The sequence below is a fragment of the Halomarina oriensis genome (assembly GCF_009791395.1).
In the GTDB taxonomy this organism is placed as follows: Archaea; Halobacteriota; Halobacteria; order Halobacteriales; family Haloarculaceae; genus Halomarina; species Halomarina oriensis.
Map to the genome: position 1 here is coordinate 56,912 of NZ_WSZK01000007.1, position 57,671 is coordinate 114,582.

Annotated in this window: 46 protein-coding genes and 2 pseudogenes (2 of these 48 running past the window's edge); 30 read left to right on the forward strand and 18 right to left on the reverse strand. The window is 66.4% G+C overall.

Annotated elements, in window-relative coordinates:
- The 3 genes and pseudogenes from GQS65_RS02905 to GQS65_RS02910 all read left to right on the forward strand — a co-directional run.
- Window positions 1-631 (forward strand): annotated as a pseudogene (locus GQS65_RS02905) (acyl-CoA synthetase); its annotated part reaches 589 nt to the left of the window's first position; the annotation flags it as partial.
- A 264-nt stretch (window positions 632-895) separates the two neighbouring features.
- Window positions 896-1,117: an AMP-binding enzyme gene (locus tag GQS65_RS22055; RefSeq protein ID WP_368279783.1), complete on the forward strand. Its 222-nt coding sequence runs from the start codon at window positions 896-898 to the stop codon at window positions 1,115-1,117.
- Window positions 1,118-1,191: 74 nt separating this feature from the next.
- The gene (locus GQS65_RS02910) at window positions 1,192-2,367 is read left to right on the forward strand and encodes a 3-hydroxyacyl-CoA dehydrogenase (protein WP_158203176.1); all 1,176 of its coding nucleotides are present in this window, start codon (window positions 1,192-1,194) and stop codon (window positions 2,365-2,367) included.
- Window positions 2,368-2,469: 102 nt separating this feature from the next.
- Here the strand turns inward: GQS65_RS02910 and GQS65_RS02915 are convergent, their stop codons facing one another.
- The gene (locus tag GQS65_RS02915; RefSeq protein ID WP_158203177.1) at window positions 2,470-3,672 is read right to left on the reverse strand and encodes a cytochrome P450; all 1,203 of its coding nucleotides are present in this window, start codon (window positions 3,670-3,672) and stop codon (window positions 2,470-2,472) included.
- Between the two features lie 504 nt (window positions 3,673-4,176).
- Between GQS65_RS02915 and GQS65_RS02920 the strand changes: the two genes are divergently transcribed.
- Both GQS65_RS02920 and GQS65_RS02925 read left to right on the forward strand, forming a co-directional pair.
- Window positions 4,177-4,347, forward strand: a complete 171-nt coding sequence (locus GQS65_RS02920) for a hypothetical protein (protein ID WP_158203178.1) — start codon at window positions 4,177-4,179, stop codon at window positions 4,345-4,347.
- Between the two features lie 3 nt (window positions 4,348-4,350).
- Entirely contained in the window at window positions 4,351-5,952 is a 1,602-nt protein-coding gene (locus GQS65_RS02925) for a sodium:solute symporter family protein (protein ID WP_158203179.1), read from the forward strand.
- A gap of 222 nt (window positions 5,953-6,174) precedes the next feature.
- Here the strand turns inward: GQS65_RS02925 and GQS65_RS02930 are convergent, their stop codons facing one another.
- On the reverse strand, window positions 6,175-6,660 hold the full coding sequence (locus GQS65_RS02930; RefSeq protein WP_158203180.1) for an AsnC family transcriptional regulator: 486 nt from the start codon (window positions 6,658-6,660) through the stop codon (window positions 6,175-6,177).
- A gap of 453 nt (window positions 6,661-7,113) precedes the next feature.
- Here GQS65_RS02930 and GQS65_RS22060 point away from each other — a divergent pair, with 453 nt between their 5' ends.
- From GQS65_RS22060 to rdfA, 4 genes are all read left to right on the forward strand, one after another.
- A complete protein-coding gene (locus GQS65_RS22060) occupies window positions 7,114-7,386 on the forward strand; it encodes an SDR family oxidoreductase (protein ID WP_158203181.1) in 273 nt (90 codons plus the stop codon).
- A gap of 1,617 nt (window positions 7,387-9,003) precedes the next feature.
- Entirely contained in the window at window positions 9,004-10,230 is a 1,227-nt protein-coding gene (locus tag GQS65_RS02940; protein ID WP_158203182.1) for a Cdc6/Cdc18 family protein, read from the forward strand.
- Window positions 10,231-10,424: 194 nt separating this feature from the next.
- On the forward strand, window positions 10,425-10,877 hold the full coding sequence (locus tag GQS65_RS02945) for a helix-turn-helix domain-containing protein (RefSeq protein ID WP_158203183.1): 453 nt from the start codon (window positions 10,425-10,427) through the stop codon (window positions 10,875-10,877).
- Window positions 10,878-11,078: 201 nt separating this feature from the next.
- Window positions 11,079-11,714 (forward strand): rod-determining factor RdfA, encoded by a 636-nt coding sequence (gene rdfA / locus GQS65_RS02950; protein ID WP_158203184.1) that lies wholly within the window; start codon window positions 11,079-11,081, stop codon window positions 11,712-11,714.
- A 65-nt stretch (window positions 11,715-11,779) separates the two neighbouring features.
- Here rdfA and GQS65_RS02955 read toward each other — a convergent pair whose 3' ends face one another.
- From GQS65_RS02955 to GQS65_RS02960, 3 genes and pseudogenes are all read right to left on the reverse strand, one after another.
- On the reverse strand, window positions 11,780-13,723 hold the full coding sequence (locus GQS65_RS02955) for an archaea-specific SMC-related protein (RefSeq protein ID WP_158203185.1): 1,944 nt from the start codon (window positions 13,721-13,723) through the stop codon (window positions 11,780-11,782).
- Between the two features lie 532 nt (window positions 13,724-14,255).
- Window positions 14,256-14,360, reverse strand: a pseudogene (locus GQS65_RS22215) (aldo/keto reductase); the annotation flags it as partial.
- A gap of 370 nt (window positions 14,361-14,730) precedes the next feature.
- The gene (locus GQS65_RS02960) at window positions 14,731-15,495 is read right to left on the reverse strand and encodes an IclR family transcriptional regulator (protein WP_158203186.1); all 765 of its coding nucleotides are present in this window, start codon (window positions 15,493-15,495) and stop codon (window positions 14,731-14,733) included.
- A 192-nt stretch (window positions 15,496-15,687) separates the two neighbouring features.
- Between GQS65_RS02960 and GQS65_RS02965 the strand changes: the two genes are divergently transcribed.
- Window positions 15,688-17,766, forward strand: a complete 2,079-nt coding sequence (locus GQS65_RS02965; RefSeq protein ID WP_158203187.1) for an alpha-glucuronidase family glycosyl hydrolase — start codon at window positions 15,688-15,690, stop codon at window positions 17,764-17,766.
- Window positions 17,767-17,801: 35 nt separating this feature from the next.
- Here GQS65_RS02965 and GQS65_RS02970 read toward each other — a convergent pair whose 3' ends face one another.
- On the reverse strand, window positions 17,802-18,158 hold the full coding sequence (locus GQS65_RS02970) for a family 4 glycosyl hydrolase (protein WP_368279779.1): 357 nt from the start codon (window positions 18,156-18,158) through the stop codon (window positions 17,802-17,804).
- A 36-nt stretch (window positions 18,159-18,194) separates the two neighbouring features.
- Between GQS65_RS02970 and GQS65_RS02975 the strand changes: the two genes are divergently transcribed.
- Entirely contained in the window at window positions 18,195-19,148 is a 954-nt protein-coding gene (locus GQS65_RS02975; RefSeq protein WP_199268391.1) for a mannonate dehydratase, read from the forward strand.
- A 73-nt stretch (window positions 19,149-19,221) separates the two neighbouring features.
- Window positions 19,222-20,661 carry an MATE family efflux transporter gene (locus GQS65_RS02980; protein WP_368279780.1) on the forward strand — a complete coding sequence of 480 codons (1,440 nt, stop codon included), beginning with the start codon at window positions 19,222-19,224 and terminating at the stop codon, window positions 20,659-20,661.
- Window positions 20,662-20,700: 39 nt separating this feature from the next.
- Here the strand turns inward: GQS65_RS02980 and GQS65_RS02985 are convergent, their stop codons facing one another.
- Window positions 20,701-21,675, reverse strand: coding sequence for an endo-1,4-beta-xylanase (locus GQS65_RS02985; RefSeq protein ID WP_158203189.1), 975 nt, complete (start codon window positions 21,673-21,675; stop codon window positions 20,701-20,703).
- 208 nt (window positions 21,676-21,883) lie between these two features.
- Between GQS65_RS02985 and GQS65_RS02990 the strand changes: the two genes are divergently transcribed.
- Window positions 21,884-24,034: an endo-1,4-beta-xylanase gene (locus GQS65_RS02990; RefSeq protein WP_158203190.1), complete on the forward strand. Its 2,151-nt coding sequence runs from the start codon at window positions 21,884-21,886 to the stop codon at window positions 24,032-24,034.
- A gap of 72 nt (window positions 24,035-24,106) precedes the next feature.
- Here GQS65_RS02990 and GQS65_RS02995 read toward each other — a convergent pair whose 3' ends face one another.
- The 3 genes from GQS65_RS02995 to GQS65_RS03005 form a co-directional block, all read right to left on the reverse strand.
- On the reverse strand, window positions 24,107-24,976 hold the full coding sequence (locus GQS65_RS02995) for a fumarylacetoacetate hydrolase family protein (protein WP_158203191.1): 870 nt from the start codon (window positions 24,974-24,976) through the stop codon (window positions 24,107-24,109).
- 124 nt (window positions 24,977-25,100) lie between these two features.
- A complete protein-coding gene (locus GQS65_RS03000) occupies window positions 25,101-26,744 on the reverse strand; it encodes a CRTAC1 family protein (RefSeq protein WP_158203192.1) in 1,644 nt (547 codons plus the stop codon).
- Window positions 26,741-28,045, reverse strand: a complete 1,305-nt coding sequence (locus GQS65_RS03005) for a DUF7405 family protein (protein ID WP_158203193.1) — start codon at window positions 28,043-28,045, stop codon at window positions 26,741-26,743. The genes GQS65_RS03000 and GQS65_RS03005 overlap by 4 nt, the downstream gene beginning before the upstream one ends.
- A 131-nt stretch (window positions 28,046-28,176) precedes the next feature.
- Here GQS65_RS03005 and GQS65_RS03010 point away from each other — a divergent pair, with 131 nt between their 5' ends.
- On the forward strand, window positions 28,177-29,079 hold the full coding sequence (locus GQS65_RS03010; RefSeq protein WP_233264995.1) for a HEAT repeat domain-containing protein: 903 nt from the start codon (window positions 28,177-28,179) through the stop codon (window positions 29,077-29,079).
- Window positions 29,080-29,100: 21 nt separating this feature from the next.
- On the opposite strand, the gene GQS65_RS03015 is transcribed toward GQS65_RS03010, so the two are convergent.
- Window positions 29,101-29,334 carry a hypothetical protein gene (locus GQS65_RS03015; RefSeq protein ID WP_233264996.1) on the reverse strand — a complete coding sequence of 78 codons (234 nt, stop codon included), beginning with the start codon at window positions 29,332-29,334 and terminating at the stop codon, window positions 29,101-29,103.
- A 256-nt stretch (window positions 29,335-29,590) separates the two neighbouring features.
- Between GQS65_RS03015 and GQS65_RS03020 the strand changes: the two genes are divergently transcribed.
- The 5 genes from GQS65_RS03020 (at window position 29,591) to GQS65_RS03040 (ending at window position 36,039) form a co-directional block, all read left to right on the forward strand.
- Entirely contained in the window at window positions 29,591-31,333 is a 1,743-nt protein-coding gene (locus GQS65_RS03020; RefSeq protein WP_158203237.1) for an ABC transporter substrate-binding protein, read from the forward strand.
- A 40-nt stretch (window positions 31,334-31,373) separates the two neighbouring features.
- Window positions 31,374-32,372, forward strand: a complete 999-nt coding sequence (locus tag GQS65_RS03025) for an ABC transporter permease (RefSeq protein ID WP_158203194.1) — start codon at window positions 31,374-31,376, stop codon at window positions 32,370-32,372.
- A complete protein-coding gene (locus tag GQS65_RS03030) occupies window positions 32,362-33,384 on the forward strand; it encodes an ABC transporter permease (protein ID WP_158203195.1) in 1,023 nt (340 codons plus the stop codon). Before GQS65_RS03025 ends, GQS65_RS03030 begins: the two co-directional genes overlap by 11 nt.
- A complete protein-coding gene (locus GQS65_RS03035; RefSeq protein WP_158203196.1) occupies window positions 33,385-35,601 on the forward strand; it encodes an ABC transporter ATP-binding protein in 2,217 nt (738 codons plus the stop codon).
- An 87-nt stretch (window positions 35,602-35,688) separates the two neighbouring features.
- Window positions 35,689-36,039, forward strand: coding sequence for a hypothetical protein (locus GQS65_RS03040; protein WP_158203197.1), 351 nt, complete (start codon window positions 35,689-35,691; stop codon window positions 36,037-36,039).
- 39 nt (window positions 36,040-36,078) lie between these two features.
- Here the strand turns inward: GQS65_RS03040 and gfo6 are convergent, their stop codons facing one another.
- Together gfo6 and GQS65_RS03050 are read right to left on the reverse strand one after the other, a co-directional pair.
- Window positions 36,079-37,176, reverse strand: a complete 1,098-nt coding sequence (gene gfo6, locus GQS65_RS03045; protein WP_158203198.1) for a D-xylose 1-dehydrogenase Gfo6 — start codon at window positions 37,174-37,176, stop codon at window positions 36,079-36,081.
- A gap of 343 nt (window positions 37,177-37,519) precedes the next feature.
- Window positions 37,520-38,434, reverse strand: coding sequence for an NAD-dependent epimerase/dehydratase family protein (locus GQS65_RS03050; protein ID WP_158203199.1), 915 nt, complete (start codon window positions 38,432-38,434; stop codon window positions 37,520-37,522).
- 149 nt (window positions 38,435-38,583) lie between these two features.
- Between GQS65_RS03050 and GQS65_RS03055 the strand changes: the two genes are divergently transcribed.
- Entirely contained in the window at window positions 38,584-39,681 is a 1,098-nt protein-coding gene (locus tag GQS65_RS03055) for a Gfo/Idh/MocA family protein (RefSeq protein WP_158203200.1), read from the forward strand.
- 30 nt (window positions 39,682-39,711) lie between these two features.
- On the opposite strand, the gene GQS65_RS03060 is transcribed toward GQS65_RS03055, so the two are convergent.
- Together GQS65_RS03060 and uxaC are read right to left on the reverse strand one after the other, a co-directional pair.
- On the reverse strand, window positions 39,712-40,458 hold the full coding sequence (locus tag GQS65_RS03060) for a ThuA domain-containing protein (RefSeq protein WP_158203201.1): 747 nt from the start codon (window positions 40,456-40,458) through the stop codon (window positions 39,712-39,714).
- 76 nt (window positions 40,459-40,534) lie between these two features.
- Window positions 40,535-41,902 carry a glucuronate isomerase gene (gene uxaC, locus GQS65_RS03065; RefSeq protein ID WP_158203202.1) on the reverse strand — a complete coding sequence of 456 codons (1,368 nt, stop codon included), beginning with the start codon at window positions 41,900-41,902 and terminating at the stop codon, window positions 40,535-40,537.
- 93 nt (window positions 41,903-41,995) lie between these two features.
- On the opposite strand from uxaC, the gene GQS65_RS03070 reads away from it, so the two are divergent.
- The 5 genes from GQS65_RS03070 to GQS65_RS03090 all read left to right on the forward strand — a co-directional run bounded on the left by GQS65_RS03070 (window position 41,996) and on the right by GQS65_RS03090 (window position 49,740).
- A complete protein-coding gene (locus tag GQS65_RS03070) occupies window positions 41,996-44,326 on the forward strand; it encodes a glycoside hydrolase family 3 N-terminal domain-containing protein (RefSeq protein ID WP_368279781.1) in 2,331 nt (776 codons plus the stop codon).
- A 103-nt stretch (window positions 44,327-44,429) separates the two neighbouring features.
- Window positions 44,430-45,875, forward strand: a complete 1,446-nt coding sequence (gene xacF, locus GQS65_RS03075; protein WP_368279782.1) for a 2,5-dioxovalerate dehydrogenase — start codon at window positions 44,430-44,432, stop codon at window positions 45,873-45,875.
- A gap of 61 nt (window positions 45,876-45,936) precedes the next feature.
- Window positions 45,937-47,487, forward strand: a complete 1,551-nt coding sequence (locus GQS65_RS03080; RefSeq protein WP_158203203.1) for a glycoside hydrolase family 43 protein — start codon at window positions 45,937-45,939, stop codon at window positions 47,485-47,487.
- Between the two features lie 83 nt (window positions 47,488-47,570).
- Entirely contained in the window at window positions 47,571-48,809 is a 1,239-nt protein-coding gene (locus GQS65_RS03085; protein WP_158203204.1) for a mandelate racemase/muconate lactonizing enzyme family protein, read from the forward strand.
- Between the two features lie 160 nt (window positions 48,810-48,969).
- Window positions 48,970-49,740, forward strand: a complete 771-nt coding sequence (locus GQS65_RS03090; protein ID WP_158203205.1) for an SDR family NAD(P)-dependent oxidoreductase — start codon at window positions 48,970-48,972, stop codon at window positions 49,738-49,740.
- Window positions 49,741-49,778: 38 nt separating this feature from the next.
- Here GQS65_RS03090 and GQS65_RS03095 read toward each other — a convergent pair whose 3' ends face one another.
- The gene (locus GQS65_RS03095; RefSeq protein ID WP_158203206.1) at window positions 49,779-50,750 is read right to left on the reverse strand and encodes an aldo/keto reductase; all 972 of its coding nucleotides are present in this window, start codon (window positions 50,748-50,750) and stop codon (window positions 49,779-49,781) included.
- Window positions 50,751-50,879: 129 nt separating this feature from the next.
- On the opposite strand from GQS65_RS03095, the gene GQS65_RS03100 reads away from it, so the two are divergent.
- From GQS65_RS03100 to GQS65_RS03115, 4 genes are all read left to right on the forward strand, one after another.
- Complete coding sequence (locus GQS65_RS03100; RefSeq protein ID WP_158203207.1) at window positions 50,880-53,123, forward strand: NADP-dependent malic enzyme; 2,244 nt, start codon at window positions 50,880-50,882, stop codon at window positions 53,121-53,123.
- Window positions 53,124-53,203: 80 nt separating this feature from the next.
- The gene (locus tag GQS65_RS03105; protein ID WP_158203208.1) at window positions 53,204-53,356 is read left to right on the forward strand and encodes an NAD-binding protein; all 153 of its coding nucleotides are present in this window, start codon (window positions 53,204-53,206) and stop codon (window positions 53,354-53,356) included.
- Between the two features lie 98 nt (window positions 53,357-53,454).
- Complete coding sequence (locus tag GQS65_RS03110; protein WP_158203209.1) at window positions 53,455-53,613, forward strand: hypothetical protein; 159 nt, start codon at window positions 53,455-53,457, stop codon at window positions 53,611-53,613.
- A 101-nt stretch (window positions 53,614-53,714) separates the two neighbouring features.
- Window positions 53,715-54,167, forward strand: coding sequence for a universal stress protein (locus GQS65_RS03115; RefSeq protein ID WP_158203210.1), 453 nt, complete (start codon window positions 53,715-53,717; stop codon window positions 54,165-54,167).
- Between the two features lie 9 nt (window positions 54,168-54,176).
- Here GQS65_RS03115 and GQS65_RS03120 read toward each other — a convergent pair whose 3' ends face one another.
- Window positions 54,177-56,393, reverse strand: coding sequence for a glycoside hydrolase family 3 N-terminal domain-containing protein (locus tag GQS65_RS03120; RefSeq protein ID WP_158203211.1), 2,217 nt, complete (start codon window positions 56,391-56,393; stop codon window positions 54,177-54,179).
- Window positions 56,394-56,502: 109 nt separating this feature from the next.
- Between GQS65_RS03120 and GQS65_RS03125 the strand changes: the two genes are divergently transcribed.
- Window positions 56,503-57,405, forward strand: a complete 903-nt coding sequence (locus GQS65_RS03125; RefSeq protein WP_158203212.1) for a DUF7537 family lipoprotein — start codon at window positions 56,503-56,505, stop codon at window positions 57,403-57,405.
- Here the strand turns inward: GQS65_RS03125 and GQS65_RS03130 are convergent.
- Window positions 57,372-57,671 carry the 3' end of a sugar phosphate isomerase/epimerase family protein gene (locus GQS65_RS03130; RefSeq protein WP_199268392.1) on the reverse strand. 438 nt of this gene lie beyond the right edge of the window, so 300 of the gene's 738 nt are visible here — the last part of the coding sequence; its start codon lies off the right edge, out of view — the gene reads right to left on this strand; its stop codon occupies window positions 57,372-57,374. The two genes, GQS65_RS03125 and GQS65_RS03130, sit on opposite strands and share 34 nt — an antisense overlap.

Genomic DNA, 57,671 nt, shown 5'->3' on the forward strand with positions numbered 1-57,671 from the left:
CGGAGTTCGAGACCGTCTCGACCGACCCGGGCGACGACATGACCATCTTCTACACGAGCGGGACGACGGGGAACCCGAAGGGCGTCCGACACGCCCACCGGATGGTACTCGGCCACCTCCCACTGTTCGCTTCGTGGTTCGTCAGCATGGAGATGACCGACGACGACGTCTACTGGACGCCCGCGTCGTGGACCTGGATGGGTGGTCTCGGCTGTGTCTTGCTGCCAGCGTTGTACTACGGGATGCCGACCGTCGGCTGGAACAAGCAGTTCGAAGGCGCGGACGTGTTCGGCCTCATCGAGGAGTTCAGCGTCACGAACTTCTGGATTCCACCGACCGCGCTTCGGATGATGATGCAGAACGACGACCTGGCCGACCAGCACGACGTCACGACGTCCGGACCATCACGAGCGGTGGCGAGTCGCTGGGCGGCACCATCGTCGACTGGGTTCGCGAGACGTTCGAGGGTGCGGACGTCCACGAAGGCTACGGCCAGACGGAGGCGAACATGGTCGTCGGTGGTTGTGAGCCGCTGTTCTCGCTCCGTCGCGGGAAGATCGGTCGTGCCGCTCCCGGCCACGAGATAGCGATTCTCGATCCCGAGACGGCAGAGCCGACAGTCGAGACGGGAGAGGTCGGCGAGATCGGGTTCAAGTACGAAGGGAACCCCGCGTGCTTCAAAGAGTACTGGAACAGACCGAAGAAGACGGCGGAGAAGGTCAAGAACGGGTGGCTTCGAACCGAAGATTTGGGGACGCTCGACGAGGACGGCTACCTCGAGTTCGTCAGTCGGAAGGACGACGTCATCATCTCCTCGGGCTACCGTATCGGGCCCGAAGAGATCGAAGACAGCCTCTCGGGGCACGATGCGGTCGCCGACGCCGGTGTCATCGGCGTGCCGGACGACCAGCGAGGGCAGGTCCCGAAGGCGTTCGTCCAACTCGCAGATGGGTACGAACCGTCCGACGACCTCGCCGAAGAACTCCAACAGTACGTCAAAGACCGACTGGCGAAGTACGAGTACCCACGACAGTTGGAGTTCATCGACCAACTCCCGACGACAGCCACGGGGAAGATTCGACGGGCAACGCTGAAATCCCAGGGGAACGCCGAGTAGTCGAAGAACCGTCGACCACCATTCGTGGGTCCATCGGTCGAAACGTTTTTGCTCTCGAACTGTGCCCAATGAGCATGGTCGATTCGAGCGTCGAGCGTGTAGAGACAGTCACCGTCATCGGCGCGGGGAGTATGGGCCACGGCATCGCACAGGTGTTCGCGATGCACGGCTACGACGTAACGCTCGTCGACGTCGACGAGGACCAACTCGTGACGGCGAACGAACGCATCGCTACGAGTCTCGACCAGTTAGGTGAAGACCGACTCGCAGTCCTCGACCGACTGACGACGACGACTGATCAGGCGGCGGGACTCTCCGGGGCGGACCTCGTGGTGGAAGCGGTTCCCGAGCGCATCGAACTGAAACGCGAGATCTTCGAAGCGGCCGACCGACTGACCCCTCCCACGACGATTCTCGCGACGAACACGAGTACACTGCCGGTGACCGAGATAGCCGACGTCACTGACGACCCCGAACGGGTCGTCGGGATGCACTTCTCGAACCCGGTTCCGCTCATGGAAATCGTCGAAGTGATTCGAGGCGAAGCGACCAGCGACGAGGTACTGGAGACTGCCATCGCGCTCTCGAAAGACGTCGGTAAGACGCCCGTCGTCGTCGAGAAGGACGTCCCGGGGTTCATCCTCAACCGAATCAACTACGCGTTCTGGAGTGAGGCCCTGCGAGTCGTCGACGACGGTACCCACGACTTCGAGGCGGTCGACGCTGCCAACCGCAGACTCGGCTTTCCGATGGGGCCGTTCGAAGTGCTCGATTTCGCTGGAATCGACGTGTTCTACATGGTCTGCCAGGCGCTCGACGACCGCGACGTTCCGGTCGTCATCTCCGAGACCCTCGAAGCGCGCGTCGAAGCAGCGGCCTACGGGATGAAAAGCGGCGAAGGGTTCTACGACTACCCCGCTCCGGGTGAGTACGAGCGTGTCGACATCTCGATGGAGAGGAGCCAGGAGTACGACCCCTGGCAGATGATTGCGAGTGCGGTGAACGCTGCTACGTGGCTCGTCGACGAGGACGTGGCTACGGAGGAAGCCATCGACACGGCGATGTTGACCGGGATGAACTGGCCACAGGGGCCGTTCGCGTTCGCCGGCGAGTATGGCTACGACCGCATCGTCGACGTCCTACAGCGACTCTACGACGAGACCGGTCGCGAGCAGTATCGACCCCACGACCGCCTCATTGAGATGGCCGAGAGCGAGGGACCTGACGGTGTCGCTGGTGACGACATCTGAACCGGCAGCGCTCAGGGGAGCGGTGTTGCAATGCCGTGAGAGGCATTCGAGAGGGGCGATGACTCCCCGGAGGTTGTGGCATTCTTTCCGAGGTCGTCCCTGTCAGACGCGCAGTCGAAGCTCCCCAGGACCTCGGACGAGTGGGGATTGGGTCCACTGCACCTCGTCGTCGACGAGCTCCATCTCCGGGAACGCGTTGACCAGTGCGGGGAACGCGACGCGTGCTTCGAGGCGGGCGAGCGGGGCTCCGAGGCAGTGGTGTGTCCCGTGACCGAATCCGACGTGTTCCATCGTTCCCCGCGTGATGTCGAACACGTCGGGGGATTCGAACTTCCGAGGGTCACGGTTGGCCGCTGCGAGACTCAGCAGTACTCGCTCACCGGCTTCGATCTGCTTGCCGTGGAACTCGAAGCCCTCTTTGACGCCTCTCGTGAGCGACTTCGATGGGCCGTGGTATCGGAGAATCTCTTCGACCGCACTCGGCGCGAGTGACGGGTCTTCACGGAGCATGTCGAGTTGGTCGGGATGCCGAAGTAGCTCGAGCGTCCCGTTCGCGAGGAGTTTCGTCGTGGTCTCGTGGCCGGCGAACAACAGTCCCACGACGGTCGCGACGACTTCGTCTTGGTCGAGCGTCATCCCGTCGGCTTCCGCTTCGTTGAGGTACGTGATGAGGTCTTCTCGTGGGGCCTCTTCGCGTCGCTGGACGACTTCACGGACGTACGCTGCGAACTCTTCGATGCTCTCTTCGGTTCGTTGGTGACGGTTCTCGGCGTTGTAGTGATGAAAGAGCGTGAGTGCGATATCGGACGACCACTCGCCCAACTGCTGTTTGTCATCGAGTGGGAGGCCGAGAATGCGTGTGATGATTCGAACCGGAAGGGGGTACGCGAACTCTTCGATCAACTCGATCTCTTCAGGGTCACGCCGCTCGATATCGTCGATGAGTGTCTGGGTCGCAGTCTCGACCTTCGACCGTTGCTCTTTGACCATCGCGGGGTTGAACGCTTCACCGATCACCCGTCGGAGTTTGGTGTGGTCCGGCGGGTCGAGGTAGAACACCCACTTCGGAAACATGCTCTTCATCACCGGGATGTCGAGCGACGAGTCTCGAAGCCGATCGGCTTCGACCTGTACCGACAGGTGCTCGTCGTCTTGGAGACAGTGGCGAACGTCGTCGTAGCGAGTCACGATCCACCCACCCCACTTCTCGTTCCAGTACACTGGCTCGGATTCACGAATCTCACCGAAGTACTCGTAGGGGCGAGCGATGACCGCCGGGTCCGTCAGATTGTCAGTGACTCCCATGGACGTGGTTGGAGAGTGAGATGGAATCAGCATAAAAGTTCTCCCAGGGTCCACACCGCCGTCCCGATGCTTGCTGTGGATTCTCGACTCGCTTTATCCCCTTGCGGTCACCGGATATCGCCCGCTACGAAGGGTCGGTGACGTCGATGACTGCCGGACGACGATACCCGATAGCGGCTGTCGTGCATCCTCGTGTGCATACGGGACGAGAGAACGTGTACGGTATCACAGATATACGCCTGTTATTTCTCCGTGATGGCACAGAGCGAGTTGGTTTTCGCAATCGCCGATTCCGTCTTCGTGTGATTCCCCACCCACCGACTGTGATTGCTTGCCAATGGCGCTGCTGCTGCTGTGACCATCGTGTTCCGCTATCGAAGCCCTGTGTTACAGGTGGTTCGTTGGGCGTTCGTTTCCTTTGTTACTCCTCGATAGCGCTCGGTTTTCGCGTTCCACCGGTAGCTATAATAGGGTGGAGGAAAACGGTGTTTCTGGTGTTAAATCATGGGAGACGTTAGCGTGATACTCGCGTTTGCACATCCACTCGCGGTCGTGGTGCTTTCCACCCTGTGGACGCTGCACATACTCAAGAAGGACTACAGGCAGGCGATCGAGCAGAAACAGGTCGCCAGAGAGCACGCTTCGGACGACGTTGCTCGCGTGCAGGGGGATTGACCGATGGTGAGTCTCGTCGAGGGGGTCTTCTTCGGGACCCTCGCCGTCTACGTCTTCGTCGGCGCGGTGCTGGCACGATTCATCGACGTCCCCGAGGACTTCTACGTCATGGACCGGAAGGCGGGGAGCATCCTCATCGCGGGGACGCTGTTCGCGTCCTACATGAGCGCGTCGACGATGATGGGTATCGCAGGTATCGTCTATACGGAAGGTGCCGCGATGTGGCTCGTCATCTACGGGAGTTGGCCCGGGTTGGTCATCGGGATGCTCTACGTCGGCCGCCGACTCCGGAAACTCAACAACGTCACCATGCCGGATTTCATCGGTGACCGCTATCAGAGTGAACTCGTCCGCTCGGTGGCGACCGTCATCATGATCATCGGGCTCATCGGCTACGGCGTCATCCAGCTCATCGGGGCGGGGTACCTCCTCGCGGACTTCGTCGGCATTCCGTACCAACAGATCGTCGTGTTGTTCGCCATCGCGCTGATGGTGTTCACGGTCGCCGGCGGCATGTACAGTGTCGTCGTAACGGACACGCTGATGGGCGTCGCGATGATCGTCACGGGCGCAGTCGTCGCCCCGGCAGCCATCTTCGCCGCCGGTGGAGTCGACGTGTTGACGACGACCCTTCCACAGCAGAACCCAGGCACCTGGTACGCAGGAGGGGCGAACATGAACATGTCCCCCGGCTGGCTCGCGAGCCAGTGGATCCTGTGGTTGTTCTTCATCATGGTCGCGCCGTGGGTCGTCTCGCGGGCGTTCCCTGCCTCTGACGACTTCGAACTGATGAACGGGACGAACATCTCGACGTTCCTCGCCACGGGTGTCATCTCCGTCCTGTTTCTCGGTGTGATGGCGACGTTCGCACTGAATCCGGGAATCGAACCAGTCGACAACGTCGTCGTTTGGATGTCGACGAACGTCGTCGGCCCGTTCTGGGGTGGTCTGGCTGTCGCCGGTATCATGGCCGGAATCCTCTCGACCACGTCGACGATCTTCATCTACGCCGGGTTTGGCCTCTCACGTGACCTGGTCGAACGAGTCGGTGGGCAGGTGCTCACCCAGCGTCAGCAGCTCCTCGGCGCACGACTCGCACAACTAGCCGTCGTCAGTACGGTAACGATTATCGCGCTGTTCGAGCCACTCGGCATCTACTGGCTCGCAGCGTGGGCGGGCTCGGTGTTCGCGGTCGCGTGGGCACCCATGATTATCGCCGGACTGGAGTGGGAACGTGCGAACAGGTACGGTGCACTGCTCTCGATGATCGGTGGGACCGTCTCGTACGTCCTGCTCTACCAAGCGACACAGGCATGGGGGCTGTTCTCCCTACCGTTCGGCATCGACCCGGTTCTGCCAGCACTGGTCATCTCGACGACGCTGATGGTCGGTGGGTCACTCGTGACGAGCACGTCACGTGACGAACGGGCGTTCTTCCACGACATGAACGACATCACTCTCTCCGAAGAGGTCATCCAGCGACACACTCAGGAGCAACTGGAGAAGAAGTACAACCGTACCAAGTACATCGCCTACGGGACGCTCGGTGCAGGTATCGCCCTGTTCGGTGGTCTGTTCGTCCTGATCGGAGTCCCGCTGCTGTAACGTCCTTCCCGGCGTGAACGCCGGGGATCCCTCGCGTTGGGAGCCCTTATCGATCCACGGAGGCAACGTGTGGGTTCGGACGCTCCTCGTTGGGGCGACGACCGAAACGATGCTCCCAACTACTCGTGCTACTCCGTTCACAGCGATTTTCGACCGTCTGGCTGCTGCCCTCACACGACGAGAGCCACCCTTCCGACTGGAAGCGACCACTCGCTCCGAACGTCACTCCTCGGCGATCTGTAGATACCGTTCGACGTTGACCGAGCGATCCGTCTCGATCATGTACTCGGCGGCGGTCACCTGTTCGAGACTCCGAACTCGGTTGACCAAGTCGTCGATTTCGCGGTTCGAGTCGACCGTTGCGATAGCGTAGAGGTCGATCGTCCCGAATCCACTGCCGACGAACCAGAAGCTCATCTCGGACATCGCTTCGAACACGGCTTCTTTCGCGCCGCTCTCGTGAGCGACCTGGACAGTAATCACGAAGATCTCCCAATCTTGTCCATCGGGCCTGAGGAGGTGAAACGTCGTGGTGATGTCGAGGAGGGCTGTGACTCGGCGACGGACGCCCTCACTGCTCATCTCGATTCCCTCTTCCGCCAGTTGAGTAGAGATATTCGAGTAGGGCGTTCGAGGGTCGTGGGCGAGTATCGAGAGGATTCGTCGGTCGATTTCGTCGATGGCGTTCGAGTCGCGTTTGGTCGGCATAGCTCCTCCTCGTCTCCGAACAGATAAAAAGGATGAGTAGAACGAAATCGGCGACACGACGAAGACATCACCAGGTTCGAGAGTGCCTATGAATACACACCAGTGGGCCGTGTCAATCTACATCTTAGCGCCAGTTGAGGGGGTAATATGGACCTTGGAGACCGGACGATTGTGGTCACCGGTGGGAGTTCGGCAATCGGTCGATCGATCGCACTCGCGGCACCGGACTGGGGGCAAACGCCGTCGTCGCCGACCTCCGACGGGAGCCTCGTCGTGACGTCACCCCGACGGTTGATGCTGTTCGCAACGACGGTCAGCAAAGCGAACTCGTCGAAGCAGACGTCACCAGGCTCGACGAACTACGAGCGACATCGTCGGAGAACTGGCAGCGCTCGCTCGAAACGAACCTCATAGGGACGTTCAACGGCTGTCGAGCGGTAGCTGAGCGGCTGGTTGACGAAGAGGCTGGTTCGACTTGTCAACATCGCCAGTGCTGGGGGTGTCGTTGGAGTTCTGAACTCCGCGCCCTACAGTGCAGCGAAAGGCGACATCGTCGCGCTCACTCGCCAAGTTGCGGTGGACTTCGCCCGAAACGGCCTACGGGTGAACGCGGTATCTCTCGGGTTCACCGATACGGGGATGTTCCGACAGGACACCACGACGGAGTCGAGTCGTATGCAACACAGCAGACACCGATGGGTCGGTTCTGTCGCCGTGAAGAGGTAGCCGCTACCGTAGTGTTCCGATTCGGTTGTAACGGAGCTTCATAACGGGGCAGAGCATGGTTGTCGACGGCGGGGACACCGTTCAGAGAACGTCTCACCGAAAGTGGTGTCCCCGTTTGATACGGTCTCACGCGTCCGACCGTAAGTGTCGGAGGCACGTAAGTGACAAAGTGACTCTCGAAGTTGCGATGAGAAGTAATTACACAAACTGGCCCCGCATCTCACCGTCAATACGAAGTTCGATGTTTCATACTGTAGCATACGCTCCAATTGCCGTTGTCGACAGGAACTCCATTCGAGACCGAGACGAGAGGGTAGTGACAGGGACAACAGCATTCGTCTCAGGTCGTTGTTACCACCGATTTACCGCTATTTTCTGAGCAGAGCAGTTTCACTGGCCAAATATCGAATCATCCTTCAACTGCAATCACAACCGATTCTCGCGTATTTCAATGTCAGAACTGTTTGTCGCTTAGACGTATTTAAAATCCACGATCCGATACAAGCCACCCCATGTTTCGGGTAGATTGTTTTGAATCGGTTTCTGTAGTCGATCATGCATTACAGAACTGTTCGAGGGAGGGTTCGGTCGCTTCGTCGTCCGAGAGCACAGTCGTGAGACCCCGTACTGCTCTTCGAGTGCCGTATACTCTGATTCTGCTCGGGAGAGCGGTGAGGAGTTCCTCTGTGACGTCGGACTCTCCGCGGAGTGACCGATATATCGCACCGACTACGGGGCCCGGATCGGACCACGCTGCAGTCTCGATGAGTACCTCTCGCGTGACGCCGACGCTCTCGGTCAGGACGAGCGAGCGGAGGAGGGACCGCACGTATCGCTGCCACTGCCAGCAGTGGCGTGACGGAGACGCGTGCCGGAACGAGTACGTCGTTCCGGTCGGGTCAGAACTCGACGAGTAGCCCAAGACACAAGCTGACACGAGAGGGGTAGCCGAGGGGGAAGGAGGGGGGGACCCCCCTCGCGGATGTAACGGCGATCAAAGGGTGGGGGTGAGTCGACGAGTCGCGGTCTCCGGATCCGGCCTCTCGAACCGTGGTGACTGTCCTAGTCGTCTCAGTCGTCGGAGTCGTGGGCGGTGGGGTCTGTTGGTACTGTGTGGTGTGTTGGTGTTGTGTTGTTGTGTTGTTGTGTTGTGCTAGGTACTAGCTAGTACTAGTACTAGAACGCGCGAACACCCCTCCCTCGCGGATGTAAATCCGCAGCTTTCGACGGTTTCAGAGGTTGGCCGACTCCCTCCAACGTTGCTAGACCCCCCTTCGGAGCGTTACATCCGCGAGGGGGGTCCCCCTCCCCCGACCTCGGTTCGCCGTCGTGGCCGTCGAGAGGACGGCTGGGTCGATTACATCCGCGAGGGGGGTGTCCGACAGACGCAAGCCAACCGCTCTGCGTCCATCGTGGCGCTACACTCGTCCGACTTACAACCGCGAGGGGGGTCCCCCTCCGCTGTCCACCGTCTGTTCATCCGCGAGTCGGTTGGAGTCGGGTTCGATACACTCTCTTCCGTCTCTGGGTGCTACTACGCTCTATCTCGTGGGTGTTACATCCGCGACGGAACTGGGACAGGTTTATGTGCAGTGGAACGTATCACTGGTCAACGCGATGGCCGACGACGACTCCGAGGGTCGTGACCCACTGTTTCGCTACGACGACCCCATCTTCGAGAAGCAGGAACTCCTCGAGATCAGCCACGTTCCCGGTCCCGACCGTATCGTCGGCCGCGAGACCGAGATGGGACAGGTTGCAGAAGCACTCAACCCCGCTATCTTCGGCAACCAACCGAGCAACCTCTTCATCTTCGGGAAGACGGGAACCGGGAAGTCCCTCGTCTCGCGGAGCGTCACCGAGCGGGTCGTCGTCGAAGCAGAGCGCGAGGAGATCTCGGTCCGACACGTCTTCATCGACTGTGGTGAGCAGTCGACCGAGGTCTCTGTGGTGAAGACGATCGCACAGCAACTCAACGACGAACACGTCACCGGTCTCTCTGTACCGGACAGAGGACTGGGGACCGGGGATTACTACAAACGGCTGTGGCAGGTCATCGATACGTTCGCCGACGTCCTCGTCGTCATCCTCGACGAGATCGACATGCTCGACGACGACGAGGTGCTCAGGAAGCTGTCACGAGCGGGCGAGAACCGGAGTCTGTCTTCGGCGAAGGTCAGCGTCATCGGCATCTCGAACAAGATCGACTACCCCGAGAACCTCTCGGAGCGTGTGAAGTCGAGTCTCGCACAGACGGAACTCGTCTTCCAACCGTACGACGCCGAGCAGTTGAAACGAATCCTGGAGAAGCGCCGAGACGCGTTCCGGAAGGGTGTGCTCGGCGATAGCGTCATCCCGCTCACCGCTGCGCTGGCAGCGGGTGAGCACGGCGACGCACGGAAGGCTATCGACATCCTGCACAACGCAGGCCTCATCGCGAAGAAACAGAGCGACGAGATGGTTCGTGAAGACCACGTTCGCGCGGGCAAAGAGCAGGCTGAAGCCGACCGATTCAGCGAGTTGGTCGGTGGTGCTCCCACACAGGTCAAAGCCGTTCTCTACGCCCTGGTGTTGCTCACCGAGCAGAACGACGAAGCGAAGTTCAGCACGTCGAGAATCTACGACGTCTACAGCCAGGTCCGTGTCGAGTTGAATCTCGACGAACTGTCCGAGCGTCGGGTCCAGGAACTCCTGAAGGAGCAGAACTTCCTCAACGTGATTCGCTCGGACCGGACCAGCCGTGGCCGTGGCGGAGGCGTCTACGCGACACACCGACTCCTCGAGGATCCGGATATCGTCAAGCGGGTCTTGCTTCGTGACGACCGACTGGCTACTGAGCTGTGACCAGTTTCGGTGAATCGTGGTAGACGGAGGCGAACGAAGCCAGAATTTCCAGCTTTCGGTCCACTTCCCCCCCGTTCGAACCACTACACCGAGCGCGTAGCAGGCTATCGAACTACAGGCCGCGCCGAGCGCGAACCGGAACCGAGACGACGATTACCACTAAAACTATTTACTCACCCTGTTTACCGTCGGTCATGGTCGATCTGGACGGTACTTCGGTGGAGACACTCAGGAAGAAGTTGCGGGAGACCGACGAGAAGACTCCTGCTCTCCGACTCGTGGTCGCGCTGAACTACAAATACGGCCTCTCTCAGACGGAGATCGCAGACCAGTACGGTATCGCTCGTAAGACCGTCTACAACTGGCTCGTCCGGTTCCAGTCACGACCTATCGAGGAGGCGCTCCACGACCGTGATCGCTCGGGTCGTCCATCGAAACTCACCGGCGAACAGCGGCGACTCTTCTACGCACAGCTCCGACGATCACCGAAAGCGGTCGGATACGACGCCGACGCCTGGAACCCGTCACTGGCACGACGGCTGGTTCGGGACGTGTTCGACGTCGACTACTCGATTCCCCACCTGAGACGCCTCCTGCGTGAGGCCGGACTCGTCCCCGGTGAGGACGGATGGGTCGGTCCGGAGTGACCGACCACTCCGGCGAGTTCGTATCGACGAGTCCGAGCTACCGACAGAAAAACGTGTAACTACTTCTAACTCTAAACTCCGACGTCAGGGACCTCCGTGGCGTGTTGCGAACGAGATTATCTCACCGACTCGGTTGTCGCCCCCCGCAGGACGAGCGGAACCAAACGACTGATAGTCGTCTGGTCGTATTACCGAGCACGAATGACCGACTCCGAAGGAAGCGCCGAACCCGACGACGCTCGACCCTCGAGTAAGGTCGCCCGACTCATCGAGGAGTACGGTCTCGACGAGTCGTTCGGAGCGTATCTCGAAGCACAGTGGACGAGCGACGAGGACCGGATGAGCCTTCGGAGTTTGGCCGACACGTTCAACCGCCGCCTGCTCGAAGTTGCGATGAACGAGGCGGGACGGTCGGTGGTCGACGGTGAAGTCGAGAACCTCTACCGACTGCTGACAGACGGCGACGTGAGCAGTGGGGTCCGAACGGAGGCACAGGCTCGACTCGAACGAGCAGGCGTCGACGTCGACGAACTCCAGCGTGACTTCGTAACCTACCAGGCGATCCGGTCGTATCTGACGAAGTACCGCGAGGCGACGTACGAGTCGACCCCGACCGACCGCGTACAGAAGGTCCGAGGGACCATCGAGCGTCTCCAGTCGAGAACACAGTCGGTCACGACCCAGAGCCTCCAACAGCTCCGTGACACCGACCGAATCACGCTCGGGACCTTCCGAATCTTCGTCGACGTCGACGTCCTCTGCGAGGAGTGCGGTGCACAGTACGGCGTCGTCGAACTACTCGGCCGAGGTGGCTGTGACTGTGAGCCCGAACGGTAGACACACCGCTGTCGTCTCACGTGACTCCAGTGCAGTACGGTGGGAAAGAGAGCGCGGTCGGTACGCTAGATTTCGGTAATCCGGGTGTAGGAGTCGTCGAGTACCCGTGCGTCCTCGGGTAGCAGCGCGACGACGAGATACGACGCGTACTCCGCGATGTACTCCACGAGATCGGCGATCCGTTCGGAGTCGATCGCTTCCAGTGAATCGAGGAGCACGAACGGCACCGTCTCGTGTACGTCGTGCACGAGGTATCCCGCCAGGCCGAAGACGAGTCCGGTCACCTCCCGTTCGCTCTCGGAGAGGTGGTCGATGGTGTCTTCGTACGTCGCCCCGGACGCAGTCGAGCGAACGACGTGGAGTTCGAACACCGTCCGGTCGACCTTCTGTCGCCCCTCACGGACCCGTTTCTGGACGCGTTCGATCCAGATGCGTTCGAGGTTCTCGTAGCCCAGTATCTCGAGCACGGCGTCCATGTGGTCGTTGAACTGCTCCACCGCCTGCTCCTCGATTCGGTCGATTCGCGTCCGGAGGTCCTGCAGTTCTTCGGTGACCGATTCACGCTCCGCTCGAAGTCGTTCCTCTTCGGTCAACGACTCCTCGATAGCGGCTATCCGGTCGGTTACGTCCTCGGCCTCCGATTCGAGCCGACCGAGCTCGAACTCCAGTTCGTTGGCCTCCTTGTGGAGTTCGAGGATCTCGTCGAAGTCGTCGGATTCGAGTTCCTCGACCGCCGTTTCGAGGGATTCGATCTCGCCACCGAGTCGGTCGCGCTTCTCACGGAGGGTCTCGATCTCCTCACGACGTCGGTCCAGTTCGTCGGTGACCTCCTCGTGCTTCTGTGTGAGGCGTTCTTGCTGGCGGCGATGTTGCTCTCGCTCGCGTTTGGTCTCCTGAAGCTCGTTCAACTCGTCTTCTATCTCGCGCACGTCCGAGAGGGTGTCAGTTCGGACGGACCGCAGTTTCTCGAGCGTGTCCTCGATTCGCTCCTCTTCGACTTCCGTCCCGCACGTCCAGCAGACGACCGACTCGTCCTCGACGAGCTGGTCGGTCACCGCCCCGTCGGTACGGCTATCCTGCAACACCTTGCTCATCTCTGATTCCGTCTCGTCGAGCATCTCCTCGTTGAAACTGATGACGTCCTGGAGGTCGCTCACTCGCTCTTCGAGGCGGCTCTTCTGGCTTCGGAGCCGCGAGATCTTCCGCTGTAGGTCCTCTTCGTCCGCGGAGAGTTCGGGAAGAGCTTTTCGTTCGGCTTCGAGTTCGTGGCGCTCGGAGGTGAGCGACTCGATGCTCTTCTCCTGGAGGTCGATCTCCGAGCGGATCCTGTCGAGTTCTGACCGCTGGTCTCGGAGCGCTTCGAGACGGTCTTCGAGTTCCTCCTGCTCGTCCCGACTCGCCTCGATACTGCCGTCGTACGCTTCTATCTCCGCCTCTTTCGCTTCGAGGTCCGACCGCTTCTCTTCGATATCCGACTGGAGCGACGTCCGGCGCTCTTCGAGGGTCGGGAGGTCCCCTTTCAGCGACTCTAGCTCCTCCAGCTCGTCGTCGATCCGGTCCCGCTCGGCTTCGTGCTCGCTGATCGCCGCTCGAATCGCGTCGACGTCGACGGGCCGCATGATCAACTCGCGGAGGTCTCGTCCCTGGGCGACTGCACGGCGGGCTTCGTTCGACTCCAGCAGGAACGCGAAGAGGTCGGCAACCACCGGGTCCTCGGCGTATGGCTCCCCGTCGGTCACGACGGTTCCGTCCGAACGTGTCAGCGTCCTCGTGTAGGTATTCTCGCCGATTTCGAGTTCGACGGTTCCGGTCTCGGCGTCGCCCTTGACCGAAGCGTTGTCGCTCCCCATCGCGGCCATGATCGCCTGCAGGAGCGACGTTCGGTTCGTCGCGTTGCGGCCCGTCAGAACCGTCACACCGGGGGGTATGTCGACGGCCGTGTCGTCGATTCCGCCGATGTTCTGTACCGCGACCGAAGCGGATTCCTTCGGCGTCGTAATGGCGTCCATACCTATCGAACACGTGTGAGCGGTAAAAATATACCTCTTTGGGCGAGAACCGACGGGTTTTCTCGGCAACTCCGGCAAAAACGCCGTCCTCACGGTGTCACGGCGAAACTGTGGACGTCCGTGGAGTGAGGCGGACGACGACTCCGGAGGATGACCTGCTGCCCACGTCGAGGAGTTCCGGTGGCCGACACCGGTGTCGAACACTCCGAACGCCGAGACGTCGTGCAGTCCGACCCGTCGGGACCGAGAGGTGCTCGTGTCATCGTCGACGGGAAGAACCCACTCGTGGCGGGTTCCGACCCGAAGCCGCTCACCCAGGGGTCGCTCGAAACAGCCCATCGGACCCGCCGTCGTACTCCGCTCCCAGGCCGTGACCCATCTCGACGAGGGCTACACTCGTCTCGCCGGCATCCGACGACGCTACGAGACCGTCTCGACCCGACCGCGTCGGCCGTCCCCTCGGTGTCGCTCGTCTTTCGAGCCGGATACGACGCCCGCTATAACAGGCGTATGTCTGTTATGAAATCCGGAGTCCCGGCCGGTCGGAGACGTCACCCCATCCACCACCGATGTTCCACGTCCCGAATCCGACCTCCGTGACCGTACTGCCCGTCTCTCCGAGTTCGTCGTGTCGCATGGACCGACCCACTCGGCCCAGGGAGTAAACTGTTCGCCACTCCGTGGTCGTTCGCCGACACCCTCCATAGCCGTCGTTCGACGGCCGTCGTCGGGTCCGCGACGCCGTTCTGGTATCGTGAACGCATGTGGGTAGATAGCACACTCGTTCGCACGAGGGTTCTTCCGAATACGATCGTGATGCTCTATTCTACCGACACGTGTCCGGCTATCGACCAAAATACCTGTCAATGTCGAACTCAGCGACGAACTTCGTGGGCGTTCAGGATTGATGAACGATTGTTCCACGTCCGAAGCGGCCCCGCCGGTAATCGAGGCATCCGTGTCGACGGCCGGTCGGGAACGCCGAGAGAACGAGAGCGGGGTCGGAACTACGAGTAGGTGACGTTCAGTTCGATGACGTTGACCGTCTCCAGCACGCGGTTCGGCAACGTCTCCGTGAAGCGCTCGTCACGGATTCTGTTCGACGGGCCGGACACGCTGATAGCCCCGAGCACACGGCCGTTGTTGCTGAGGATGGGGGCAGCGACACAGCGAAGGCCCGGGAGTCGCTCCTCGTCGTCGAAGGCGACGCCGGCCTCTCGAATCTCGGCCAGGTCCTCGTCGAGCTCTGCCCTGTCCGTGACGGTCTTGGGAGTGTACGCCTGTAGGCCGTGCATCTCGACGATTTCGTCGACACGCTCCTCGGGGAGGTGTGCCAGTATCGCCTTCCCGAGCGCCGTCCCGTGGAGTGGCACCCTGGTCCCGACGTGTGCTTCGACCTGCACCGCCCGGTCTCCGCGCGCGCGATGGAGATACGACCCACGTCCGTGCTGCTCGACCATCAGGTTCGCCAGCTCGCCGGTCGTCTCCGCGAGCGTGTCGACTTCCGGCTTTGCGATGTCGTAGATGTCCATCTGGATGCGGGCGAACGCGCCGTACTCGAGGAATCGGATACCGACGTGGTACGTCGAGCCGTCCTTGACCACGTACTCCTCCTGGAGAAGCGTGCTCAGGTAGTTGTGAATCGTGCTCTTCGGGAAGTCGAGATGCTCCGAGAGCTCTGACACACCGGCTCCGTCGAGCTCTTTGAGCGCGTCGAGTATCTCGAACGCGTTCTCGACCGACTTCACCGCGTGTCTCGCTTGCTTTCCCATACCCTCCGTTTCGGTCCCTTCCTATTGAAACGTCTGCTCCGCCATACGGACATCTGTTCAGCAATTCTGAATCGACCCCGTCGACCGGGCCGTTCGGGGGACGTTCGCCCGCGAGAACCCCGCCGAACGGCGGTATCGGTCGAACCGCGGCCACCGCCAGCGCTTTGCCACCGGGCGGAGAAGCGGTCGGCGATGACGCCGCCTGTCACCGACGACTGTTGGCTCCGGTACGAGGAGGTCACCGACGAGCGTCGACACGAGGCGTACCGGACCTACTGTGCGAACGCGTACGTCTCGGTCGGCGCGCCGGAACTCGGCGCGGTTCGAGACGAACTCCGACGCGGCCTCGGGGAGATACTCGGGCGAACTCCGCACCTCTGGCAGCACCCCCCGCGTTCCGCCGACGGCTTCCTCGCGGTGGGGACGCCCGAGGAGATGCAGGTGATACACGACTCGGTCGTAGTCGACGCCGTCGACGCGCTCGCTGACGGCGGGTTCCACGTCAAAGCGACGGAGTGGGAGGGGGCGAACGTGCTCGTCGTCACCGCGTCGACCGACCGGGGGCTGGTGTACGGGACGTTCCACCTCCTCCGGCACCTCTCGCTGGGCCGACCGCTCGACGGCCTCGACGTGTTCGAGGAACCGGCCACCGCCGACCGGTTCGTCGACCACTGGGACAACCCGTTTCGGCGGTCGGTGGAGCGTGGGTACGCCGGACTCTCCCTCTTCGACGTGGAGACGCTCCCCAACGTCGACGAGCGGTACGTCGAGTACGCTCGGCTGCTCGCGTCGGTCGGTGTCGACGGCCTCGTCGTCAACAACGTCAACACCGAGATTCCCGACCGGCCGAGCGCGAACGACGCGATGAGCGAACTCGGCGGCTGGCGACTGCTCGAACCACGCTACCTGGAGAAACTCGCGGCGCTCGCCTCGGTGTTCAGGCGGTACGGGATTCGCCTCGCTCTCTCCGTGAACTTCGGTGCGCCCGAGCGACTGGGTGGCCTCGACACCGCCGACCCGAACGACGAGGCCGTCGAGCGGTGGTGGGCCGAGAAGGCGACGGAGGTCTACGAGTACGTCCCCGACTTCGCGGGCTTCCTCGTGAAGGCCGACTCGGAGGGCCAGCCGGGACCGTACGACTACGACGCCGACCACGTCGACGGGGCGAACGTCCTCGCCCGCGCACTCGAACCGCACGGCGGTCGGGTCTGGTGGCGAGCGTTCGTCTACGGCTCACACAGCGACCGGGCCGTCCAGCAACACGAGACCTTCGAACCGCTCGACGGCGCGTTCCACGACAACGTCACCGTCCAGGTGAAAAACGGCCCCATCGACTTCCAGCCACGCGAACCCGTCTCGCCGGTGTTCGGGCAGATGCCCGAGACGGACCTCGCGCTGGAACTCCAGATCACGGGCGAGTACACCGGCCAGCACGTCCACGCCTGCTACCACGTCCCGATGTGGAAGGAGGTGCTGGAGTTCGACACCGACCCCGAGGGTCACGGTCGACGAGTCGCGGACCTCCTCACCGAGGCTGGCAGCGGGCTGGCCGGCGTCGGCGGTCCCGGCGACGACCCGAACTGGACCGGTCACTACCTCGCGCAGGCGAACCTCTACGGCTACGGGCGACTCGCGTGGGACCCGGACCTCGACACGGCGACCGTCACCGACGAGTGGGTCCGCCAGACGTTCGGCCACGACCCCGAGGTGGTCGAGACGGTCACCGACGTCATGCACGACAGTTGGCCTGCGGTCGTCGACTACTCGACCGGCGGCCTCGGGCTCATGCACATGATGTACAACGGCGAGGCCCGCCTGGAGAACCACTACGACCCCGCCCCCGGGGAGTGGCCGGGCTACACCGGCGCGACGGCGGACGGCATCGGGAGGGACCGCAACGCGCGGGGCAACGGCTACGCCCAGCAGTACCCCGAGGCGCTGGCCGAGCGGTACGACGACCCCGAGACCTGCCCCGAGGAACTGCTCCTGTTCTTCCACCACCTGCCGTGGGACCACACGCTCGACGACGGGCGGACGGTCGTCCAGACGCTCTACGACAACTGCTTCGCGGGGGTCGCGGCCGCGCGGGATCTGCGTGATCGTTGGGACAGCCTGGACGGGCGAGTCGACGAGCAGCGGTTCCGGCACGTCGCCGAGCGGTTCGACGAACAGGTCGTCCAGGCCGAGCGCTGGTGTCGTACCCTGACGGCGTTCTTCTACGAGCACTCCGGCGTTCCCGACGAGCACGGTCGGGTCCCGGCCGACGACTGAGACGGCAGCGTCTCTTCGCCGATCACGGCTGGCCGCTACTCCGCGGGGTACGTCGACGCCTCGGCGAGCACCGTCGAACCGTCGACGTCCCAGTCGTCGAGGTACGGTCCCTCGGCGGCGACGAGTTCGGCGAACAGGTCGCGGTCGTCGTCGGGCGAGAGCGTCCTGACCTGCTGGTCGAGGAGGAACCCCTCGAACGCGGCGTCGAGGTCGCCCGTTCGGGACGCCTCGACGACCGTCTCGATGGTGTCGACGTGGCCACGCAGGAGGCTCCGAACGGGTCGCGGGAAGCCACCGGCGGCGACCGGTTGGACCTCGTGCTCCCGGACGACGGCGTTCGTCTCGACGCCCGGTCGGTCGGGTCGGTCCGTCCTCCCCTCGTCCCCGGCCACACAAGCTATTAGTCGGCGTTCTCCGAAGCGAGAGCCATGAATCCGACGTGGATGCTCCCACCCCACCCCGACCGTCGGTGGACGCTCGCCCGACAGCTCGGCCTCTCGACGGCCGTCGTCCGGTTCTGGGGGGAGACGGAGTGGTGGACGTACGACTCGCTGTTGCGGACGGCCAACCGATTCGCCGACCACGGCCTCTCACTGGACGTCGTCGAGGACCGCCCGCCGATGACGAAGACCGTCCTCGGCGAGGAGGGGCGTGACGAGGAGATAGCGACCGTCAAGCGCCTGCTCCGGAACATGGGCGCGGTCGGTATCGACGTCTACTCCTGGGTGTGGACGGAGAACCCCGTCGGCGTGATTCGGACGTCCGACTCGGTGGCGCTCCGGGGGGACTCTCGAACCACGGCCTACGACCACGAGCAGTCCGAACGCGCCCCCGACCACCCTGCCGACGTGACGGAGGCCGAACTCTGGGAGAACCTGGAGTACTTCCTCGACGAGGTGGTGCCCGTCGCCGAGGCGGCGGGCGTGACCCTCGCACTCCACCCCGACGACCCGCCGATTTCGCCCGTTCGCGGTGTCCCCCGTCTCGTCACGTCAGCGGAGGACGTCCAGCGAATCCTCGACCTCCACGACAGCCCGAACCACGGGCTGACGTTCTGTCAGGGCAACTTCTCGGCGATGGGTGCGGACGTCCCCGAGGCCATCCGCCGGTTCGGCGACCGCATCCACTTCGTCCACTTCCGGGACGTGGAGGGGACACCGGAACGGTTCGTCGAGACGTGGCACGAGGAGGGTCAGACGGACATGCTCGCCACGATGCGGGCGTACCGCGACGTCGGCTTCGAGGGGCCGATTCGTCCGGACCACGTCCCGCGGATGGTCGACGAAGAGGACCGCGACGGGGCGATGTCGGGCTACACCGACACGGGACGACTGTTCGCCATCGGCTACATGAAGGGGCTCCTGGAGCAGACGGCTCCGTAGGTTCGAGACAGCGCGTCCCGGACCGGGCCGCGACGAGCCAACGCTTATCACACCGACAACCGAGGCGACGGTAGTGAGCCGTCCGAAGAACCCGCTGCGACTGCTCCTCCTCGGTATCGGGGCGGTCCTCGCTCGTCTGGGCCTCCTCGCACCGGAACGAGCACGCGAGACGACCGACCTGGCGTGGCCACGCATCGTCACGGGTCTCGCCCGAATGTCGAAGAGCGTCGTCGACGTCGCGATGGTCGGCGTCGCGGTCGGCCCGACGGCCATCGCGGGGATGGGGTTCGCCGGCCCGTACTGGGGGCTGACGTTCGCCGTCGGCGGTGGGATGGCCGCCGGGACCATCGCGCTCGTCTCGCAGCGATACGGCGCGGGGGCACACGACCGACTCGGACAGGTCGTCCGGTCGAGCGTGCTGCTCGTGACGGTCGTCGGCGTTCCCGTCGCCGCGCTGTTCTGGGCCGCCCCGACCGACCTCGTGGGTCTGCTGAGCGACGACCTGACGGCCGTGGCGTACGGCGCGGACTACCTCCGAGTGCTCGCACTGGGCGTGCCGTTCGCTATCCTGAACCAGATCGGGAGTCGCGTGTTCGTCGGTGTCAACGACGCGCGGACGCCGATGGTCGTCCGCTCGGGTGGTGCCGTGGTGAACGTCGGTCTCAACGCCGCCCTCGTCTTCGGGTTGGACATGGGCGTCGTCGGGGCCGCACTGGGGACCGTCGTCGCCAGCGCTCTCGTGACGACGACGTTCGCGGTCGGCCTCACGGCCGGTCGACTCCCCGGCGTCGGTGCGCTCCCGGTGAGCGTCGACCCCACCCGTCGGTACGTCGATCGGGACACGCTCTCGGCACTCGTCTCGATCGGCCTGCCCGTCGTCGGCCGGAGTGCCGTCTGGACGGTCGCCCGGTTTCCCATCCTGGCGTTCGTCGGCCTGCTCGGCCCGAACGTCGTCGCCGCGTACGTCATCAGCCGGCGTATCTGGGGGCTGATGAACACGCCCGGCTGGGGGTTCGGCCTGGCCGCCAGCAGCCTCGTCGGGCAGGCCCTCGGCAGCGACGACGAGGACGGCGCGGCGACGTACGGCCGCGAGATAACGTACTTCACCGCCGCCACCTACCTGCTCGCGGCCGCCGTCGTGGCGCTGTTCGCCGAACCGGTCGTGCGTGGATTCGTGACGGACCCGGCCTCGGAGACCGTGCCGGTGGCAGTCGGACTGGTGTACGCCGCTTGCGTCGCGGTCGTGCCCCAGGGGGTCGGTCAGAGCATCGCTGGGGCACTCGACTCGACGGGCGACACGCGGTGGCCGTTCTACGGGCGCGCCATCGGGATGTTCTGCTTCGCCATCCCGCTGACGTACCTCGCAGCGACGGTCCCGTCGTTCGGCCTGTGGGGGCTCTACCTCGCCTTCCTCGGCGAGAGCCTCCCGACCGCGCTCGTCAACGGCTACCGGTTCCGAACGGGGCGGTGGCGGGCCATCAGCCGGACCTACCGCCCCGCGGCCGGCGATTGACTCTTCACGAACGGTGGTCTCCCGTTCGGTCCCGATGTACTACGTCGAGAGCACGTCTCTGACCGCGTCGTAGGCCGGTTTTCGCTGCCCGCGGTCGTCGAACAGGAGCGGGTCCCCCGAGAACCGCTCGGGGAAATCACGGAACGCTCGGAGCCACGTGTCGCCGTCGCGGACGCCCCAGGTGACGAGCGTCTCGACGCCGGTGTCGAGACACGTCTCGACGACCTCGCGGTAGTAGTCGGCCTGTCGCTCGGCTGCGTCGTGGGGCACCTCGCCGGCGGGGAAGGCGACGTCCATCTCCGTTATCTGGACGTCGAGGCCGAGGTCCTGGAACCGCCGGACGTTCTCCGCGATGGAGTCGGGGTCGGGCCAGTCTCCGAGCGCGTGGAGCTGGAGGCCGACACCGTCGACGGGGACGCCCCGGTCGAGCAGTCGACCGAGGAGGTCGTAGACGGCGTCGGACTTCTCGTTGACCGCGTCCGCGCCGTAGTCGTTGTAGTAGCGGTCGGCGTCGGGGTTCACCTCGGCGGCCCACTCGAAGGCGCGGTCGAGGTACTCCTCGCCCATGGCGTCGTACCACACCGTCTCGCGCATGGACCCGTCGTCGTCGACCGCCTCGTTGACGACGTCCCACGTCCCGACGGACCGTCGATAGCGGCCGACGACGGTCTGGACGTGCTCGCGGAGGAACCGCCGCAACTGGTCGTCGGTGTAGTCCCACGACTGGAACCACGTCGGTGTCTGGTTGTGCCAGACGAGCGTGTGGCCGCGGACGGGCATCTCGTGGGCCCGTGCGAAGTTCACGATGGCGTCGGCGTCGGCGAAGTCGTAGGTGCTCGGTGCCGGTCTGAGCGGCCCCATCTTCAGGGCGTTCTCGGCGGTGACCACGGTGAACTCGTCACGGACGAGTGCTCGGTAGCTCACGTCGGTTCGGAGACGGTCGGCGTCGACGGCGGCCCCGACGTCGACGGCACGCTCCCCGGCGACTGCTCGAAGGGGTCGGTCTGTCGGCATCGACCCGAGCGACACACCACGACGAAAAAAGCGTACTCCCCGACGAGCTACCACGACCCGTTTCACCCCACCGTCACCGCCACGGCGACCGGGAATGGTAGGTGTCTCGACGAACGAGTCTGCAATCGTAAGCAGAGAGCACACTCAGAATTAACGCCGGCAAAACTGATAAATAGTAGACCGTCCGACGTGTCGCTCACGGTCTACGATGGCAGAGCACTCCCCACATCGACAGCACAAGCGCCGAACGTTCCTGCAGACACTCGCCGCCCTCGGGCTGGCGACGACCGGGTCGGCAGCGGTCGGGGCCGCCCGGTCCTCGTCGTCGAGCTACTACGAGACGCTCCGGAGCGACCTGACGGGCCGTGGTGGCAACCGGACGCTCCCGGCCGGCGAGTACCGCATCGGCGAGAGCGAGTCGGCGGTCCTCGACGCGTTCTCGGTCGTCGGTCACGGCTCCGGGTCGGCCGTCGACGTCGACGCCGACGCGGTCCCCATCTCGACGGCCACGCGCGTCGAGGCCGGCAACGCCTCGAAACACCCCGACAGCGTGGCGTACCGCGCCCACCTCGAAGCGGGGTCGGTCGACGCCGGTGACGTCCTCCTCGGGGTGGCCTACCTCCGGAGCGACGCCGAGGACCCGCAGGTGAAGGCGGTGTTCAGACGGGCGTCGGCGGGCAACGGGACGCAACGAGCGTCCGACAACGCGGTCCAGCGGTCGGCGGTCGTCGAACCGACCGGCGAGTGGCTGCGCTACTTCTTCCCCATCGTGGTCGGGGAGGGTCGGGAGCCGGCCGACGCGACCCCGACGTTCGAGTTCTGGACCGGCTACGGCAGACAGACGGTCGATATCGGCGGCATCGCGCTCCTCGACTACAGCGACGCCGAGTCGGTCCCGTCGCTCGACACGCTCCCGCCGTACGACTACGAGGGTCGTGCGCCCGACGCCGACTGGCGGGCGGCCGCCGAGGAGCGTATCGACGAACTCCGGAAGACCGACGTCGCGGTCCGCGTCGTCGACGAAGACGGCGAGAAGGTCCCGAACGCCGTCGTCGACCTCGGCATGACCGAACACGCGTTCGACTTCGGGAGCGCCGTCTCGGTCGAACACGTCACCGGCGACGACGAGGACGACCAGCGGTACCGCGAGGTGTTCCTGGAGACGTTCAACAAGGCCGTCGTCGAGAACGGGATGAAGTGGCCCGCCTGGGACGGCGTCTGGGACATCGACACCGACGCGACGATGGCGACGCTGGAGTGGCTGAACGACCACGGCGTCCCGACTCGCGGCCACTACCTCCTCTGGGAGGAGTACGGCACCGACGGCGGCGGTGGGATGAACGTCAGTGGCGACCTCCCGGCCGAGGAGTTCGAGGCGACGGTCGGCGAGAAGATAACGAACCACGCCGAGCGGTTCGAGGGGTTGGTGACGGAGTGGGACATGCACAACCACCCCGTCTGGCAGTCGAACTTCCGGAGCGACGAGGCGCTCGGCTGGCCGGCCGTCGACCGCTGGTGGACGGCCGCGAACGACGCCACCGACGCCGAACTCTACACCAACGAGATGGGGGCCATCGGCGGCGTCTGGCAGCAGGACCAGTACTACCAGTATCTCCAGCGTCTCGTCGAGGACGACTACCCCGTCGACGGCATCGGGTTCATGGGCCACCACCAGCAGCAGTGGGGACAGATACTCGACGTCGAACAGATACTCGCGGGCCTCGACCGGTTCGCCGAGTTCGATCTCCCCCTGCTCGTCACCGAGTTCGACATCGAGGTTTTCAGTCGGCAGAACGCACAGGACGTCGCCGTTCAGCGCGACTACACCCGCGACTTCCTGACGGCACTGTTCAGCCACGAAGCGGTCGAAGGCGTTCTCTCGTGGGGGTTCTGGGCGGAAGACCACTGGCGACCGACCGGCGCGTACTACGACGCCGACTGGACGCTCCGCCCCAACGGCGAGCAGTTCCTCGACCTGGTGTTCGACGAGTGGTGGACCGAGGAGACGGGCCGGGTCGGTGGCGACGGGACGCTCACGACCCGCGGGTTCGAGGGCGACTACCGAGTACTCGCGACCGATGGCCGCCGCGTCGGTCACACCACCGTCACGTTCGACGACGAGACCACGACCGTCGAGGTGGAACTCCGCCCCGTCTCCGAGGTCGCGGCGGACCTCGACGGCGACGGCCGTCACGAGGACCTCGACGGTGACGGCGACGTCGACGGCGACGACGCCAAACTGCTCCTGAAGAACCTCCGGAGCGACGACGTGACCGACCACGTCGAGGTGTTCGACTTCGACGGCGACGGTGAGATCACCTGGGACGACCTCGCCGCGCTGTTAGAAGAACTGAACTGAGCGACCGCCCGGCCGTCGGGCGTCTCTCACGCGTCTCGGGACGGAGCGTACCGCCGAGCGACCGGTATCCACTCAGACCACCGTCACGGTGTTCGTCAACTGCCCGATGTCCTCGATACCGATGTCGATGCGGTCGCCCTCCCGAAGCGTGAACCCGTCGCCCGGAACGAGCGCCGTCCCCGTCAGGAGGACGGACAGTTCGGGGACGGCGTTGTGCTTCGTGTAGCAGTCGACGAGTTCCGACACCGACCGGACCATCTCGCCGGTGTCGGTCGACTCCTCGTAGAGCGTCTCGCCGTCGCGGCGGATAGTCATCCACATCTCGAGGTCGTGTGGGTCGTCGACCGACGCCGCCGACCGGACGCACGGCCCGATGGAACAACAGCGGTCGTACACCTTCGCCTGCGGGAGGTAGAGCGGGTTCTCCCCCTCGATAGAACGACTGCTCATGTCGTTGCCGACGGTGAACCCGACGATGTCGCCCTGGTAGAGGACGACGCCGAGTTCCGGTTCCGGGACGTCCCACTCCGAGTCGCTTCGGATGCCGACGGGTTCGTCGGGGCCGACGTAGCGGTTCGGCGTCGCCTTGAAGAACACCTCCGGTCGGCCCCCCTCGTAGACGTCGATGTACATGTCGGGCATCGTGCTCTCCTCCTGGCGGGCCTGTTCGCTGATGTGGTAGGTGACACCCGCCGCCCACACCTCGTCGGCGTGAACCGGTGCTCGGGTCGTGTCGGCGATGGTCTCACTGGCGAGTTCCGGCGCGGATTCGGCGAGTTTCGCGGCGATGGCGTCGACTTCGCGGTCCGCGATAGAAGCCGCACGGGCGAGGTCGCCGAACGACTCCACGCTCGCGTTCGCGGCCGTGAGGTCGTAGCTCCCCTCGTCCGTGTGGAGCGCGAGACGGGCGTCACTCGGGTCCCCAACCTGATAGTAGCGCATACAGCGAATCTATTGGAGGCTCGTGATATAGTTTTGGTGCAGTCGCCCGACCGGTCGTGAACGCCCGTACTCTACCGCGAAAACCGTTTGCAGTACCCGAGACACCCCTTCGTGGTGCTCCGGTTCACGTCCCGTTCGCGGCGACAGGTTCGAGGCCGTCCTTCGTGATTCGGCGCTCCTGGCCGGCCGCGACGTCCTCGAACGTCCGCTCGGTCCCGTCGGGCCAAGTGACGGTGAGGTCGACTCGCTCGCGGTCACCGAGGCCGACGTGGACGACCCGACTCTCCTGGGAGAGGAAGTCGGACTGGACGGTCTGCTGGACGACGTCGCCGCCGTCCGGGCCGGAGACGTGGACGGTCGCGCCGTAGACCGTCGACCCGGCGTCGTCGACGACGCGGAGCGAGAGGCTGTTCCCGTCGGCCCCGACGTTCTCGTAGACGGTGACGGTCCCGTCGTAGGGCGCGACGATCACGTCGCGGTCACCGTCCCGGTCGTAGTCCAGCGTGGCGAGTCCCCGACCGTCGTGTTCGGTCAGGTTGTGCGCCGAGGCGTCGAGGTTCGTGAAGTCGTCGCCCTCACGCTCGAACAGCATCGGGTAGGTGTAGTGGGGGTCATCGCGGTCGATACGGACGACGTGCTGGGTCGTGTGGAGCAGGTCCCGGTCGCCGTCGTGGTCGAAGTCGGTCAGCGTCGCAGCCCACCCCCACCCGCCCTCGCGGACGCCGTAGGAGACCGCGGCGTCGGTGAGGTTCCCCGTGCCGTCGTTGAGCATGAGGGTGTTGCCCTTCGTCCGGCCGGATTTGAGGACGTAGCCGAACAGCAGACGCAGACGCTCGTAGCGTTCGTCGTCCTCGACCTGCTCCAGCGGGAGGTAGATGTTCGTCGTGAACACGTCCTGTGTCCCGTCGCCGTTCACGTCGGCGATCTCGGAGGCCATCCCGTTCCGGGAGGTGTTGCCGCCGAGCACCCGTTCGGCGAACGTCCCGTCGCCCTGGTTGAGGTAGACGACGTCCGTGTTGTAGTCGTTCGCCACGTGGAGGTCCGGCAGCGCGTCGCCGTTCAGGTCGACGAAACTCGCCGCGAGACTCCACCGCGTCGCGTCGTTCACGCCGGCGTCGTCGACGCGTTCGAACCCGTCGCCGGTGTTCTCGTAGAGGACGTTCGGGTTGCCGTTGTCCTCCTCGAGCGTCGCGTTCAGGCTGAAGTAGCCGTCGGGCTTCCCGGTCGTCCAGTCGCCCGACTGGTAGACGAGCAGGTCGGTGTCGCCGTCCCGGTCGTAGTCGGCGGCCGTCGCGCCGAGCGGGTAGGTGAGGTTCCCGAGGCCGACGTCGGCCCGCTCGAACGTCCCCTCCTCGTTGTGCAGGAACACCGGTTCGGCGTGGGAGCGAAGCACCAGCAGGTCCTCCCAGCCGTCGCCGTCGTGGTCGAAGAACAGCGCACTCTTGACCGACCCGTTCACCGTCGGGAACCCGTCCGCTCGCTCGAACGCTCCACCGGTGTTCCGGAACAGCACGGGCCGTTCGCCGCCGACCGCGAGGACGTCCTGCCAGCCGTCGCGGTCCACGTCGGCGACGTAGACGCCGTCGTTCCCGTTGCCGGCCGCACCGCCGTCGGTCCGGTAGTCGAGTCCGCTCTCGTTCGTCCGCTCGCGGAAGTCGATGGTGGTCTCGTCGGGCGTCCCGCCGACACCCGCACAGCCGGCCCCGACGACCGAGAGCACGAGCAGCGCCACGGCGAGGACCGTCCACCGCGCCGACGGCGCGGTCATCGTTCGCTCGGGAGCGCGCGGTCCGCCCTGGACGGCACGAGGTAGGTGCTCCGGGAGAGCGTCCCGAGGTAGTCGACGATACCGTGGCGGTCGTCCGGAACGTCGTGGTCGTACTGGTCGACGTCCATCGCGCGGCGAACCTCGACGAACCGGCGCGTGTCGGTCTGTACCGACGAGAAGTTGAACGTCGACCCCTCGACGTCGTCGGTGGCGACGCCCTCCGAACGCCGGAGTATCCGGGTGCGGAAGTCCTCGTCGCGGGCCGACGCCACCTTCTGTGCGTGCCCGACGATGCCGTGTTCTTCGGCGAGTTCGTCCATCCGCTCGACGTTCTCCTCGGTGATGCCCGAGTGGTTGCCGAGTGCCTCGCCGGTCTCACCGACCGCCTCGTCGGTGTGGGCCGGGCAGTACATCTCCTTGCGCCGCTGTTCGTGGGGCTGTTCGTACCAGTCGTCGAGCGCGGTCCGAATCCGGGAGACGACCAGCGTCGTCCCGTCGGCGAACGCCCCCTCCGAGAACGTCGCCACGTCCTCGGGAGGGAGGCTGTTGTCGAAGCCAGCACGAAAGCCCATCGACAGCGGCGCGTCCTCGGGGATGGCCTCGTGGTCGAGTTCCTGTGCGGGTCGGCCCTTCCCGAGAACGCCCGTGCGCCGTTCGACGACGGAGAAGACGTCGGTCAGTCGCGCGTCCACCTCGACGCCGTTGAGCTCCTCCGACTCGCCGAACAGCGCCTGTTCGGCCGCGAGCAGGATGGAGGCGTAGTCGCTGTCGAGGAGCAACAGGGCGTCGAAGTCGGCGGCCAGGGCGGGGTCCTCGCCGAGTTCCTCCAGTATCGTCTCCGGTGTCTGCAACCCCTCGACGTCGATGCCGACCCGGTCGAGGTAGCGCGGCGCGTACCCGAGCATGAACAGCAGGCCGTTGTTGACGCTCCCACTGGTGTCGAGACCGCTCCCCCACTGGAACGCTCGTTCGAGCACCCGGAGCGCGTCCTCGACCTGTGTGCGGTCGCCGTCCGTGGGGGGCGTCGACCCGTCGTACGAGAGGCCGAGGAGCAACTGATGCTGGCTCTGTGTGACGGTTCCGTGGACGCTGGTGACCAGGTAGTCGTCCCACGCGTGCTGTCGGGCCGGGAGCGTCGACGGGTCCGAGACGCCACGCGGGTACTCCGGCGGGTCGGCGGTTCCGTCGTCGGGAGCACGCTCGGCCTCCTGACAGGCCGCGAGCGCGCTCGTGCCCCCGATGGCGAGCGCGGCCTTCACGAGCGTTCGCCGTGAGAGACCACGCGAATCGTTGGCAGTCATCGCCCGTCACTTGCTGCTTGACGTACATGGTAGTTTCTGTCGTACACCTCCCAGCCCCGGTGGCGGGTGTCGCGTTCGCCGGCCCCCGGCGACCCTGTACGTATTTACCCACCGACGCGCACGATGCGTCCATGACGACCGATTCGCGGACGCCACTCGACGACGTCGACCCGGAGACGGTCTCTCCCGGCGACGTCGACGCCAGCGCAGTTCGTGCCGCACTGGACGCGTCGGGCCCCCTGACTCGACAGCGAGGTGTCGAGGTGTGTCGAGCACTCGCCGAACAGGACGTCGACGCCGTCCGGCCGTTCCTCGACGCCGTCGCGGCGCTGACCGCCGCCGACAACGCGGCCATCTCGATGCGGGCTATCGGCGTCCTCGACACCGTCGCGTCGACGGACCCCGACGCGCTCGACGGCCGACTCGCCGCCCTCGCCGCGACGATGGGGACGGACATCACCGACGTCCAGTTGACGGGAGCGACCCTCCTCGGGAAGGTAGTCGTCGAGCGCCCGGCACTGGTCGCCCCGCACGTCGAGGCGCTCGCGGCGGGTGTCGGCGCGACCGAACTCGACCCGGACGTCGAGGACTTCGCTATGGTCGACGACGAGGTGACACGGCGGACCCTGCAGGAACACGAGGAGAGCGAGCGACGACGGGTCGTCTCGGCGCGCCGGACGCTCGTCGACGTCGTCGTCGCCGTCTGTGAGACCGAGCCACGGGCGGCGACGGACGCCGTCGACACCATCGTCGACCTGCTCGACGACGTCGACCCGGGCGTCGCCGGGGGCGCAGTCGACGCCCTGGGTCACCTCGCGGCCGCCGACCCCACCGCCGTCGCGCCGGTGACCGACCGACTGGTCGACTGCCTCGACCACGATCGGACGGTCGTCCGGGCCAGAGCGGTCCGGGCGCTCGGCCGTCTCGGTGACCCGGCGGTCGTCCCCGACCTCCGCCGGGTCGCCGCGTCCGACGCCGACGAGACGGTCCGGGAGGTGGCCGAGCAGACGGCGACGTACCTCGACGAGGAGTGACGGGCGACCCGTTCCGCTGTGTCAGCGCTCCATCGCCCGCTTCGTACAGTACCAGTGTGCACCGGCGAAGAAGACGATGCCGCCGCCGACGAGGACGATATCGAGGACCAGAATCGGATAGCTCCGGTCTCCGGGCCCGACGAACAGCAACGAGAGCGCCGAGAGCAACCCCATCGCGATGAGGACGCCGAGCGCGAACCGCATCTGACGGCGGTTGGCACAGAGGAGGTCCAGCACGACAGCGCGTTTCGACATGCCCTACCGTGGGTGGACGGCTCTGAAAAACCTTCGTGGTGGGGCCGTCGCTGCCGACGGTAGCGGCCCGGAGCGCCGTCTCTCACACGCTCACTCCGGTCTTCGTCCGTGGCGACGCTGGCCCCGTTCGGTAATTTCCGCCGACTGTGTGTGAATATAATCCACAATGTTTATGACTAGTTCTGTATACGCTTACAGTGTTATGGCAAGCGACAGCAGTCGGCGCGACTACGGTGAGGTCCTCAGTCGTCGACAGATGCTGGCAGTCGCCGGAGCGTCCGGGATGGCTGCACTCGCAGGATGTGCAGGTGGCGACGACTCCGGCAACGACAGCGGGGACGGGAGTGGCGGTGGCGGGTCGAACGGAACCGGGTCCGGCAACGGGCAGGTGCAGGACGCGACGTTCCGCAACGCCTACACCGGCAACCCGGTCGACCTCCACTTCAACTCCGCGGCGACTCAGAACTTCAGTTGGCCCGCCGGCCGGGCCGTCTTCGCGCCGTTCCTCAAGTACTCCTTCAACGAGTCGGAGTTCATCTACGGGGCGCTCGAGAACCTCGAGATCACCGAGGAGGACGTGACGCTGACGTTCCGCGAGGACCTGACGTGGTCGAACGGCGACGACTGGACGACCGAGGACTTCGAGGTGCAGATTCAGCTCGCTCAGATGACCGAGAGCTCCATCTGGGGCTATCTCGACGACTACGAGATCGTCGACGAGCGGACGGCCCGACTCATCCTCTCGGGGCCGACCAACCCACAGATCGTCAAGTTCGAGCTGACGAACTTCTTCGTCGACACGAAAGCCGAGACTCACGAACAGTGGCTGGACCGCCCCGTCGAGGAGTTCCTCCAGTGGGCGTGGGAGGACCCGGTCGCGAGCGCGATGTTCAGCTTCGTCAACAAGGACCAGCAGGCGTTCGAGTTCGAGCACAACCCCGAGTTCTACAACGCGGACAACGTCAACTTCTCGACGTACCTCATCGAGAGCTACGGTGGGAACACGGCCCAGCACCAGGCGCTCATCAACGGGCAGAACGTCGACGCGGCGACGAGTCTGTTCACGCCGCCCGAGATCGCCGAGCAGTTCCCCGGCAACGTCGTTGAGGTCAACATCCCCGCGAAGTGGGGCTACGGTATCGTCTTCAACCACAGCGACCCGCACTTCGGCAAGCGCGAGGTCCGACAGGCCATCGCCCACGTCATCAACCGACAGCAACTCGTCGACAACGCGGGGCCGCGGACGAAGTTCGTCACGCCGACGCCGTGTGGTATCGCACCGCGTGACCAGGAGAACTGGCTCGATGACTGGTTCGGCGACTTCGAGACGTACGGTCCCGAATCGAGCAACACCGAGCGAGCGACCGAACTGATGGAGGGGGCCGGCTACACCAAGGAGAACGGTACCTGGACGGCTGAGGACGGGACGACCCTCGGCGGCGAGTACGGCTCGCCGGCGGGCTGGACGGACTGGACGACGATGACACAGACGACCGTCGACCAGTTGAACAGCTTCGGGTTCGACTTCTCGGTCAGCACGCGACCGACCAACGACTGGTTCAGTCAGTACTCCCAGAGCAACTTCAAGCTGGGCTCGCTGTACTGGTTGCCGGGCGGGTCGCGTTCGGCGTTCCCGTACTTCCCGCTGTACTACCAGCTCTGGGCGACGGACATCGGTGGCGGGCACAACTACCGCGATATCGCCGACTCCGAACAGACCATCCCGAGCCGAGACGGCGGCGAGATGACCATCAACCCGCTCGAAGTCACGACCCAGATCGCACAGCAGGCCTCCGAGGAGGACGCCCGCGAGTACGTCCAGCAGGCGGCGTGGCACAACCACATCGACCTCCCGTTCCTCGGGCTGGTCTCGAAGTTCGAGCAGTCGTGGGTCACCGACGACGAGTGGACCACCGCCGAGGAGGGGAGCACGAACCGCCGCGTCAAGTGGCCGCCGTTCTGGTGGGTCCACGAGGGCGAACTGCAGTACGACGGATAGCTCGGTAACCTTTAACTATCGTACTTGAGAGAACCAGACAATGAACTACTACCTCAGACGCACAGCCAGGATACCCCTGACGGTTCTCGCCGTGATCACGCTCACGTTCGGGCTGATTCGCCTGCTCCCGGGCGGCCCGTTCACGCAGCTTCGAATCCAGCTCATCCGGCAGGGCGTTCCGGTCGAACAGGTCAACGCGCGCATCGAGGCGCTCCAGAACATCCGTCCCGACGCACCGCTGTGGCAACAGTACCTCGACTACCTCGCCGGGGTCGTCACCCTCGACCTGGGGGAGTCCATCTCGCTCGGCCAGCCGGTCATGGACGTCATCGCCCGCGCGCTCCCGTGGACGGTGTTCCTCGTGGTCACCTCGACCGTCCTGATGTTCGTCATCGGCGTGCTCATCGGTGCCGTGCAGGCGTACTGGGAGGGCTCGCGGTTCGACAAGACGTTCTCCGGCGCGTCCATCTTCCTGATGGCGGTGCCGTCGTTCATCTTCGCCGTCGTCTTCCTGTTCTTCCTCGCGTACCAGTGGAGCCTGTTCCCGACGGGGTTCGCGTCCGCACGCGGGGTCGAGTCCGGGTTCACCTTCGAGTACTTCGCCAGCGTCGTCCACCACGCCACGCTCCCGATCCTCGCGTTCACCATCGGCGGCATCGGGTCGACGGCGCTCAACATGCGCGGGAACAGCATCCAGGTGCTCGGTGAGGAGTACGTCGAGGTCGCCCGACTTCGGGGGCTCTCCGACGGGCGTATCGCCACGCGTTACGTGGCGCAGAACGCCATCCTCCCGATGTACACCGGGCTGTTGTTGCTCATCGGCTTCCGTCTCGGCGGCACGGTCGTCCTCGAAGAGATCTTCTCGTACCCCGGGCTGGGCTACTACCTCATCTCGGCGCTCGAAGCGAACGACTACCCGTTGATGATGGGGTGTTTCCTCGTCATCACCGTCACGCTGGTCGTCGCGGTCTACATCGCCGACCTGACGTACGGGTTCATCGACCCGCGTATCAGCGCAGGTGACGCAGATGGCTACTGAGACGGACTCCCAGTCCTCTTCGGAGGAGATCGACTGGCGCTCGGAGTCGTCGTCCGCCGAGATGACCCGGCGCGACCGAGCCGAGGAGTTCTACCGCCGCTGGGTGTACGAACCGGTCGTCATCGCGTGGTCCGACGTGCGGACGCGCCTCGGTATCCTCATCCTCGGGGGATACCTGCTCATGGCGGCCGTCGACGTGTTCGGACTCTGGCGGAATCCGAGCACGAACCAGGCCCCACAGCTACTCCCGCCGTTCGAGAACTGGTCGTTCCCGCTCGGAACGACGAACTCGGGCGTCGACCTGCTGGCGCTCATCATCGACTCGACGCCGTTCATCCTGCTGATGGTGCTCGCGGGCGGGGTCTGGGCGACCAGCCTCGCCGTCGTCGTCGGCACCGTCTCGGGGTACAAGGGCGGGCGTGTCGACACCGCCATCACGTCGGTGTCGGACTTCTTCATGGCCATCCCCGGCCTCCCGCTGGTCATCGTGCTGGCCATCGCGCTGAGTCCGGAGAACCCCATCCTCCTCGGCGTCGTCCTCACGATCAACTACTGGGCCGGACTGGGTCGTTCGATACGGTCACAGGTCCTCTCGATACGGGAAGCGAGCTACGTCGAAGCCTCCCGAACGATGGGGACCAGCACGCCCAGAATCATCGTCAAGGACGTCCTCCCCAACATCATGCCGTACGTGATGGTCAACTTCGTGCTCGCCGCACGCTACACCATCTTCGCCTCGGTCGGCCTCTACTTCATCGGGGTCCTGCCGTACACCGGGCAGAACTGGGGCGTCACGCTGAACAACGCGTACTACCAGGGCGGGCTGTTCACGACGGAAGCGCTGCACTGGCTCCTCGTGCCGATGATCGCTATCGTCGGCCTCGCGTTCGGCCTCATCCTGCTGAGCCAGGGGATGGACCGCATCTTCAACCCACGGGTCCGAACCCGGCTCTCGGGTGAATCGGAGTCCGTCGAGGAAGACGAGAACACGACCACGACGGGGATGTTTTAGATGGCAACCGACAGTACACAGTCGACCACGACCGCATCGGACGGGGTCAGCGACCCGATCCTCGAGATTCGCAACGCGAGCGTCAGCTACAACGACGGCGAGACACGCGTCCTCGAAGACGTCTCCGTCGACATCGACAGACGAGAGGTGCTCGGCATCGTCGGCGAGAGCGGGAGCGGCAAGTCGATGTTCGCCTCCGCGCTGCTGGACGCCGTTCCGGACCCCGGCCGACTCACCGGGCAGATAACGTACCACCGGGAGAACGGCGACACCGTCGACGTGCTGGAGTTGAGCGACGAGGAACTCCGTCAGTTCCGCTGGGAGGAGATATCGATGGTGTTCCAGGGTGCGATGAGTTCGTTCAACCCGACGATGGAGGTCGGCGCGCACTTCAAGGAGACGCTGAAGACCCACGACCGAAACGTCTCGGAGGGGATGGCGTTCGCGCGTGAACTCCTCGAGAACCTCTACCTGGAACCGGAGCGTGTGCTCAACGCCTACCCGCACGAGCTCTCGGGCGGGATGCAACAGCGTGCGCTCATCGCGCTGAGCATGGTGTTGAACCCGGAGGTGCTGGTGATGGACGAGCCGACGGCTGCACTCGACCTGCTGATGCAGCGGTCCATCCTCCGACTGCTCGACAACCTGCAGTCGGAGTACGACCTCACCATCGTCTTCATCACCCACGACCTGCCGCTGGTCGCGGCGCTCGCCGACCGGATGGCCATCATCTACGCCTTCCAGTTCGCCGAGATCGGGCCGCGAGACGAGATCATCGGCAACTCCGCACATCCGTACACGCGGAAGTTGCTGAACGCGACGCCGAACCTCGACGCGCCTCTGGAGGAGATGCAACCCATCGAGGGCGAGGGCCCGGCCCCGGTCAACGTCCCCTCGGGCTGTCGGTTCCACCCACGCTGTCCGCTCGCGACCGAGGAGTGTCGCGTCGAGGACCCACCGCTGGAGTCGTTCGACCGCCACTACCCGGACCACCGGGCGGCGTGTCACCACCGAGAGGAGGCGCGCGAGGAGATACCGCTGAACTTCGGCGAGGGGGCCCAGCAGTTCGACCACCAGCCGTCGGAGTCGGTGGCGAGTACGGCCTCGACCGGACGACCCCGGACCGGCGACGAACCGCCGCTGTTGCGGGCCGACGACGTCGAGGTCCACTTCGAACAGTCCCAGGGCCTGCTCGAACGGTTCGGGGGGCCTCCGGAGGTGGTCCGTGCCGTCGACGGCGTCTCGCTCGACATCCAGGAGCAGGACCTCGTCTGCCTCCTCGGCGAGAGCGGGTGTGGCAAGACCACGTTCGGGAAGACGCTCATCGGCCTCCAGAAGCCGACCGGCGGGGCCGTCGAGTACCGCGGTCAGGACATCTGGGAGGCCAGCGGGAGCACGGACGTCACACGCGACGAGATTCGCGCCGCGCTCCAGATCATCCACCAGGACCCCGGCGCGGCGCTCAACCCGAACCGCCGCATCGTGGACATCCTCTCGGAACCGCTGCGACACACCCACCCGAACGTCGGTCGCAACGAGCGCCGGAGTCGCATCCACTCGTTGCTCGAACGCGTCGGCATGAATCCGGCGGACGACTTCATGGGACGGTACCCCCACCAGCTCTCCGGTGGGGAGAAACAGCGTGTCGCGCTCGCGCGTGCGCTACTGATGAACCCCAACGCCATCCTCGCCGACGAGGCCATCAGCGCCGTCGACGTCTCGCTGCGTATCGAGATCATGGACCTGATGCTCGAACTCCAGTCGGAGTTCGACACCTCGTTCCTGTTCATCAGTCACGACCTCTCGAACGCGCGGTACTTCGCGGAGCACGGCGACGGCCGCATCGCCGTCATGTACCTCGGCGAGATCGTGGAGATCGGGACCGCAGAGCGCCTCATCCACGACCCTCGCCACCCGTACACGGAGGTCCTGCGCTGGGCGACCCCGAGTCTCGACCTGGATGACATGGAGGCCTCCGACCCACCCATCCGCGAGGTGGACGTGCCGGACCCGGTCGACCCGCCTTCGGGCTGTCGGTTCCACACGCGCTGTCCCGTCGCTCGGGAAGCCTGCCGCGAGGAGCACCCCGACCTGGAGGGGCTCGACGACGCGCCCGGCAAGGCCGCCTGCTTCCGCGAGGACCCGAACCACGCCTACTGGGACAGCGAACCGCTCGAAGGGGCCGAAGAGTCCGACGACGTCCTCGCCGACGACTGACGGGGCCCACCCCGCCGCAGTTCCCCGTCGTTCGGCCCGCGTCGAACAGCGACAACGGTATCACTCGCCGGTCGAGTAGCCGACAGCATGGAACGCTACGAACCGGAGACCCACGACGGGACGCTGTCCCTCGTCGGTGACGGCGACCGCGTCGAGGTCGGTTCGCTCGACGACGTCGTGGCCGCCGTCGGCGGAGCGACCTACACCATCGAGTACGACGAGCGCCAGCGCAAACAGCCGTGGCTGGACACCGACGACGGGCGACTCGACGTCGACGTTCGGGACGCGGTGACCTCCCTGAAACACACGCCGGAACTGGTCGACGAACTCCGCGACCACGACCTGAGCACCGAGCGGTACGGCCTCCCCGAGCGGACCGTGGTGTTCGCCGATCGGTTCGTCGACATCCTCGAACGGCAGGGAAGAGAGCACGAGTGAGCGCGTCGGCGTCGTCGTGCGGAGCGGGTCGGTCGCCGTTCAGTCGTCGAGTCCGCCGCCCGCGACGTCGACGCTCTCGCCGGTCTCGCCGGCCTCGTAGACGGCGGCGGCGGCCCGGAGGTCGAGGAGGCCGTGCTGGGCGTCGGCGTGTGGCGGTTCGTCGCTGAGCAGGCAGTCCGCGAAGTAGTCGAACTCCTCGGTCATCTGGTTGACCGTCGGAACTCGAATCTCGGCGGTCGTCTCCCCGCGTCGGACGGTCATCGTGCGGGTCTGGTCGGGGTAGAACACCGGTTCGACGTCGATCTCGCCTTCGGTCCCGAGGACCCGGAAGTGACTGGCACGCTGGGCGTTCTGACTCGCGGTACAGCTGCCGTCGGTGCCGTCGTCGAACGTGAACTCGAACCGGGCGTGTTCGTCGGGGACGTCGGCGAACGCCTCGCTCTCGCTCCGGAGTCGAGCACCGACCGACACCGGGTCGGCGTCGAGGACGAACCGGGCGGTGTTGAGCGGGTAGATACCGAGGTCCATCACCGTCGCGCCGTAGCCGGTGAGGTCGGGGTTCAGCCGCCACTGGTCGGGATTCGGGATGACGTCGAGGAGCGGCTGGGACATGTGGCCGTGGACCTGGACGGGCGTGCCGATGTGGCCGCCGGTGACGAGTTCGCGCGCGCGGCGAATCACGGGGTCGGTCTGCATCCGGTAGGCGACCATCAGCGGGATGTCCGCCGCCTCGCTGACCTCGACGACCCGTTCGGCCCGCTCGACGGTCGCTTCCATCGGTTTCTCACAGAGGACGGCCTTCCCGAACTCGGCGGCCGCCTCCACGTACGGGAGGTGGAGCGCGTTCGGCGTGACGACGTAGACGGCGTCGTAGGCGTCGGTCGCCGTCCCGTCGCGGAACTCGTCGTAGGTGAGCGCGTCGGTGACGGTGTCGCTGTCGGCGGCGACCCGTTCGGCCTTCTCGGTCGACCCGCTGACGACGACGGTCGTCTCGCAGAACGTCGAGGACTCGATGGCCGGCATCGCCTCCTCGCGCGTCCACCAGCCGAGGCCGACGAGTGCGAACCGAACCGTCCCCTCCTCGGCGCGTTGCCAGTCCCGTCGATCGAACTCGTCGACCGATAGCTCGATGGTCATACCCTCCCGTGTGACCGTCGCGTACAAATAGCCTCGTGCCTCGGCGTTTCTTCGTGGTGTAGCCGGGTCACCACCGTGCCGTCAGGTACTGCCGTAGGGCGAAGACCCAAGCCGCGAGGTGCCCCCAGCATCGAGCGATGGTTTCGAACTGCCCGCACTGTGAGGGCGTGGTCGAGCGGACCGACCGTGGGGACCTCGTCTGTGGAGCGTGTGGCTTCGTCCCGCCCCACGGCGCGGACTGAACCCGACGCCCCCGAGCGAGCGCCGTCGACCCGTCGTCGGTCGACCGGGAGCGACGCGTCCGTTCCGGGGTTCGACTCCCCGTGTGGACCCGACCGACCGGTCAGCCGAACGACGGCCCCTCGACGGACTCGTCTTCCGCCTCGCGCCAGCTGTGTTCGGGAGTCCATCCAAGTTCCGCGGCGGCCTTCTCGATGGAGAACGCCGACTCCTCGCCGCTCAGGTCACAGGGGGTCGGGAGGTCCCCGCCGGTGACGGCCTCGAACAGCCGTTCGGTCTCGACGCCGACGTAGTTGTCCGCGGCGTGTCCGTGGTACGCCTCGTGGCCGTCGACCGTCGTCCGGACCGAGCGGACGAACAGGTCCGCGAGGTCACGGACGTCGACGTACGACCAGAAGTTCCCGGCTCCGGGAACCTTCGTGCCCGGTTCGACGTCGTCGATATCCACGCGGTTCGTCGCCGCGAGATACTCGCCGGGGTACTGGACCCACGAGGGCCGAATCGACGCGACCTGTACGCCGTACTTCCGCGTGACCGCCTTCGCCACGGCCTCGCCGGCTTCTTTCGACGTTCCGTAGGGGTCCTCCGGGCGCATGGGGTGGGACTCGTCGATGGGGAGGTACTCCGGGAGCAGCAACTCCCCGGAGAACGGGAAGCCGTAGGCGGACTCGCTGGACGCCCACGAGACGCGTGCGCCGACCCGTCCCGCGGCGGTGAGAACGTTGTACGTCGAGAGCGTGTTGTTCTCGAACACCCGGACGCCCGCGTGCTCGGTCGGGTCGGGAATCGCCGCGATGTGGACCACCGCGTCGGGGTCGACGTCCGCCAGCAGGTCGAACGTCTCCCCGGCGTCGGTGAGGTCCGCAGCGAAAAAGCGGACGTTCCCGGCTGCCTCGGTCGGCGTGTGTCGGTCGATACAGACTACCTCGTCGCCGTCCCGTGCGAACCGGTCGACGACCCAGCGGCCGACCCCGCCGAGGCCGCCGGTCACCGCGACGACGTCAGATTGGTCGCTCATCGTCCGCCGTTCGGCCGACTCCGCCATCAATCACCGGGGTCGGACGTCCCCCGAGACACGGGTGCCGGACACTCCCACGGACCACGGGTCGACGTGGGTCGGTTGCCGGTTTCGGTACGGTGAATCGTCCCGTCCCGAAACCCCGTCGTATGACGACGCGTCTCGTCCTCGTCGGCACGGGGAATCAGGGAGAAGCGTGGTGTCGGGAGTTCCTGCCGCCGAACGAGGCCGACGGAACGGTCGACGTCGTCGCGGCCGTCGACCCCGACGCCGACGCCCTCGCCCGTGGCCGCGAACTGCTCGACCTGCCGGAGCGTCGGTGTTACGAGTCCGCAGCGAGCGCGGTCGAGGCCCGCGACGTCGACGCGTTGGCGCTCGTGGTGCCGCCGAGCGTCCGCGAACCGCTCGTCGACCTCGCCGTCGAGGAGGGTCTCGACCTCCTCTGTGAGAAACCGCTCGCCGACACGCTGGAGGCGGCCGTCCGCATCGTCAGGCGAGTCGAGGACGCTGATCTCAGACTGGGTGTGACGATGACCCAACGCTACCGACGGGACGTGACGACGCTCAGACGACGGGTCCGCTCCGGCGAGTACGGCCCGGTCGACAACTGCTACTGTCGCTACGCCATCAACGCCCGCTCGTACGGGACGTGGAAGCCGACCCGCCTCTACGACGTCGAGCACCACCCCATGCTGGTCGAGGGGTCCATCCACCACCTCGACCTGCTCGCCGACGTCGTCGGCGAGCGAGCACGGACCGTCTTCTGTCACGCCTGGAACCCGCCACACTCGGCGTTCGCGGGGACGCCGAACGCGACGGTCCAGGTGGTCACCGAGGGTGAGACGAGCATCACCTACGAGGCGCTGAACACGGTCGCGGCGACGTTCAACGGCTGGGGGAGCGAGCATGTCCGTGTCGACTGTGTCGACGGGACGCTCGCGCTCGACGGCTCCGAACTGCGGGCGTTCCCCTACGACCCCGAGTCGGAGGGGTTCGTCGGGAACACGCGGTTCGAGGCGGGCGAGGCAGTCCCCCTCGACGAGCAGGCGAAGTGGGGCAACGCGTGGCTCGTCGAGCAGTTCGACGACTGGCGAGACGGCGGGGAGCCGATGGCGACCAACGGACGCGACAACCTCCACGCGATGGCGATGGTGTTCGCCGCCATCGAGAGTGCCGAGACGGGCGAAGCGGTCGACGTTCAGTCGGTGCTCGCCGACGCCGAGGACGCCGTAGACCACGCCGAGTGACTCTCTCGTCCGGGCTCTCTGCTCCGCCGACTACCCGTCGTCCCCCTCGTTCCCCTCGATGTCCTCGCGTGGCTCGACGTTGCGCACCGAGGGCGGCCGGCGTTCGTCGCTGACGGGCGTCGCCCACTCGACTGCGTTCGCCAGCACCTGCTGGACGGTCGAATCGTGGTAGATGGGGTGGGTCTCGTGGCCGGGTCGGAAGAAGAAGACGCGGCCGCGTCCGCGCCGCCAGCAACACCCCGAGCGGAACACCTCGCCGCCCTCGAACCACGAGGTGAAGACGACGCTCTCGGGCGTCGGCACGTCGAACGGTTCGCCGTACATCTCGGTCTCGGGGAGTTCGAGACAGTCGTCGAGGCCGGCCGCGATGGGGTGGCCGGGGTCGGTCACCCAGAGCCGTTCGCGCTCGTCGGCCTCCCGCCAGAAGAGACTCCCCGTCGTCCCGAGGAGCGCCCGGAACGGCTTCGAGAGCGTGGCTGAGTGGAGGAACAGGATTCCCATCCCGCCCCGGACGTGGTCGGCGACGCGTTCGACGACCCGGTCGTCGACGGCGTCGTGGGCGATGTGACCCCACCAGACGAGGACGTCGGTGTCGGCGAGGACCGACTCGGGGAGGCCGTGTTCTTCCTCCCCGAGCGTGGCAGTCCGCGTCTCGAAGCCGTGCTCGTCGAGCGCGTCGGCGATGGTTCGGTGGATGCCGTCCGGGTACAGTTCGGCGACTGCCTCGTCGTCCCGTTCGTGGACGAACTCGTTCCAGACCGTGACCGTAGATGGCATACCCGAGCGAAGCGGGTGGGAGAAAAACGGGTTCCCCAACCGGCAATCTTCGGGCCCCCGTCGGCTGGCCGACTGGTCACTCGAAGCCGAACAGTTCCCGTGGCCGGTCGAGCGCGACGTGTTCGGCGAGGTCGGTCGCGTGGGCCATCGGCATCTGCCCGCGCTCGACGTGGCGGCCGAGGACGTTCGCCAGCGTGCGGCGGAACAGCTCGAACCGGGAGTCGAACGAGAGCAGTTTCCGCGAGTCGCTCACCATCCCGGCGTGGTTCGCGAGCAGGTCGACCGACCCGACGTACTCCAACTGCCGTTCCATCCCGATTGGGCTGTCGTTGAACCACCACGCCGGCCCGACGCTGACGTTCGGGAACGCCCGCGCGATGGTGGTGATGGTGGGGTAGTGTGTCGGATCGACGACGTAGAGGACGACGTCCAACTCGCCGTCGAACGCGTTGAGGAAGTGGCGAAGCCCGTCGGCGACGTCCACGTCGTTGGTCGTGACGGTCCCCCCGGCGGCCGAGCCCAGTCGCTCGAACAGGTCGTCGCGGTAGTCTCGCACCGGGCCGACGTGGAGCTGTGTCACCCACCCCTTCTCGGCGTTCAGTTCGCCGACGTACTCCAGGACGAACGCCGCGAAGTCCGCCCGCTCCTCGTCGGTCAGGCCCTCGCCGCGTCGCTCGGCCGCGTAGATACGTTCGGCGCGTCGACGGTCGACCGGTCGGGAGACCGGTTCGCGGACGCTCAGGTCGCTCGCCCGACAGCCGTGGGCGGCGAAGTGGTCGTGGGTCGCCGCCAGGGCATCGAGAAACCCGTCGAGGGCGCTCGTGTCGATGCCGGTGGCCTCGGCGAGTTCGTCGACGAACGCGTCCCACTCTCGGTGACCGACGTGGACGGCGCGGTCGGCCCGCCACGTCGGGAGCACGTCGACCCCCTCGACCTCCTCGGCAGCGCGTTCGTGCAGGTCGAGCGAGGAGGTCGGGTCGTCGGTCGAGCAGACCACCTCGACGCTCATCTCCCTGAGCAACTCCTGTGGCCGCATCTCATCGGACTCCAACTGGCGGGCCGTCTCCGCCCAGATGTCGTCGGCCGTCGCGGCAGAGATGGGCGTCTCGATGCCGAACCGTCGTTTGAGGTCGAGGTGGACCCACTCGTAGGTCGGACTCCCGGCGAGTTCCGGGAACACCTCGGCGAGCGCGGTCCACTTCTCGCGGTTCGAGGCGTCGCCCGTGATTCGCTCCTCGGGGACGCCGCGTGCGCGCATCGCCGCCCAGACGTAGTGGTCGGTGGCTCCCTCGACGGCCCAGACGTCGTTCCAGCCCTCGTTCTCGACCAGTTCGCGGACGTCGAGGTGGCTGTGCGGGTCGAGAATCGGCAGGTCGGCGATACCATCGTAGAGCGTGCGGGCCGCCTCGGTCTCCAGCAGGTAGTCCTCGTCGAGGAAGCTCATGACCGACACCGACGGCCGAGGGCGACAAAAGTGTGGAGGGCGCTCGCCGGTCGTCCGAACGGTTAAGCCGGGCCGCCGTGATATCGCGGTCGTATGCACGAGGGTTCAGCGGACGCAGTGTACAGCGACGAGGCCGCCCCGACGGAGCGACGGGTCGAGGACCTGCTCTCGCGGATGACGCTCGCGGAGAAGGCGGCCCAACTGGGGTCGGTCAACGCCGACCTGCTCCTCGACGAGGACGGCGAACTCGACCGGGAGGCCGCCGAAGAACTGCTGGCCGACGGGATGGGTCACCTGACGCGTATCGGTGGCGAAGGTGGCCTCTCGCCGACCGAGGCCGCGCGGGTCACGAACGAACTGCAGGAGGTCCTCGGGGAGACGCGCCTCGGCGTCCCGGCCATCCCCCACGAGGAGTGTCTGAGCGGCTACATGGGTCCCGAGGCGACGACGTTCCCCCAGTCCATCGGGATGGCGAGCACGTGGTCGCCCGACCTGCTGGCCGAGGTGACGGCGACCATCCGCTCGGAGATGCAGGCCATCGGGACGGTCCACGCGCTCTCGCCCGTCCTCGACGTCGCTCGGGACCTCCGCTGGGGTCGAACGGAGGAGACGTTCGGCGAGGACCCGTACCTCGTCGCGGCGATGGCGTGTGGCTACGTCTCGGGACTGCAAGGTGACGGACTCGCCGACGGTATCTCCGCGACGCTGAAACACTTCGTCGGTCACGGCGCGACCGAGGGCGGGAAGAACCGCGCGTCGGTCCACCTCGGCGAGCGCGAACTCCGCGAGACACACCTGTTCCCCTACGAAGCCGCCATCCGGACGCAGGGCGCTGAGTCCGTCATGAACGCCTACCACGACATCGACGGCCTCCCGTGTGCCAGCTCCGAACGCCTGCTGACCGACGTGCTCCGCGGGGAGTGTGGCTTCGACGGGACGGTCGTCTCCGACTACTACAGCGTCGACTTCCTCCGCGAGGAACACGGCGTCACCGACTCCGACCGCGAGTCCGGCGTCGCCGCCCTCGAAGCCGGCATCGACGTCGAACTGCCGGCGACCGACTGCTACGGCGAGCACCTCGTCACGGCCGTCGAGGCGGGCGAACTCGCCGAGTCGACGCTCGACACGGCCGTCCGCCGCGTCCTTCGGACGAAGTTCGAGAAGGGCGTCGTCGACGACCCGACGGTCGACGCCGAGGCGGCCGCCGACGCGTTCCACACCGACGCCGCCACCGACCTCACCACCCGTGCGGCCCGCGAGTCGATGGTCCTCCTCAAGAACGACGACCGACTCCCGCTCGACGAGTCGACGCTGGGGTCGGTCGCCGTCGTCGGACCGAAAGCCGACGACGGAGCCGAACTGATGGGCGACTACGCCTACGCCGCCCACTACCCCGAGAAGGAGGTCGCCACCACCGCGACCACGCCGCTCGACGCCATCGAGGCACGTGCTGAGGGGTTCGAGGTGACCTACGAGACTGGCTGTACGACGACCGGTTCGAGCACAGACGGGTTCGACGCGGCCGCCGAGGCAGCCACGGCCGCCGACGTCACGCTCGCGTTCGTCGGGGCGCGCTCGGCCGTCGACCTCTCGGAGCACGACGTCGATCCGAGCGAGAACCCCCACCTGACGACCAGTGGCGAGGGCGCGGACGTCACCGACCTCGGCCTCCCCGGCGTCCAGCAGGACCTGCTCGAACGCCTCCACGGGACCGAGACGCCGCTGGTCGTCGTGGTCGTCAGCGGCAAGCCCCACGCCGTCACGTGGGCCGACGACCACGCCGCGGCGGTCCTGCAGGCGTGGCTCCCCGGCGAGGAGGGGGGGACCGCCATCGCGGACGTGCTGTTCGGCGACCACAACCCCGGCGGCCACCTCCCCATCTCGGTCGCACGGTCGGTCGGCCAACTGCCGGTCTACTACAGTCGCCGCCCCAACTCGGCGACCAAGGAACACGTCTACACCGACAGCACGCCGCTCTACCCGTTCGGCTACGGGCTGAGCTACACCGAGTTCGAGTACGGCGACCTCACGCTCGACGACGACAGCCTCGACCCGGCGGGGTCCGTCTCGGCGACGGTCGAAGTGACGAACACCGGTGACCGCGCCGGCAGCGACGTGGTTCAGTTGTACGCCCGCGCCGAATCGCCCGACCAGGCCCGACCGGTGCAGGAACTCGTCGGGTTCGAGCGCGTCTCCCTCGACGCCGGCGACTCCGTCGCCGTCACGTTCGAGGTGGACGCGACACAGCTGGCGTACCACGACCGGGAGATGAACCTCACCGTCCACGAGGGGCCGTACGAACTCCGCATCGGCCACTCGGCGGCGGACGTGACGACGACCGCGTCGCTCGCCGTCACCGACTCGAAGGTCGTCCCCCGGACCGGCCGGACGTACTTCGCGGGGACGACGGTCGACTCTTCGTAGTCGCGCCCCCTCGTCGGCGTCCCGCGGCGTTCGGGGCCGTCCGTGGACAGACGGTTTCTCCGGAAGCGTAAGAGTCGTGTACCGGTGGGGCAATGCGTCGGACGTGACCAGTCAGCAGCAGAACTACGTGGGCGGAGCCTGGACCGACTCCGACACGGGTGAGACGTTCGAGAGTACCGACCCCACAGCACCGGACGAGGTGGTCGCCGAGTACCAGCACTCCGACGAGTCCGACGTCGCGGCCGCCGTCGACGCGGCCGCCGGCGCACGGGAGGAGTGGGCGAACACCCCTGCCCCGCAGCGCGGGGCCATCCTCCGCGAGGCGGCGAGCGAACTCGCCGACCGGAAAGAGGAACTGACCGAACTCCTGACCCGCGAGGAAGGGAAGACTCACGCCGAAGCGGGCGGCGAGGTACAGCGTGCCATCGACATCTTCTACTACTACGCGGAGAAGACCCGTGACCTCGGTGGCACGCGGAAGTCCGCGAGTGGCGGCGGGACCGACCTCTACACCGTCAGCCAACCCGTCGGCGTCGCGGCGCTCGTCACGCCGTGGAACTACCCCATCGCCATCCCGGCGTGGAAGCTCGCCCCGGCACTCGCCGCCGGGAACACGGCGGTCCTGAAACCCGCCGAGGACGCGCCGGGGACCGCACTCGCCATCGTCGGCGCGCTCGACGAGGCTGGCCTTCCCGACGGTGTCGCCAACGTCGTCACCGGCTTCGGTGACGTCGGAGCAGCGCTCGTCGAGCACGACGACGTCGACCTCGTCTCGTTCACCGGCTCGGCGGAGGTCGGCCACGAGGTCTACGAGACGGCCACCGCGGACGGCAAGCGCGCGCAGTGTGAGATGGGCGGGAAGAACGCGACCGTCGTCGCCGAGAGCGCCGCCGTCGAAGAGGCCGCCGACATCGTCGCCAACGGCGCGTTCGGCGTGACCGGACAGGCGTGTACCGCCTGCTCTCGCGCCATCGTCCACGAGTCGGTCCACGACGAGTTCGTGGAGGCGGTCGTCGCCCGCGCCGAGGCCATCGACGTCGGTCCCGGCGACGAGTACGACATGGGGCCGCAGGTGAGCGAGAGCGAACTACAGGGGACGCTCGACTACGTCGACGTCGCCCAGGAGGAAGGGGCGACCCTGGAGACCGGCGGCGGGAAGCCAGAGGGCGACCGGTTCGGCGACGGCTACTACGTCGAACCGACCGTCTTCACCGACGTCGAGAGCGACTACCGCATCGCCCAGGAGGAGGTGTTCGGTCCCGTCCTCGCCGTCGTCGAGGTGAGCGACTTCGAGGAGGCACTCGCCACCGCGAACGACTCCCAGTACGGTCTCTCCGCGAGCGTCGTCACGGCCGACCACGGCGAGGCCGAGCGGTTCGTCACCGAGGTCGAAGCGGGCGTGGCGAAGGTGAACGCGAAGACGACCGGTCTCGAACTGCACGTCCCGTTCGGCGGGTTCAAACAGTCCTCGACGGAGACGTGGCGCGAACAGGGTGACGCGGGACTCGACTTCTACACCATCGATCGGACCGTCTACGACGCGTTCTGAAGGACGCGGGCGGTCGTCGACGCCCCCTACGCTTAGGTCGTCACGGACGGAACTACGGACGATGCAGTACCGCAACCCGGTGCTTCCGGGCACACACCCCGACCCGACGGTCTGCCGCGTCGGCGAGGACTACTACCTCGCGACGAGTTCGTTCGAGTACTTCCCCGGCGTACCGCTCTATCACAGCACCGACCTCGTCTCGTGGACGCACGTCGGCCACTGTCTCACGCGCGAGTCCCAACTCGACGTGACCGACACCGACTCGTCGGACGGCATCTACGCGCCGACGCTCCGCCACCACGACGGCACGTTCTACCTCGTCACGACGTTCGTCGGCGGTGGTGGGCACTTCGTCGTCACCGCCGAGGAGCCGACCGGCGAGTGGTCCGAGCCGACCTCCCTCGACGCGCCGGGGTTCGACCCGGACCTGTTCTTCGACGACGGCACGGTGTATCTCTCGTACGCGCACGGGCCGACGCTCGCCGAGACGACGGTCCACGTCGCACCGGTCGACCTCGACACCGGTGCAGTCGGCGACTCTCGGACGCTCTGGGAGGGTATCGAGGGGACGTTCTGTGAGGCCCCACACCTCTACGAGGTCGACGGGACGTACTACCTGCTCACCGCGGAGGGGGGCACCCACACGAACCACATGGTCGTCGCCGCTCGTGGGGACTCCCCGACGGGGCCGTTCGAGCCGTGTCCACACAATCCGATCCTCTCCCACCGTGGCCACCCGATGCACCCGGTCAGCGCGGCGGGGCACGGTGACCTCGTCGACGCGCCCGACGGGTCGTGGTGGCTCGTCTTCCTCGGCGTCCGACAGCAGGGGGGCCACCCCGGCTGGCACCACCTCGGCCGGGAGACGTTCCTCGCCCCCGTCGACTGGCGAGACGGGTGGCCCGTCGTCGCCGCCGGCGGGCCGGTCGACCTCGTGGTAGATGTCGAGTCGCTGCCCGGCGACGGTGGTTCTCCCGAACCGTCCGCTCCCGCCCGCGAGACCCACGAAACGTTCGACGGCGAGACGCTCGACGGCGCGTTCGAGTTCCGCCGGAACCCCGCCGAGGGGGCGTACTCGCTGGACGACGAATCGTTGACGCTCCGACCTCGGACCGCGTCGCTCGACGACCGTGGCGCGACGTTCGTCGGCCGTCGACAGGCACACTTCGACTGTCGGTGCTCGGTCCACCTCGCGTTCGACCCTGCCCCCGGCGAAGAGGCCGGTCTCGCGCTCGTCGCGGACGAACGGCACCACTACGAGGTCGGTCTCCGGGGTCGTGAGAACGGCTCCGTCGCGCTCGTTCGCCGTCGCGTCGGTGACGTGACCGCCGTCGCGGCCGAACGGCGAGTCGACGGTGAGACGTTCGAACTGACCGTCGACGCCACGCCGACCAGCTACCGGTTCGCGGTCGAAGCCGGTGGCGGCGGCGAGACGGCACGCGACGGGCCGTTGGCGACGGCGGCCCCCCGGTATCTCGCCACCGAGGTCACCGGACTGTTCACCGGCGTCTACGTCGGTCCGTACGTCGTCGCTCGAACCGGGAGTTCGGACCACGAAGAACCGACTGCGGCTCACGTCGAACGGTTCCGCTACGAACCGACGGAGCCCTGAGCGGTCGTCGGCGCTCGTCGCTCTCGACGCCTCTCCGTGTCGATGGGAAACGTGATATACTCCGACACAGTTGTGCAAACCGTATGCCCGACTACCGGCAGCTACGCGACCCGAACGCAGAGTACACGATGCGTGACCTCTCGGCCGAGACGATGGGTGTCAGGGCGAAACGAGGTGGCGGTCGTGACGTCGAGATAACGGACGTCCAGACGACGCTCGTCGACGGGAACTACCCCTGGATCCTCGTGCGCGTCTACACGGACGCCGGCCTCGTCGGCACGGGCGAGTCCTACTGGGGCGGCGGCGACGCCGAGATCATCGAGCGGATGGCCCCGTTCCTCGTCGGTGAGAACCCGCTCGACATCGACCGCCTGTACGAACACCTCGTCCAGAAGATGTCCGGCGAGGGCTCCATCTCCGGGAAGGTCGTCTCCGGCATCTCCGGTATCGAGATCGCGCTCCACGACGTCGCCGGGAAGATCCTCGACGTCCCCGCCTACCAGCTGGTCGGCGGGAAGTACCGCGACGAGGTCCGCATCTACTGTGACTGCCACGCCGGCGACGAGTCCGAACCCGAGTCGAACGCCCGCGAGGCGAAACGCGTCGTCGAGGACCTGGGCTACGACGCGCTCAAGTTCGACCTCGACGTCCCGTCGGGCCACGAGAAGGACCGTGCGAACCGCCACCTGCGCGGCCCCGAGGTCCAGCACAAGGTCGATATCGTCGAGGCCGTCTGCGAGGAGGTCGGCGACCGGGCGGACGTCGCGTTCGACTGTCACTGGTCGTTCTCCGCAGGGAGCGCCAAGCGCCTCGCCCGCGAACTGGAGGAGTACGACGTCTGGTGGCTCGAAGACCCGGTTCCCCCCGAGAACCACGACGTCCAGCGTGAGGTCACCCAGTCGACGGTGACGCCCATCGTCGCCGGGGAGAACGTCTACCGGAAACACGGTCAGCGTCGGCTGCTCGAAGAGCAGGCCGTGGACATCGTCGCGCCGGACCTCCCGCGAGTCGGCGGGATGCGCGAGACGCGGAAGATAGCCGACGTGGCCGACACCTACTACATCCCCGTGGCGATGCACAACGTCGCCTCGCCCATCGGGACGATGGCGAGCGCGCACGTCGCCGCCGCGATTCCGAACTCGCTGGCCGTCGAGTACCACTCCTACCAGCTGGGCTGGTGGGCGGACCTCGTCGAGGAGTCCGGCCTCATCGAGGACGGACGGATGGCCGTGCCCGAGGAGCCGGGCCTCGGTCTCACGCTCGACCTGGACGCCGTCGCCGAGCACATGGTCGAAGGTGAGAGTCTGTTCGACGAGGCGTGAGCCTCGTCGAGTGGATACGTACACCGCAGCGACCGACTGAGTGACACCACGGCGGGCCAGCCGACGGTCCGCACAGCCGACGGCTCGTCGACCGTCCCGTCGGCTCGACGGTAGCCGTCAGATAGAGCTAAGGACGAGCGACCGGACTGCTCGGGTGTCCATGGTCAGCGAGTCCACACCAGCGGTGAGCGTCGAAGACAGATCAGCCGTCGTCATCGGCGGGTCGAGCGGTATCGGTCGAGCCATCGCCCTCGCGTTCGCCGAGGGCGGAGCCGACGTCGTGGCGACGAGTCGCTCCGAGAACCGCGTCGAGCAGGTCACCGGGGAACTCCGCGAACGCGGTGCGACGACGACGGCGGTCACCTGTGACGTCACCGACCGCGAGTCCGTCGAGGAACTGTGTGCCGTCGCCGAGGAGACCCTCGACACGGTCGACGTGCTCGTCAACTCCGCGGGGTCGGTCGCCCAGTCGTCGGTCACGGAGATGAGCGAGACCGAGTGGGACCGCGATATCGCCGTCGACCTCACCGGCGTCTTCCGGGCGTGTCAGGTGTTCGGCCGTGCGATGACCGAGGGGAGCATCGTCAACATCTCCTCGATGTCGGCCGGGCAAGCCCGCGAGGAGCGCCCCGCCTACTGTGCGGCGAAAGCCGGCGTCGAGGGGCTCACCCGCGCGGCCGCCGCCGATCTCGGCCCCGAGATTCGCGTCAACGCGGTCGCTCCCGGGTTCGTCAAGACCGAGATGGCCGGGCCGAAACTCGACGACGGGTCGGCGTTCCGCGAGACGGTCGACGAACGGACGCCGATGGAGCGCGTTGCGACGCCGGAAGAGGTGGCCGGGTCGGTCGTCTACCTCGCCAGCGACGCCGCCTCGTTCACCACAGGGGAGGTGCTGACCGTCGACGGCGGCTACGACGTCAGTGCCCAGTGACCGCGTGACGGACGGCGAGTCCGCCCCTGGCGAACCGTTCAGGAGTGGCCGATGACGGGTTTCGGCTCGTAGGGCTCTTCGAGGTACGCCACGTCCGACTCGGAGAGGTCGACGTCCAACGCTTCGACGGCCTCTTCGAGGTGCTGGACGCTCGTCGTCCCGACGATGGGGGCGTCGACCCACTCCTTCGAGAACAGCCACGCGAGCGAGAGCTGTGCCATCGTCACGCCGTACTCCTCGGCGAGTTCCTCGACGCGTTCGTTCACCGTCTCGCCACCGGCCCGCCCGTACTCGGGCGTCGGGTTGTGGACGTTCGACGGGTCCGAGCGGGTCGTCGTCTCCAGGTCCTCGTGCGGGCGGGCGAGGTAGCCCTGACCGAGCGGTCCCCACGGGACGACGCCGATAGCTTCCCGCTCGCAGAGCGGCAGCATCTCGCGTTCTTCCTCGCGGTAGGCGACGTTGTAGTGGTTCTGCATCGTGGCGAAGCGTTCGAGATGCTCGACCTCGCTGGTGTGGAGTGCCTCGGCGAACTGGTAGGCCCACATCGATGACGCGCCGAGGTATCGGACCTTCCCCCGGCGGACCGCGTCGTCGAGCGCCCGCAGCGTCTCCTCGATGGGCGTGTCGTCGTCCCAGCGGTGAATCTGGTAGAGGTCGACACAGTCCATCCCGAGTCGGTCGAGGGAGTTGTCCAGTTCCTGCTCGACGGTCTTCCGGGAGAGTCCCGACCGATTGGGGCCGTCCTCGACCGGGAAGAACACCTTCGTCGCGACCACCTGTTCGTCGCGGTCGTACGCCGAGAGCGCGTCACCGAGGATGCGTTCGCTCTCGCCACCGGAGTAGGCGTTCGCCGTATCGAAGAAGTTGATTCCGAGGTCGACGGCGCGGTCGACGATCTCGTCGGCGTCCTCGCCCTCTAGCATCCACGGTTCGCCGTCGCCGAAGCTCATACAGCCCAGACAGATGCGCGAGACCTCCATGCCAGTCTCGCCGAGCGTCGTGTACTCCATCGAACCGGCAGTCGTGGGGGACCGACAGTTGTGTTCGTTATTCGGCAACAATCGCTCCTTCTCTGGCAGAACTGGGGGCGTTCGGGAAGGACTATGCCACGAGACCACCAACCGTCGACCGACCACGCAATGCCCGACGGCGACGAACTCGACGCGGACGCGCTGGAGTACCACCGAGCGGCCCCTCCGGGGAAACTCGAACTCGCGACCACGAAACCGACCAGTTCACAACGAGACCTCTCGCTGGCGTACTCACCGGGCGTCGCTGCACCGTGTCTCGAAATCGCCGCCGACCCCGACGAGGCGTACAGCTACACCGCGAAGGGCAACCTCGTGGGCGTCGTCTCGACGGGGAGCGCCGTGCTGGGCCTCGGGGACATCGGCGCGCAGGCGTCGAAACCCGTCATGGAGGGGAAGGGCGTGCTGTTCAAGCGCTTCGCCGACATCGACGTGTTCGACGTCGAACTCGACCAACCGGACGTCGACGCGTTCGTCGAGACCGTCGCGGCGATGGAGCCGACGTTCGGCGGCGTCAACCTCGAAGACATCAGCGCGCCGGAGTGCTTCGAGATCGAAGCGCGGCTTCGAGAGCGGATGGACGTCCCGGTGTTCCACGACGACCAGCACGGCACCGCCATCATCTCCGGGGCCGCGCTCCTCAACGCGATGGCGGTCGTCGACAAAGACCTCGCCGACCTCCGCGTGACGTTCGCAGGGGCCGGTGCTGCGGCGACGGCGACCGCCGAGTTCTACACCCACCTCGGCGTCGCCCCCGAGAACGTCACGATGTGCGACATCGACGGCATCCTCACGAGCGAGCGAGCGGGCCTGAACGACCGCGTGCGGCCGTTCGCGGCCGAGGAGGGAGGAGACCTCGCCGACGCCGTCGCGGGTGCGGACGTGCTCGTCGGCCTCTCGGTCGGCGGCATCGTCTCCCCGGAGATGATTCGGTCGATGGCCGAAGACCCGGTCGTCTTCGCCATGGCGAACCCGGACCCCGAGATCACCTACGAGGACGCCAAGGCGGCCCGCGACGACACTGTCGTCATGGCGACGGGGCGCTCTGACTACCCGAATCAGGTCAACAACGTGCTCGGGTTCCCGTTCATCTTCCGCGGCGCGCTCGACGTCCGTGCGACCGACATCGACGAGGGCATGAAGGTAGCCGCGGCGGAGGCGCTCGCTGACCTCGCCCGGCAGGACGTCCCCGACGCCGTCGTCGAGGCCTACGGCGACCAGCCACTCCAGTTCGGTCCCGAGTACATCATCCCGAAACCGCTCGACCCGCGTGTCCTGCTGGAGGTCGCGCCCGCCGTCGCCCGCGCCGCGATGGACTCCGGTGTCGCCCGACGGACCGTCGACCTCGACGCCTACGTCGGCCGACTGGAGGCCCGTCTGGGCAAGGACCGCGAACTGATGCGCATCGTCCGCGGGAAGGCGAAGGCGGACCCCAAGCGCGTCGTCCTCGCCGAAGGCGACGACGAGAAGACGGTCCGTGCGGCCTACCAACTCCAGCAACAGGGCATCGCCGTCCCGATTCTCGTCGGCGACGGGGAGACCATCGACCGGACGAGGACGCGACTCGGTCTCGACTTCGACCCGCGGGTGGTCGACCCCGACGAGACCGACCTCGAACCGTACGCCGAGCGACTCTACGAACTGCGCAGACGCAAGGGCGTCACGCGCCGCGAGGCCAGGAAACTCGTCGAGGACGGCGACTACCTCGCCAGCGTCATGGTCGAGACGGGTGACGCCGACGCGATGCTCACCGGCCTGACGAACCACTACCCCTCGGCGCTCCGCCCGCCGTTGCAGGTCGTCGGCACCGCACCTGACGTCGACTACGCCGCCGGCGTCTACCTGCTGACCGTCGGCTCCCGCGTCGTGTTCTGTGCGGACGCGACGGTCAATCAGGACCCCGACGAGGCGGTGCTCGCCGAAGTGACGAAACAGACCGCGAAACTCGCCGGTCGGTTCGACGTCGACCCGCGCGCGGCGCTGCTGTCGTACTCGGATTTCGGCAGCGTCGACACCGACGGGTCCCGGAAGCCACGGCGAGCCGCCGAACTGCTCCGTTCGGACCCGGAGGCGGACTTCCCGGTCGACGGGGAGATGCAGGCCGACACCGCCGTCGTCGAGGAGATGCTCGACGGCACCTACTCCTTCTCGGACCTCGACGAACCGGCGAACGTGCTGGTCTTCCCGAACCTCGAAGCGGGCAACATCGGTTACAAACTCCTCCAGCGTCTCGGCGGCGCGGAGGCTATCGGCCCGATGCTCGTCGGCATGGACCGGCCCGTCCACGTCCTCCAGCGTGGCGACGACGTGCGCGACGTCGTCAACCTCGCGGCCGTCGCGGTGTCGGACGTCTGAGCCCGGTCGGCCACGCCGAACCAGTTCGTGTCGGTGCTCCGACCGAAGTCGTCGAGATGTCGCTCTCACAAGGCGTGACCGTGACCGAGTCAGCGATCATCGTCGGCGATGGCCGTGTCGGTCGGCACACTGCGACCCAACTCATCGACCACGGCTACACGGTGACCGTCGTCGAGCGTGACGCGGAGAAGTGTGAACGACTGGCGAACGAGCAGGTCGGGCGCGTCGTGTAGGGCGACGGCGCAGAGCGCGAGGTGCTTGAGGGGGTGAGTATCGGCGAGACGGACGTCGTCGCCGCGCTCACCGACGACAGTCGGACGAACGTCGTCGCGTGTGGGGTCGCCGGGAACTCGCGCCCGAGATTCGGACCCTCGCGCGCGTCGCCCACGACGGGGAACAGGACTACCAGCACCTCACCGACGTCGACGAGGTGGTCTCCCCGGCCGCCGCCGGGGCGGACGTCGCCGTCAATCACCTGCTCGGTCGGTGACGCTGCCGTCTCGCGGCACCCGCTCGGTCGACGTTCCTCCCCGGCATGACCGGCGAGCCTCACACGGGGAGTTTTATCAACGGCCGTTGCTAACACCGGACATGGACCGTGGACTGGTCGTCGTCGACCACACCGAGTCGCACCGAGAACTCCTCACGGAGGCCGCCGAGCACGCTGCCGGGGCCGACGCCGAACTGGTCCTGCTGACCACGATGACCGAAGCGGAGTACGAGGAGAAGGCTCGTGACCTGGAGACCATCGGGTCGGTGGAGAACGTCACCTACAGTAGCGGCGAGATTCTCGACGGCGTGGCGGCCCGGACCCGCGAGTTCGCCGCCGGAGCGCTCGGCGACGTCTCCACCGAGGTCGTCGCGCGGGTCGCCGACGACGGCGACCTGGCGAACGCCGTCATCACCACCGCCGAGGACCACGACTGCGACCACGTCTTCCTGCTCGGTCGGCGGCGGTCGCCGACGGGGAAGGCCGTGTTCGGTGACGTCGCCCAGCAGGTCGTCCTGAACTTCGACGGGTTCGTCACCGTGTCGACGCAGTGAGCGGGGCGCTCACTCCCGGCCGCGTGTGACGGTCAACTCGGCCGTCTCGCCCTCGCAGTGGAAGACGAACTCACCGGGTTCGACGCGCTCGTAGTCCCGTCCGTGGACGGCGAGACGTTCGACGGGAACCGTCGTCGAGAGCGTCGTCGACTCGCCCGCGGCGAGCGTCGCCCGTGCGACCCCGACGTGCTGTCGGGCCGGAGTGACGCGCGAACTGACGACGTCCTCGACGAAGAGGTCGACCGACCGTTCTCCGTCGCGGTCGCCGACGTTCTCGACGGTCACCTCGGCGGTGACCGTCCCCGCCGGCCCGACGGACGACTGCGACAGCGAGAACGCCCGTACCTCGAACTCCGTGTAGCTCAGGCCGTGTCCGAACGCGAACAGCGGGTCGTAGGAGTCCGGGTGTTCGTCGGCCCCGATGGGTGTCGGGTGTCGGAGGTAGTCGAACCGTGTCGGCAGGTGACCCGTCGAACGGGGGACGGAGATGGGGAGGCGACCGCTCGGGTCGTGCCGGCCGAACAGCGTCTCGGCGACGGCCGTCCCGCCGTCCATGCCGGGGTAGTACGCCATGAGGATTCCGGGGACGTGCTCGGCGGCCCACGGTATCGACAGCGGGCGGCCCGAGACCAGCACGAGGACGGTGGGTGTTCCGGTCGCCTGCACCGCTTCGAGGAGCGTTCGTTGTGCGTCGGGCAGGTCGAGTTCGGTCCGGGTCGGGAACTCGCCGGTCGGTCGGTTCATCGCCTGTGGGCCGAACTCGTGGAGATACCAGTCCTCGCCGAGGACGACCACGGCGGCGTCGGCGTCCTCGGCGGCACTCGCGGCCGCGGCGACGTCTCTCTCCTCGGTGACGCCCGCACCGGGTTCGTAGCTCACGCGCTCCTCGCCGACGACGTCGGCGATGCCCTCCCGGATAGTGATGCCCGTGAGGTCCGAGTCGTCCATGACGCTCCACCCGCCGAACTGGTGGTGCAGGTCGTCTGCGTTCGGCCCCGTGACGAGCACCTCGCTCGACTCGTCGAGCGGGAGAACGTCGTCGTTCTTCAGGAGCGTCATCGACTCGCGGGCCGCGTCGAGCGCCGCCTCGCGGTGTTCGTCGGCCGCGAGCGTGTCGGACACCGCCGACTCGTCGACGTACGGGTCCTCGAACAGCCCCAGCGTCGCCTTCAGTTCGAGGACGCGACGAACGCTCTCGTCGACGCGGCGCTCGGAGAGTTCCTCGGCGTCCACCAGTTCGCGGAGTTCGACGGCGTACGCCGGCCCGCCGACCGAGACGAGGTCGAGACCGGCGGTGAACGACTGTCGAGCGGCCATCGTCCGGTCGGCGGCCGTCCGGTGGTACTGGTGGAGGTGGTCGACCCCGCCCCAGTCGGAGGTGACCACGCCGTCGAAGCCGCACTCCTCGCGGAGCAGGCCCGTCAGGAACCGCTCGGAGCCGTGGACCGGTTCGCCGTCGAGGGCGTTGTAACACGGCATGACGACGTCGACACCCTCGTCGAGGAGACGCTCGAACTGCGGGAGGAACGTCCGTCGGAACGTCGACTCGGAGACGTCGACGACGGAGGCGTCCTCGCCCCGACTCGGCTGGCCGTACGCCGGGAAGTGCTTGGCCGTCACGCCGAGCGTGGGGTCGTCGTCGTCACCGCGGAGGCCACGCGCTTCGGCGGCGGCGAGTTCACCACAGAGGTACGAACTCTCGCCGTAGGTCTCGAACACGCGCCCCCAGCGCTGGTCGCGGGCGACGTCGGCGGTCGGCCCGTAGTTCAGCGACGCGCCGGTCGCGGCCGTCTCCGCGCCCGTGACCGCACCGCCTCGCTCGACGAGGTCGGGGTTCCGTGTCGCTGCCATCCCGAGGTTGTGCGGGAACACGGTCGCACCGTCGATGTACGCGTGACCGTGGACCGCGTCGACCGGGACGAGCAGCGGAATCCCGAGTCGCGTCTCCTCGACGGCGACCCGCTGGAGTCGGTTGGCCGTCTCGGCGGCCACCGTCGGGTCGTCGCGGGTCGAGATGCCGATGCCGAACGGGGAGACCGCTCCGACGTGGTCGTCGACGATCTCCGAGGTGGCGTCCTCGACCGTCTTCTCCTCGCCCATCTTCCCGACGTACGTGCCGACGAGTTGACCGAGCTTCTCGTCCAGTGTCATCTCGTCGAGCAGGTCGTCGATGTCTACGGCGGAGACCGTCGGCGACGGCCGCTCGCCTGGTGGCGTCGAACCCATCTCCACCCACTTCGGAGACCACCGTGTTAGGTGCTGTGTACGACCCACCCGGTCACCTCGGGCGTCGACCACGGCCACGTATTTATCCCGGCCGCGAGAACACGAGGCCATGGCGACATCGGTGGACTGGCGACGCCTCGCCCTCCTCGTGGTGGTCGTTCTCGCGGGCTGTGGGAGCGTGCCGCCACGCGAGTCACCGCCGGCACCGTCGCTGACGCCCGCATCGGTCCCGACCGACGACCCTAGCGCCGCCTACCCGCCCGGCCTCTCTCCGGACCGCATCGACCGACCGGTCGCGTTGGCGGCGGCACACGACCAGGCGCTCGCGGGCGAGTCGTTCACGATGGTGACGCGGACGCGAGTCGACTTCGAGAACGGGACACGACTGCTGGACGTGACGCGACGCCGGTCGGTCGGGGCGAACCGCGACCGCTGGCTCGTGACCCGGAGCTACGAGGAGACACACCCGAGCCTCGGCATCGGGGACCGCATCCGGACCGAGAGCTGGTACAACCGGTCGTACACCTTCCAGCGGGTCCGGACGCCGAACGGGACGACGTACTCGGGGCCGGTGCCGACGCCACCGACGGGGCCGCTGACGGACAGTCATCGGCTCTCGCTCGTCTACGGGAGTGCTTCGGCCCCCGACACCACCGTCGGGAACGGGACAGTGGTGCTTCGGACGACGACGCCGCCGGCGACGGACCGGCTGACGGACATCGGCCTCGAACGTGTCTCGTCGTGGCGGTTCACCGCCACGCTCGGTGAGGACGGTGGCGTCCAGGCGTACCGAGTGTCGTTCACGGGGACGCTCCCGTACCGGGACGGCGTCGTCGTCTCGGGTACGACGACGGTCCGGTTCGTCGGGGTCGGGGAGACCCCGGTCGTCAGGCCCGACTGGCTGGCCGACGCCCGAGCGGCAGCAGCGAACGAGACGACCGCGAGCGTGTCGTACCGACCCGTCTGTGACCGGCTCCCCTACCGGTATCGCTGTACGAACTCGTCGGCGTAGTCCAGTGTCTCGTACGTGTCGGGGCGCTGTTCGACCTCGTAGACCAGCCAGTCGACGTCGTGTGTGCGGACGGCCTCGACCACCGCCTCGACGTCGAGGTCGCCACGACCGACCTCGACCGGGTCGCCAGTCTCGGCGTCGTAGTCCTTCAGGTGCGCGATGTCGATCCGGTCGGCGTACTGCTCGAACACGGCGAGCGGGTCGTGGCCGGCCGCACCGGCCCACCCGAGGTCGAGTTCGAAGCCGACGTCGGGAGCGGCTTCGAG

What these genes read in the sequence shown, in the direction of transcription:
- GQS65_RS03060 (WP_158203201.1), bottom strand. Translation starts at nt 40,458, where the DNA reads ATGCCATCTACGGTCACGGTCTGGAACGAGTTCGTCCACGAACGGGAC.
- GQS65_RS02910 (WP_158203176.1), top strand. Translation starts at nt 1,192, where the DNA reads ATGGTCGATTCGAGCGTCGAGCGTGTAGAGACAGTCACCGTCATCGGC.
- GQS65_RS03050 (WP_158203199.1), bottom strand. Translation starts at nt 38,434, where the DNA reads ATGAGCGACCAATCTGACGTCGTCGCGGTGACCGGCGGCCTCGGCGGG.
- GQS65_RS03040 (WP_158203197.1), top strand. Translation starts at nt 35,689, where the DNA reads ATGGAACGCTACGAACCGGAGACCCACGACGGGACGCTGTCCCTCGTC.
- GQS65_RS03090 (WP_158203205.1), top strand. Translation starts at nt 48,970, where the DNA reads ATGGTCAGCGAGTCCACACCAGCGGTGAGCGTCGAAGACAGATCAGCC.
- GQS65_RS03030 (WP_158203195.1), top strand. Translation starts at nt 32,362, where the DNA reads ATGGCTACTGAGACGGACTCCCAGTCCTCTTCGGAGGAGATCGACTGG.
- GQS65_RS02965 (WP_158203187.1), top strand. Translation starts at nt 15,688, where the DNA reads ATGACGCCGCCTGTCACCGACGACTGTTGGCTCCGGTACGAGGAGGTC.
- rdfA (WP_158203184.1), top strand. Translation starts at nt 11,079, where the DNA reads ATGACCGACTCCGAAGGAAGCGCCGAACCCGACGACGCTCGACCCTCG.
- GQS65_RS03125 (WP_158203212.1), top strand. Translation starts at nt 56,503, where the DNA reads ATGGCGACATCGGTGGACTGGCGACGCCTCGCCCTCCTCGTGGTGGTC.
- GQS65_RS02955 (WP_158203185.1), bottom strand. Translation starts at nt 13,723, where the DNA reads ATGGACGCCATTACGACGCCGAAGGAATCCGCTTCGGTCGCGGTACAG.
- uxaC (WP_158203202.1), bottom strand. Translation starts at nt 41,902, where the DNA reads ATGAGCTTCCTCGACGAGGACTACCTGCTGGAGACCGAGGCGGCCCGC.
- GQS65_RS02990 (WP_158203190.1), top strand. Translation starts at nt 21,884, where the DNA reads ATGGCAGAGCACTCCCCACATCGACAGCACAAGCGCCGAACGTTCCTG.
- GQS65_RS02945 (WP_158203183.1), top strand. Translation starts at nt 10,425, where the DNA reads ATGGTCGATCTGGACGGTACTTCGGTGGAGACACTCAGGAAGAAGTTG.
- GQS65_RS02925 (WP_158203179.1), top strand. Translation starts at nt 4,351, where the DNA reads ATGGTGAGTCTCGTCGAGGGGGTCTTCTTCGGGACCCTCGCCGTCTAC.
- GQS65_RS02985 (WP_158203189.1), bottom strand. Translation starts at nt 21,675, where the DNA reads ATGCCGACAGACCGACCCCTTCGAGCAGTCGCCGGGGAGCGTGCCGTC.
- GQS65_RS02920 (WP_158203178.1), top strand. Translation starts at nt 4,177, where the DNA reads ATGGGAGACGTTAGCGTGATACTCGCGTTTGCACATCCACTCGCGGTC.
- GQS65_RS03025 (WP_158203194.1), top strand. Translation starts at nt 31,374, where the DNA reads ATGAACTACTACCTCAGACGCACAGCCAGGATACCCCTGACGGTTCTC.
- GQS65_RS02975 (WP_199268391.1), top strand. Translation starts at nt 18,195, where the DNA reads ATGAATCCGACGTGGATGCTCCCACCCCACCCCGACCGTCGGTGGACG.
- GQS65_RS03015 (WP_233264996.1), bottom strand. Translation starts at nt 29,334, where the DNA reads ATGTCGAAACGCGCTGTCGTGCTGGACCTCCTCTGTGCCAACCGCCGT.
- GQS65_RS03070 (WP_368279781.1), top strand. Translation starts at nt 41,996, where the DNA reads ATGCACGAGGGTTCAGCGGACGCAGTGTACAGCGACGAGGCCGCCCCG.
- GQS65_RS03035 (WP_158203196.1), top strand. Translation starts at nt 33,385, where the DNA reads ATGGCAACCGACAGTACACAGTCGACCACGACCGCATCGGACGGGGTC.
- GQS65_RS03055 (WP_158203200.1), top strand. Translation starts at nt 38,584, where the DNA reads ATGACGACGCGTCTCGTCCTCGTCGGCACGGGGAATCAGGGAGAAGCG.
- GQS65_RS03120 (WP_158203211.1), bottom strand. Translation starts at nt 56,393, where the DNA reads ATGGGTTCGACGCCACCAGGCGAGCGGCCGTCGCCGACGGTCTCCGCC.
- GQS65_RS02915 (WP_158203177.1), bottom strand. Translation starts at nt 3,672, where the DNA reads ATGGGAGTCACTGACAATCTGACGGACCCGGCGGTCATCGCTCGCCCC.
- GQS65_RS03080 (WP_158203203.1), top strand. Translation starts at nt 45,937, where the DNA reads ATGCAGTACCGCAACCCGGTGCTTCCGGGCACACACCCCGACCCGACG.
- GQS65_RS02940 (WP_158203182.1), top strand. Translation starts at nt 9,004, where the DNA reads ATGGCCGACGACGACTCCGAGGGTCGTGACCCACTGTTTCGCTACGAC.
- GQS65_RS03095 (WP_158203206.1), bottom strand. Translation starts at nt 50,750, where the DNA reads ATGGAGTACACGACGCTCGGCGAGACTGGCATGGAGGTCTCGCGCATC.
- GQS65_RS02960 (WP_158203186.1), bottom strand. Translation starts at nt 15,495, where the DNA reads ATGGGAAAGCAAGCGAGACACGCGGTGAAGTCGGTCGAGAACGCGTTC.
- GQS65_RS02930 (WP_158203180.1), bottom strand. Translation starts at nt 6,660, where the DNA reads ATGCCGACCAAACGCGACTCGAACGCCATCGACGAAATCGACCGACGA.
- GQS65_RS03005 (WP_158203193.1), bottom strand. Translation starts at nt 28,045, where the DNA reads ATGACTGCCAACGATTCGCGTGGTCTCTCACGGCGAACGCTCGTGAAG.
- GQS65_RS03010 (WP_233264995.1), top strand. Translation starts at nt 28,177, where the DNA reads ATGACGACCGATTCGCGGACGCCACTCGACGACGTCGACCCGGAGACG.
- GQS65_RS03100 (WP_158203207.1), top strand. Translation starts at nt 50,880, where the DNA reads ATGCCCGACGGCGACGAACTCGACGCGGACGCGCTGGAGTACCACCGA.
- GQS65_RS03085 (WP_158203204.1), top strand. Translation starts at nt 47,571, where the DNA reads ATGCCCGACTACCGGCAGCTACGCGACCCGAACGCAGAGTACACGATG.
- GQS65_RS03115 (WP_158203210.1), top strand. Translation starts at nt 53,715, where the DNA reads ATGGACCGTGGACTGGTCGTCGTCGACCACACCGAGTCGCACCGAGAA.
- gfo6 (WP_158203198.1), bottom strand. Translation starts at nt 37,176, where the DNA reads ATGACCATCGAGCTATCGGTCGACGAGTTCGATCGACGGGACTGGCAA.
- GQS65_RS03020 (WP_158203237.1), top strand. Translation starts at nt 29,591, where the DNA reads ATGCTGGCAGTCGCCGGAGCGTCCGGGATGGCTGCACTCGCAGGATGT.
- GQS65_RS03000 (WP_158203192.1), bottom strand. Translation starts at nt 26,744, where the DNA reads ATGACCGCGCCGTCGGCGCGGTGGACGGTCCTCGCCGTGGCGCTGCTC.
- GQS65_RS02995 (WP_158203191.1), bottom strand. Translation starts at nt 24,976, where the DNA reads ATGCGCTACTATCAGGTTGGGGACCCGAGTGACGCCCGTCTCGCGCTC.